Here is a 57,671-nt window from a genome sequence, read left to right as displayed (position 1 = left end):
AATGCCGAATTGCTGGATACCATTCGTCGTGCCCACTGTTTTGGTATTCACCTGCTTAAACTGGATGTCAGACAGCATTCTGAACGCCACAGTCAGGTTGTCAGCGAACTGACCCGTTATCTGGGACTGGGCGACTACTTAAGTTGGAGCGAAGAAGACAAGCAGGCCTTTTTACTCCGGGAGCTGACATCCAAACGCCCGCTATTGCCGCGTAAATGGCAACCTTCCGAGGCCGTTCAAGAAGTATTAGACACCTGTAAAGTGTTGGCCAATAACGATAAAGACGGCTTTGGCATTTATATTATCTCCATGGCCAGCCAGCCCTCAGACGTACTTTGTGTGCAGCTGCTGCTCAAAGAAGCGGGGATCGACTGGCCGATGCCGGTTGCGCCTTTATTTGAAACCCTGGACGACTTAAATAATGCCCACAGCGTGATGGGCAAATTATTGGAAATTGATTGGTACCGGGGTTATATCCAGGGCCGCCAATTTGTGATGATTGGCTATTCCGATTCCGCCAAAGATGCCGGAGCCATTGCCGCTGGCTGGGCGCAGTATGAGTCACAGGAAAAGCTGGTTGCCCTGACTGATGCCAAAGGCATCGAACTGACCTTGTTCCATGGCCGTGGCGGCACCATTGGTCGCGGTGGCTTGCCGGCCCATGCGGCTATACTGTCGCAGCCCCCCGGCTCACTCAAAGGCGGTTTCAGGGTTACCGAGCAGGGAGAAACCATTCGTTATAAATTTGGCATGCCGCCCCTGGCCAAACGCAGTCTGAAGCTCTATGCCAGCGCCATACTGCAAGCCATGTTGTTGCCACCGCCGCAACCCAAACAGCATTGGCGAGAGGTCATGCAGGTGATGGCTGCAGCCGGGCGGGATAATTACCGTAAAGTGATCCGCCAGGATCCCGAATTCGTGCCCTACTTCCGCGCCGCCACCCCAGAAGAAGAGCTGGGCAAACTGCCACTTGGCAGCCGCCCTTCTAAGCGTAAGCCCGAAGGTGGTGTAGAAAGTCTGCGCGCAATTCCCTGGATTTTCGCCTGGGCGCAAAACCGCATGGTGCTCCCCGCCTGGTTGGGGGTGATGAAAGCTGTGCAAAATGCTTTGGATCAGGGCCATGAAAAGGTACTGGAAGAAATGCTCAGCGACTGGCCTTTCTTCAAAACCCGCCTGTCAATGCTGGACATGGTATTTGGCAAAGCCGACCCCCGGATCGCCGCCGAATATGACGCCCGTCTGGTGCCGGATAACCTCAAGCATTTTGGCGAGGGCCTGCGCAAGGAACTGGCCGAAAGCCAGGCATTGCTGTTAAAGATAATGAAGCAAAGCAGCGTGATGGAGCAGGATCCCAAAGGCAAAGAGTCTATTCAAATCCGCGCCGGCTACCTGGAGCCGCTGCATTTACTGCAAATTGAGCTTTTAGCCCGCACACGCGAGCATGAAAAAGAAGGCGATAAAGACACCATCGAGCGGGCCATGATGATTGCTATCGCCGGTATCGCCGTGGGTATGCGCAACACGGGGTAGATGGCGTCTCGAGACGAGCGAGAGCTCGCAGCTCGGCTAGCCATCTACGGGACCAATCCTTCAGGAAAGGATTGGAACAGCTTTGCTGGCCCGCAGAGCCTGCCCCGCACTTGATGCGGGGGCGAAAGACAGGGATAGCCTGGAGTAACGCAGAGGAAGTCCGACCTGGGCTCCCCCTACAGGGACGTTTGTACACTCGGCTCGTCATGCGGTTGTCAGAGGCAATGGTAAGTGATTTGCTCACCTCGTCCCTGAGGTTCACCTGCTGCGCAGGCCAGCCAAAGCTGTCCCAATTCGCTCCTGGCGAATTGGTAACATCACTCGCCAAGCGATGAACGACTGGCCGTGGGTAAGTGACGTCAATAATTTGCGGAAGCGCGCAGTAAATTTAGTCAGTTACGGGAGGATAGAGGATATCCAACCTGGACTTTTTCCGAAGCAGGACGCGGAGGAGAAAGAAACCTTGGGCACCCGCGACAGGGATGTTCACACATGGAGGCTTATCATGCCCAAAAACGACTGGCCGTGGATGGCAAGGCTGGACCGCAGACACAAGGACGTGTCGCTTAGCACTCCTCTTATGCCGGTGGCAAAACGCAGTTCAATTTTCGGGTTTCACGGGATAGCGGAGCCAAGAATTTGCGAGCGTGCAGATTAGCTAACTCAACATACGCCTTCTTGTTGAATAAATTTACAACACCAACTGAAAAATTGGAAAAGAGTGTCAATTTAATTTACAAAAGACCATAAAGATGACACCAAAAGTAACGCAAAGCAATGATATTAAAGGATAATAACAGAGTGGCCCGAAAACTGCTTTACGCTTTATGTGTAAAAAGATTGTTATGTCTTTTGGAAGTTTGTAACGGCTCTTGAAAGGAAAAAAAATGAAAAAAATATTGGCTTCGCTATCACTGTTGGCAGCAATTGGCTCGGCAAATGCCTCAATCATTGTAGATACATCCCTTTGGTCACTTTTCCCCGACCCTTCTTATAGTTCAGGTCCAACTGGATTAACTTCTGCAGGCGGCAACCAAGCCGTTCAAAATAGTAACTCTTACGGAACTATTGTCTCAGACTTTTCATTCACTGGAGACTTCAATTTCTCCGGCTCCATGACGCCAACTACCGCTTCTTTCGATGACAATGATTTGTTAGGTCTTGTATTTGGTTGGACAGACCAATCAAACCATTATCGCTTGGGCTGGGAGCAAGGTGGCTATAACGATATCAGCGGTGCAAGCGGACTTTACTTGGTAAGAGAACTGGGCGGAATCAGTAGCATACTGTTTCAATCCGAATTGTTTTGGCAAGATAATGAAGACTACAATTTTGTGGTCGGCCGTTCAGGCAACAACATCTCTTTTAGCATTACAGGCTTAATTGGTGGCGTTACCACAACAGTCGCTCAGTCATTCACTGATACAACCTTTATGTCAGGAAATGTTGGGTTCTGGACAGCCAGTCAAACTGCCCGCTTCGGGGGGCTGGCCAGTGCACCACAAGCGCCTTCTACTGAAGTGCCTGAGCCAAGCATGTTAGCTCTATTTGGTTTGTCTTTGTTGCTTCTTGTGAGACGTGCGAGAGGGGTTTAAATCTATTCCCTGTCTACAAATATGTCAAAAGCCGCAAACAGCGGCTTTTTTCTTAGTTAAATTTCATCAAATTGGCTCGGTTTTTCCAGCGAATTGCGCTCTATTAGCTTTTACTCAAATGAACAGAAGACACCTCAGCAAGCCATAGTAATAAATGACAAACAATCTAAGCCACCAAATTAGGCGTCACACCACTGCGCAAAATAAAATTTTCTTCCAGCCGTTGCTTTAGAGTCACCTCCGGTAAGAATATCTGCACCGGTGAGCGTGGACAGTTTCTCTGCTTTCCAGTCCAACAAGATCTTCACCGGATTTCAGTAAATCAGCCAAGAACGGCGTCGAAGCAAAAACCAAGCGATACACCAACAGCATGTTGCACCTTTCGGCGGTGCTATTTATGCTGCTTTGAATGCAACATTGCGCCGCGTCGGCTGAGAGAGTAAAGCCGCGCATCTCACCCACAAAATGGGCTCAGGCATGACTACCCCTCGTTACTATGCCATTGATCATCTGCGCACGGCCATGATGTTTGTGGTTATGCTAGGGCATCCCCTTTTGCCCTATGTGAGCATACCGCGATCATTCAAGGACTCCAGTACCCACTTCGGTTTTGATATTGTGGCGATATTTCTGTATGCCTTTGCTATGCAGGCCTTTTTTGTCACCGCCGGATTTGCCGCCGCGCTGTTGCTGGAGAAAAAGGGCATTGCTGGCCTGTGGAGAAACCGCTTTAGCCGCATATTTATGCCGCTGCTAGTGGCTTATATCCTGATGTCCCCATTGATGCGCGGCGCCTATGATTTTGCCAAGGCAGTGGTCGAATACGACTCAATTGCCGCTGGCTGGATCGTGTTTTTAAGCGCTGAGTGGATACGCTGGAGCAAGCTTTATCACCTTTGGTTTCTGCTGTCCCTGCTCTTGTTTACCGGTCTGGCGGTAGCCGGACTCTCCCTGCTGCGGCGCTTTGGTTTGAGCAAACCACTCTGCGCTTGGACGGTAAGGCGTTTGACAGGTTACAGCGGTATATTGTGTCTAGCAGTCTTGGCCGTCTTAACCACCACTCCCTCTTACATTCTTGAAAGCGGCAGCGGGACCCATTGGTCTATGCAGATTACCCTGTTTGGTTATTTTGCCCTAGGCTTTTTCCTGTTCTGGCATCAAGAAATCATCCGCAGCTGGCAATCTTGCTGGCGAGTATCATTTGTAGCGGCAATGCTTGTGCTGCCGCTGTGCGTTTGGGCAAGCAGAGCGCGCCTGTTTGATGAGCGTAATATCGACCTTGTTGTGGGCATGCTGGCCGGTGTCAGCAACGGCGTATTGGGGATTAGTATGACCATTGCGCTGCTAGGCTGGTTTCATCTTCGTCTCAACAAGCCCATCAAAAACGCAGAAGTAATGGGCCAGGCGTCTTACTGGGTTTACCTTATTCATTATCCTATTGTTGTTGCCGCCGCCGGGGTGGTTGCTGTTCTCGATGTACCGGCTGTGATCAAATATGTCGCGACCCTCGCGATTGCCATTCCCTTAATTGCCCTTAGCTATTATCTGCTGGTGCTGCGCACCCCGTTACGCTTTGCCATCGCTGGCAAAGCGCGCCCCAAGTGATACCAAGTCTATTAATGATCTGGTCAACTCAGAGCAGGTCAGAAGGGCTTAGGTCAAGGCGCCGCTTTGCAGGCATAGCGGTGTCTATGTCAAAAAGCGGAAACGCGGGGATAAGCCCTTCTGGCCGCTCCCTGCGGGCGAGGTCAAAATGCCCCCTGGCGGTGTTAGGGACCTTTGATTTAGCCCCACTAAACCTGCAGGCCCCTGCCTTGCCACGGAGCATTTTGCTCCTCGCTGAGTGATCACATCATTAATGGACTTGGTATGACAGGGTCCCCCGGACAGCTTGGTGAAATAGTAATCCGGTATAGGGTTGTTAAACCACGACATCTGCAGCCAAGCCGCTGCGCATAATAAAGTTCTCTTCCAGGCGCTGTCTTAGGGTCCCTTCTGGCACATACATCACCATTGGCGGGCGCGGACGGCTCTTTTGCAGCCTGGCCCAAATGCTCTCCAGTCCTTCAAAGCCGGACATCAGGAAATACTCTCCCCAACTGGTGAGATAAGCCAATTTGAGGCTGTCGATTTCCGGCTTGGTGCGACGGCTTTCAAAGTTGGCAATCACCAAAAAGGCGGTAATGCGAGGGGCTGACAGTAAATCTTGGCGAGGCAACTGAGCAATCCGCACCGATGCAAACTGCTTTTCAAACTGGCGCACCAATTTGTAGAGGTCCACTTCGGTGACCGGCTCGGTCTTATAGCCAAGTTGAATCTCAGTTTTGCTGTCGATAATGCGATTTCGCACTGCCCACAGCATCAGCTCAATAGGATCGTCACCGGATTTCAGCAGTATCTGCCCTTGCACGGCGGTTTTGGACGCCATCGGGCTTTCATCATATAAACTCCAACGGCGTTTTTTGCCGGCCACAGTCTCGGCTTCAATGGCGACGGTACGACAATAAAGCTCTTGCTCGAAGGCGCTACGCAGACACTCAATCTTATGCGGCTTTTTGGCATAAAAAGCTTCAATACGACGGCCTATCACTGTCATATCTTCTTCGCTGACAGACTGTTTGGTGTATTGGCCGATGCGGCCGGAGATACGTCGATAGCAACTGATTAAAAAGCCGTGAATTTGGCGGCTAAGCTGAATCAGCTCCTGGAAGTTCCATTGCCTGAGTTGATCAATCTTTTCGATACGCTGCCTGGACCAGCCCCAGCTTTTGACATAGCTTCGCAGAATGTCGCGTTTAAAGTTTTCTTCTCCCGCTTCGCTGAGTCGGCAATCGCATTTGATATACAAACACAGGCGCAGCAGGTCGATACTTTCCTGATCGCCTATGGCATCGTAGTGATGCATTAATTCATCGAACATCAGGCCATAGGGATCGACCAACTGTTCATTGCCTTCCATATGCGCGCCGGTATGTACTCTTCTCTTGAGCAGATTACACAACGGCTGACCATGCTCGATGTTTTCCAGAAACACTTCCAGCTTGGCCAGTTTTAGTACCGATTTAAAGGGGGAGTCCATGGCCTTGCTGATCTGCCAGATAGCGGCCCCGAATATCTCACTGGGGTCGAGGCGCTGCAGGTTGCCCAAGTCCATAAACCAGCTGGGATCGGGCGATTGGCCCTCTTTAAGATAACCAATCAGCTCATTGTACTGCTCATCACTGACCTTATCCGGCAACAACCACCACAAGGGGGCTTTTCCGGCCACCACAATATTGGTGGTGTAAAACTCAGCCTTGAGGAAAAGGGCTTGCGCAGAGCCTGAACTTTCACCTGAGGCTTCGCCGAAATCGTTGTGCCTGACCCGCTCTATTTCAGAAGTAAAGAAATGCACTTCCAGACCAAACTCGTGCTCGGCCCAGTGCTCAATTTGCCTGAGTTTTTCCTCAAGCAAGGAGATTTGCTCAGGCACCCATTGACTGCCATCAAAACAGACCCAGTAGTCAAAATCGGAATCTTCGGTTTGTGCAATGCTGCCTATACTGCCCATCAGCACCAAGGCATCTATTTGCCGTTGCCTGGGCCAGATTTGCTTAATGTCATCCAGCAGCGTTTTGTTGGCAGGAAACAGGGTGTAAAGCGATTCAGCCACCACTGGACGAAAGGAATAGTTATTGATGCCAAAAGGCACCCTGTCATCGTCCACATAGCCCGGAAAATCAGGGTGATTAATATGCAACAGAAACGGCAACACATTGAACAAGGGCCGCTTTTGCTCTGGCATCAAGGCCATGGCCCGTTCAATTCGCGCTTTGTTATACCTCAGCACCCGCAACAGGCGAATGGCGAGATTCTGTTGAATATTCATATGGAAAAGCGACTACCAAAACACCCTGACATCACTGGTTATACCATGGAAGCCTGAAATACAGCAGCAATGCGCCGCGCCAATTTAGAAAATACCACTTTGTACCTGATAATCTCTTGGTGCGCTGAACCACTGCTCGTTAGCTTCGCGTTTGGAGATCTTAAGGCTATGCACTTGTTGTTTTCCATCGCGGGTTTCCTTGAGTTGCAGTGGCACCTTGTCGTTTTTAAGCAGATATTCGCTTAGCGCCATATCCATCTCCTGCACACCCAAGGAGCCTGCCATCGACTGGGCTTTGGCAAAAAAGCCGCTTAAGGTTTGATAATCCTGTTTGGAAATCGCGGTGTCTTTTAATGGAGCCGTGCAGGCCTGGGCATAGAGTTGCTCGCCTTGGTACTGCGATAACCACTGACATCGTTGGCCGTGCACCTCGGCGGTCTTGCCGTCGGCGCTGAACGAAAACGCTGGCTGTTCTTCGCTGGTATTCATACCCAGCATTTTCTGCATCTGCGCCCGCTGCTCGGGACTCATTCCCTGCATTTGGTTTTCCATCATGGCCATGGCCTGGCGCTTCAAATCGCCTAAGCCATCGGCCATGGCGGCCAGCTTCTTGCTGTCCATGACCCGGTAGGACTTATCTTTGTGGGAGAACAGCAGGATCTGTCCGGTTGCCTCTTCGTACACCATTTGCGTCTTACCGCCAGACAGCATCGCTACCCTGCCCTTATCCACCACAATCTGGCTTTGCCGGATTTTCCCCTCGGTTTGGGTCACTACTTCCACATAAGAAGCGGCTTGTACACTTAAGGTTGCGCTTAACAGCAACAGGCCCACACATTTCATTGTTATCACTCTTCTATACGTTCTTCTGTTGGACGGCGACATCGGTTATCCGTTCATTGCTTTTTGTTCTTCTTCAGCCTGGTGAGACAGAATCTCCACCTGCTGATGACTTAACACCAGTTTAGGCTTGCGCGTATCAATCACCAGTGTTTCGGAAATCTTATCCTGGACCGCCTGACGGTTAGCATCCCAATACACCTGCATAAAGCCCATCAAGCCGGTAGCAATGCCTGCACCGTAACCGCCATAGCGACCAAAACTTTCCCACAGGTTTAGGGGGTTCCCGTCGAGTTTGATCACCTTAATGCCAAACATTCTCTTGCCAGGCGTCTGTCCCTGCCACCACGCGGTAAACACAGTAAAGTAAAACGCTGCCCAACCTACACCAATGCCCAAATCGGCGGCAATGCTCTTGGCCCAGGCCACCACACTAAAGGGCAATGAGGATTCATCTTTTGCCGCAGGTGCTGGCTTATCCGTTTCGACGACCGTTTCCGTTGATTCAATGTCGCTGTTGACCGAGCTTTCTTCAACAACGGGTGTTGCCATGGTCGCCCGACCAGCCTCATAGCGTTCCTGCATCTGCGTTAGCAGCTGCTGTTGCTGCGTTTCAGTCAGTCCTGTTGTTTCTTCGGCAAAGCCTTTCATCAATTCGTGTGCCTGATTTGATGACAGGGATAAGTCGACCAGATCGTCGGCTAACTCATCGGCGGAGGCAGACCAGCACTGCAATGGTTCAGGGCATTTGCCGTCTTCAATCTGTTTGGCGGTTTGGGTGATACGACTGATATGTTTGGCGGTGTAGCCCAACACCTTTATTCCCTCAACACCCGTGACCACCTTGTCTTCATCCATAGTGTAGCCATCACCTGCTTGGTAGTAGGGATTGTCAGGCCTGATGGCTTCAAATAGCCCCAGCGCCAGAATAAAGATCATCAGGGCCGCCAATCCCCGCAGTATGCGCCTTCCCCACTGAAAACGGCCGCTTTTGCGCATGCGCTGTTGCGCGCGCATAAATGCCCAAGCGCTGAGTGCCGCCAGAAACAGGCTATTGACCTCAGTTAACATGGCGATGGCCAGCAAATCCACGAGAATGGCCAGGCCTCTTTTTAAGGGTGTGGCCAGGGGGGTACCAAGTAAATCCGGTGCCACACCAAAGGCGTAAGGGGTCACAAAGGCACGGGTTTCTTCGGCGGTAAAAGCATGATCGGCGGTATGCGGTTGTGACACCCTGATTTCCTTATTTTAAGCTGTCGACAGCCTCAGAAAGCCCCGACAAGGTCAGTGCAAAAAAACGCTCTTCCATCAACTGCTTAATGATGCCAACAGATTGATAGTATTGCCAATATTGCTGTGGCTGCGGGCATAACCAAGCGGCTTTGCCAAAGTGCTTGAGTAGCCGCTGCATCCACACTGCACCGGGCTCTTCATTCCAATGCTCAACACTGCCGCCAGGATAAGTGATCTCGTAGGGGCCCATGGTGGCATCACCGACAAAAATCAGTTTGTAGTCCGGGCCATATTTGTGAAGCAAATCCTGTACCTGGATCTTTTCATCCCGTCGCCGGTGATTATCTTTCCATACTGCTTCATAAGGACAGTTGTGGAAATAATAATACTCCAGGTGCTTAAACTCGCCCCGGGCGGCCGAGAACAGCGCTTCGCAATCACGAATATGGGCATCCATGGAGCCGCCCACATCAAATAACATCAACACTTTTACCGCATTGTGCCGCTCTGGCACCATATGGATATCCAACAAGCCGGCATTGTTGGCGGTGGCTTTGATGGTGGTGTCCATATCCAACTCTTCGGTGGCGCCGGTGCGCGCAAACTGCCGCAATTTTCGAAGCGCCACTTTAAGGTTGCGGGTACCTAACTCCACATCGGCAGAGAGATTACGAAACTCTCGCTTATCCCAGACTTTAACCGCACTGAACTGGCGATTGCCATCCTGTCCAATTCGCACCCCTTCAGGGTTGAAGCCATAGGCGCCAAAGGGTGAAGTGCCGGCAGTACCTATCCATTTGTTGCCGCCCTGATGGCGCTTTTGCTGCTCGCGAAGTCGCTCCTGCAAGGTTTCCAGCAACTTTTCCAATCCGCCTAAAGCTTGAATTTTCTGCTTTTCTTCTTCCGTGAAATGACGCTCCAGCTCTTTTCTGAGCCATTCCTGCGGCAACGACTCGCCAAACAGATCCAGGCTTTGCACCCCTTGAAAATAATGGGCAAAGGCGCGATCAAACTTGTCAAAGTGGCTTTCATCTTTGACCAGGGTGAGGCGCGAAAGCTCATAAAAGGCGTTCATATCGGCAAACACCAGATTGGCTTCCAGTGCCTTCAGCAAATCGAGCAGTTCGCGCAAGCTGACCGGTACCTGATATTTGCGAAGGGTGAAGAAAAACTCAACCAGCATTAACGTCTCGCCATAAAGGCCAGTTTTTCAAACAGTTGAATATCCTGTTCATTCTTCAGCAAAGCACCATAAAGCGGCGGGATCACCAGTTTACTGTCCTTGCTATGCAGTGCTTCAGCCGGAATATCCTCGGCTACCAATAATTTGAGCCAATCGATTAGCTCCGAGGTGGAGGGTTTCTTCTTCAATCCCGGTACATCGCGCACTGCAAAGAAGCTGGATAAGGCCTGATTGAGCAAGTCTTGCTTCAGAGTGGGGAAATGCACGCCAACAATGCGGCGCATCTCATCGGCATCAGGAAAACGGATGTAATGGAAGAAGCAGCGGCGCAAAAAGGCATCGGGCAGCTCCTTTTCATTGTTGGATGTAATAATCACAACGGGGCGCTGCGCGGCTTTGATGGTTTCACGGGTCTCATACACATGAAACTCCATGCGATCTAATTCGAGCAGTAGATCATTGGGAAATTCGATATCGGCTTTGTCGATTTCATCAATCAGCAGCACCGGACGCTTGGCCGCTTCAAAGGCTTGCCACAGCTTGCCTTTGACAATGTAATTGCCGATATCATGGACCCTGGCATCACCCAATTGTGAGTCGCGCAGGCGCGAGACCGCATCATATTCATACAAGCCCTGCTGCGCCTTGGTGGTGGATTTGATATGCCAGGCGATTAAATCGGTATTCAGACTCTTGGCCACTTCTTCGGCCAATAAGGTTTTACCTGTGCCCGGTTCACCTTTGATCAGCAGTGGGCGTTCCAGGGTAACCGCGGCGTTCACCGCAAGCTGTAATTCCTGACTGGCAATATATTGGTCGGTTCCGGTAAAAGACATGGGACTCCTCAAAGACTGAAACGAATACCTTCACACAAACTCGTGTATAAGGCTTACCTTCGACGTTCACAGGTTTGTTTTACAATATGATATAGCGAAAAAACACTTTGTTTTTAGTTATCTGGCCGTAATCTTAGTAGGTCTAGTTTGTGAAGTAGCGTAGAGCGCTTCGTTAACCGCAAGGAATCACCATGCAAGTGTACCTCGATAATTCTGAATCCATCGGTAAAACCCCGCTGGTCAAACTGAATAAAGTCACCGGCGGCAAAGTATTCGCCAAGATTGAAGCCCGCAATCCCAGCTTTAGCGTGAAGTGCCGTATTGGCGCCAATATGATTTGGGACGCCGAAAAACGCGGCATCCTGACCAAAGACAAAGAACTGGTCGAGCCCACCAGCGGCAATACCGGCATCGCCCTGGCCTTTGTGGCAGCAGCCCGCGGCTATAAGCTGACCCTGACCATGCCAAGCACCATGAGCCTGGAGCGTCGCAAGCTTCTGAAAGCTTTGGGTGCCAACCTGGTGCTGACAGAAGGCCCCAAAGGCATGAAAGGCGCCGTTGCTAAAGCGCAGGAAATCTATGAATCGGATCCGGAAAAATATGTGCTGCTGCAGCAGTTTGATAATCCGGCCAACCCGGAAATCCACGAGAAGACCACTGGACCGGAAATCTGGAATGACACCGACGGCCAGATTGATATCTTTGTGGCCGGCGTAGGTACTGGCGGCACCATCACCGGTGTTAGCCGTTATCTGAAGAAAACCAAGGGCAAGAACATCCTAAGCGTGGCGGTGGAGCCAGTGGATTCCCCCGTCATCAGCCAAGCGAAGGCTGGTCAGGAACTGACCCCAGGGCCGCATAAAATCCAGGGCATCGGCGCAGGATTTATCCCCGGCAACCTGGATTTGGAATTGGTCGATCACGTGGAGTTGGTCAGCAATGATGAAGCCATGGAAATGGCCCATAAGCTGATGAAAGAAGAAGGTATTCTGGCCGGTATTTCTTCCGGTGCCGCCGTGGTTGCCGCTAAGCGCCTGGCTGAGAAGCCGGAAAATGCAGATAAGAACATAGTGGTGATCCTGCCAAGCTCGGCAGAGCGTTACCTGAGCAGCCCCTTATTTGCCGGCGCCTTCTCCGATTCGGAACTGGTGCAGTAGCCTCAGGAAACGCCTTCTTCAGTTATGGCGTTTCTTCCCCCAGCCAGACCGGTTTACCACCAGTCTGGCCGGGACACACCTTATAATACATTGCTAACCTATTGATCTGTTTGACTAATATATTTTTAGTCCCAGGTTCCTATTTGTATGCTTTTATATAAGCAATCAGCGCAGACAGCCATGTGTCAGTAAACCACCTTTACTTTTTTTCACCTACCTTGCACACTCTTTTTCAGGTTTTGAGTTATCGCGACATTGGGATAACTGTTCTTGGCAAGTATAGGAGCGAGAGCTTTGAGAGCTTTGAGAGCGTTGATGATGACTCTGCTGGTGATCCTGACCAGCCTGGTGATGGGATGTTCCAAACAGGAATCTGAAGGCGTTGGCAAATACGGCATGATGGATGACGGCACCCCAGAATATGCCGCCATCCAGTTTTTTAACCATCTTTATCATGATCAAGACATGGAAGAAGTGTTAAGACTGAGCTCTCCCAAAATGTCACGTTTGGTGCGTAACTATCATACCAACAGCAACTTTCAACGGCATGTGATGAACCTGTCTTATGACAAGGTAGAACTGGCTGTGGATAGCGGCAATAACAACGTCCGCGGCCAGTACTCCGATGAAGCCACAGTGATCATCTTCTTTACCGGCACCTTCCATGGCAAGAAGAAAGAGGATCTGCGTACCACCCGCCTGAAAAATATTAACGGGCAGTGGAAAGTGCATGAGATTGAGGTGGATAAGTTTTAAACAATCACTGTCAGCCAAATTAGCTAAGCCCCGCCCCGAAGCGGGGCTTTTGATTTGTATCTATTTTTCGTTTTCGCGCTTCTTGTATTGTCTTACCGTCTGACTATTTTTTGATGCTATGGTTTTTACCGCTAGGAATTTCATCAATTCAGGAAAATACACATGCATGTGTTGGAAGACTGGATCCATACATCCCCCTTTTATGAGCTGACCGCGCTACTTGCATTGGCCGCTGTTGTCGGCTTCTTAGGCTTGCAACTTCGCCAGCCTATGATAGTCAGTTTTATTGCTGTGGGCGTTTTAGCAGGACCATCAGCGCTGGGAATTGTGCAATCCCATGAGCATATTCAACTGCTGGCAGAACTCGGCATCGCTGTGCTGTTATTTCTGGTTGGATTGAAACTTGACTTAAAGCTGATCAAAACCTTGGGACCTGTTGCCTTAGCAACGGGATTGGGCCAAGTGACATTCACCTCCTTGATCGGCTTTTTACTCGGGCTGGCCTTGGGACTGGATACTATTACAGCGCTGTATGTCGCAGTAGCCCTGACCTTCTCCAGCACTATCATTATCGTCAAGTTGCTGTCTGACAAACGCGAAGTGGATTCACTGCATGGACGCATTGCCATCGGATTTCTGATTGTCCAGGATTTGGTGGTGGTGTTGGCAATGATGGTGCTTTCTGCTTTTGGTTTAGGCGCGCAAGATGGAGGAGAAACCGCCCCCATCACGCGTATTGCTTCCATTGTCTTTTATGGTCTGCTGATGCTCGGCTTTGTGTTGCTCTTTATTCGCTATTTGGCGACGCCACTGGTCAGCCGCATCGCTCACTCTCAGGAATTGTTGATTACCTTCGCTATTGCCTGGGCCGCTTTACTGGCAGCGATTGGCAGTCATCTTGGCTTTAGCAAAGAGCTTGGCGGCCTGCTCGCTGGCATATCGCTGGCTTCTACACAATTTCGTGAGGCTATTGTCGCCCGTCTCTCTTCCTTGCGGGATTTTCTGCTTTTATTCTTTTTCATCGCCCTCGGCTCCCAACTGGATTTGAGCTTGTTGGGTACACAAATTGTCCCAGCGATCGTGCTGTCGCTGTTCGTGCTGATCGGTAATCCATTAATTGTGATGGCAATTATGGGTTGGATGGGGTACCGCAAACGCACCGGATTTTTGGCCGGATTAACGGTTGCCCAAATCAGTGAGTTTTCTCTGATTTTTATGGCAATGGGCCTGACCATCGGCCATGTAACTGCAGATTCTTTGGGTCTGGTGACCTTAGTCGGGCTCATCAGTATTTCCCTGTCCGTTTATATGATCACCTATTCGCACAGCCTCTATGCAATTCTGGAGAGCTGGTTTGATATATTTGAACGTAAAACAGCCTTCAGGGAAGAAAAACTGGAACAGCAGCAGTCTGTCACTGGCGGATATGATGTGGTGCTGTTTGGCCTTGGCAGATATGGAAAGGCCATAGCTCACTACTTGCTACGGGCAGGATTTAAACTACTGGCAGTGGACTTCAATCCTGATGAAGTTAAACATTGGCGTCAGCAGGGTAATGACGTCATCTATGGCGATGCAACAGACGCAGCTTTTGTCAGTAGCCTGCCCTTAACCGGCGTGAAATGGGTAGTATCGGCGATGCCACAGCATGATGTTGGCATCACCCATGAAGATCCCAGGCTAGCGCTGATTGAGGGTTTAAAGGGCCAACACTATAAAGGGCGAATTGCCGTTTCAACCCAACAGCCTCATGATCAGGATTTGCTCAAGGAAAAAGGCGCAAGTCTGATCCTGCTTCCTTTTTATGACGCAGCCGAACAAGCTGTCGCACGTTTGAAAGCACAGAGCGAGGACAACAATGCATGACCACGGTCCGGATAAGGAGCCTTTGATAGTCGCGCTGCAGCGCGTGATCCACTGGGCTGTGCGCCTGCTGGCCATCATGATGGTGGCGGTGATTATTATGGGTGTCGTCGATGTGGTATGGACACTGTATCAACGCATCATCGAGCCGCCGACTTTTATCCTGACCATCCCGGATATACTGGCCACATTCGGTGCATTTATGGCGGTACTGATTGCCATAGAAATCTTTATCAATATCACCATTTACCTTCGCGAGGATGTGATTCACGTTAAGATCGTGATTGCCACGGCGCTGATGGCCGTGGCCCGGAAAGTCATCATTCTTGATATGGAGAAAACTGCCCCTTTGGAGTTATTCGGTCTGGCCGCGCTTGTGATCACCGCCAGCATTGCCTATTGGCTGGTACATAAAACGCCGGCATTTAGCGTCAGGTTTGGTAAGCACAATGTGCCTGATCCTGATACCGATCCTGCAGTGGCTAGGGGTGCTGGGGCTTTGAGTAAGAATGTGCTTGAAAAAGCTGATTAGTTGTTTGGAACTGCAGGATGTTTGACATAGCGTGCACTTGGGAGTTGAATCTTCTGGATGTTATGTAGATAAGTTTTAGGTTTTTGACCGGCCCCGCAAAACATCAACGGGGCCTTGTTCAGGCTGGATAGCCTTATCTTTTGCTTAATTAAATGGGTAAGTTTGCCACTGATATTTGTCGAAAAGGGCTCTTAACTCACCATTATCTCTGAGGCGTGCCAATTCACGGTCAAAGATAGACTTAAAACGTTTCCCTTTTTCACTGTTGTTGAAGGCAATATAGATGGGCTGCTCCATCACCGGCGATAACTGATAGCCAGAGAGATCTACGCCAAGCTGGATAGCTTCTTGCTCCAAATCGTATTTGGCATCCACAATCACCTCTATTTCTCCGCTCTCCAGTCGTTTAAAGCCGACTTTGCGCGTAACAAACTCTGTCACCTGCATCGGGACTCCAAGATCCTGCTGATAGTCATAGCCCTTTACCCAGCCTACTTTGCGGTTGGCAAGGCTCTGCGCCCCTTTCCATTCTCCCAGAGTGCCCGGTTTGTACAGCGCATAGGTTAGGTCAATGTCTAAAGGTAAGGCAGCATATAAAGCTTGCTCTTCTTCACCCAAAGACGCACCAACCCAGGCATCGGCTTCACCACTTAATACCTGTTTCACACCACGGGCGTAGGAAACAATTTGGTACTCCAAATCAATGCCCTGTGACTCATATACCTTACGTAAAATATCCCAGTACAGGCCAACCCCACTGGACTCAGTAGCAAGTTTCCATTCCTCACTGACTACTTTGATGCTGTCGCTTTGAGCAGGAATGGCGACAATCGCCAACATAAACAAAAAAATGCCTGAGCGAAGGCTGCTGACCACTTCCATAAAATGACCTCGTTAAACTGTGTGATATAAATTTAGGAAAACAGTGATATTGAAGGTTTGTGATTCACACCGAACATTGTAGATGCATATTTGGCTTTTACCTCGGCCGGCCATTTGGCCATCGCTCGAACGATTCATAATGTATTTAAGTGAATTACTCACCTTCACCAATCCAAACCTTTAAGCGCATTTCTGAGACAGCAAAGTTTTTTATCCATACCCAATCAGCTGACTATTAGAAATTTGGCTGTTGGGAATCTTTACAAAATGCCGATGGGACTACAAAGCAGTTCATTAAAAATCCAGGTATCTCATTGTATTAATTCATAAATAAAGTTGCGGCGCATACCTTGCATAGTTCAGCTCAACTGCTGCGGTTTTGCAGGTGATGCTACAAAATAATATTAATATGGTTGGCAGTATCGACCATCAATCTATTGTGGAGATACTCATGACCGGCAACGCCTTGTGCCCACCTCGTCTTGCGCGTTTTTTGATTCTATTGGCCTCACTAATACTACCGCACACCAGTCAAGCAACTGTAATATCGGCTCAATTTATCTCTGACGGCCCTCACTTTAATACTTTCAGCGGCGCTTTTACCAGTAACCTTGCGGTCAATACTGCAAGTGAAGCTTATGTCTATGCGAAAACATCAGATTTTGTTTTACTCGGAGAAGTGGGTCGTGGCCTAGCCATGGGGAGTCCTGATGTAAATATCACCACAGGCATAAACTTACTGATAGGCGGCAACAGCATCCGGTTCTTGTCTTCTGGACAGGCGTGGCTAAATAGCACAATACTCACCAATGGATTAGTAACCCTTGGCGGCGCGACCTTAAACTTCAATAGCTCCAGCGGCACGCTGCAATACCAATCCCCGACCCACAATTTTGCTTTTAGCCGATTTGATTGGGTATTCGGACTTAGTTATCTGAGTGGTCAGGTTCAACAGGATATCGGCAGTGTGCCCTTGAGTGATGCCGCATCTGGGATCATGGCAAGTACTAGCCAGGCCGAACATAACAGCGCGGCGGCTATCACAACGGCATTGCATTACAATGGTCCACAAGTCTCCTCGGCGGCCAGCCAATCAGCGACAGTGCAAGTGGGTACCGCCGCCACCTTCAACGCCAGCCTGCTTGACGCATTACATGATGTGTTTGCGCTGCCAAGTGATATGCAATACCTGGAGTGGGATTTTGACAATGATGGTGTCTTTAATCCCAGCAACCTACACACATTTACTTCTTCAGGGATCCAAAAAATTGCCGTAAGAGCAACCAATAACTTTGGATTCACATCAGATATTTATGAATTTAATCAGACAGTTGCACCAAGGACGCCATCAACCGGGCAGATTGACGCGCCGGCAACCCTGTACTTGTATTTATTAGTATTGGGGGGCGTGCTGGCTTTCGGAAGATTGCGTGGCGCGCTCCTAGTTCATCGTACTTCAGTGATGTGATTGGGCAGTAATTGACAGGCAGGGCTGCGGACTTGATAAACCTCTTTGTATAGCAGAAATGCTTCTTAATCACCGGTTCTTGGGAGGAATTACTCCGGGCATCCAGCCCTTAACCCTGCGGGCCGTTGCCCTATGGCGGTGACGTTCCACCAATGGGTAGGGAACCGATTGGAACAGCTTTAGCTGGCCTGCGGAGCAGGTGAACCACAGGGATGTGGTGAATAAAATGTTCCAGGCAAATTCGTCGAACCTCGAGGGTTCTCACCCTCCCATCTCCGCGTAAAATGAAAAAGCCCCGTCTTTTGGACTGTTTGTTACTGGCAACTAGCTTTTGGGAGGGACTACGAAGTAATTCCTGTACTTCGCCCTGCGGGCCGTCTCCGGACGGCGGCGACGTTCAAATTTGCTCCTGGCAAATTTGTCGAACCGCGAGGGTTCTCACCCTCCCTCACCGCGTAAAATGAAAAAGCCCCGTCTTTTGGACGGGGCTTTTTCATTTTATATTGCGGTGAGGGGAAAATTCGAACAAAGGCAAGCAAACAATTTTGCTTGTCCCGAATTTTCGGGATGGGCTCTGGCCCATCCCTGGTGTTTGCGACCGGACGCCAAAAAGCAGAAAACCCGGCCTAAGCCGGGTTTTTCACATCGCAATGAACAGGGGCTGAGACTCTTTAACTCTCTCAGGTGGGAACAAACGTGAGGGATTACGAAGTACTTCCTGTACTTCGCCCTTCGGGCCGTCTCCGGACGGCGGCGACGTTCAAAAATGCTCCTGGCATTTTTGTCGAACCGCGAGGGTTCTCACCCTCCCTCACCGCGTAAAATGAAAAAGCCCCGTCTTTTGGACGGGGCTTTTTCATTTTATATGGCGGTGAGGGAGGGATTCGAACCCTCGATACGTTGCCGTATACACACTTTCCAGGCGTGCTCCTTCAGCCACTCGGACACCTCACCTAATTCTCATTGTTCTGCCGCTTTATTTGTCTGCCACTTTCGTGCCGGAGCACTGCGGCGTGCTCGTTGCTTCGGACTCCTGTCCTTCGCCCCTTCGGGGCCATCCTGCGGATGTCCAATTTTGTTCCTGACAAAATTGTCAGCCACTCGGACACCTCACCTAATTCTCGTTGTTCTGCCGCTTTATTTGTCTGCCACTTTCATGCCGGAGCACTGCGGCGTGCTCGTTAAACTTTGGGTCTTAGTATCCATCCATGGCGTATTGCCCAGTTCGGCCGTCCACGGCCTCTCGTTCAGCCCTTTCGGCGTGACGTTAAGTCACCCCTCATCACTTCGTGACCGGACTTCACCCTAATTCACATTGTTCTGCCGCTTTATTTTTCTGTCACTTGTGTGCGGGAGCACTGCGGTGTGCTCGTTGCTTATATCAGCAGCGGTTTCCCGGGCGATTCAGCGCGGCGTATGTTAGGGAATTCATTAGGCTTTATCAAGCAAAATCTAAATGCCTCAACCTAATTGCTGGCTTTCTAGCCAACTCATGAAAAGCCCTGCCCAACTGCGGGCAAAAACGGACGGCTTTATTATCTTGATACTATCGCATACGTTTTTTGAGCAACTTGGAAAATTTGTGCTTTACTTAGGCCTAGTCAGGCCTTTTCAGCATAGGAAGTCGCCGTACAGGCAAATAACAGCCCGGATAATCGGCTAACAACTTAAGCTGGAGCGGCCTGCACCCTTCAACCCTCAACCCGCTTCGGCGGGTTTTTTAATGCGTCAGGCTACGCCAACCGCTCCAGACAACATCAAGCAGTCCATGAAAGGACTGCTCGGCAGGTCAATCAGTTTGCCTGGTAGGCTTTGGCAAAGGTGGTCAAACGCACACCGTTGCAGAAAATATTGTCCAACTCACCACGGGTAAGCCCCAGCGACTCAACTCCTTCAGATACCGCTTGTTTGCATAGCATCGACTCAGGACGCTCGTCTGCCAGCACAAACTTGTAGGCTATCGGCGCACTATCAGCTTTGGTGTATTGACGGGCGAAGGTATTGATCGTCTGGCCATTGCAACGAATGCTTTCGTTAAACTCACGAGGCGCAACTTTACGCGCGGCAATAACACCTTCCTGGGCGGCTACCACACAAATATTTGAAAACAGGCTGTCATCCACCGCAACAAAACGAACATTGTCTTTGGATGCCAGGGAACTCGCACTAAAAGCTGCAACCAATGCTGCAAATACAAACTTTTTCATGATGACCTCGATATAAAAAGTGAAAGTTAATTACCGAATTAGGCCGATATTAGCGAGATAAAGCGATCAAAAAAAGCACTTTATGTAATTTTATTACACTTATTAGGCCTGTTTACAGCTTTATTTCGACTTGAAACGATTAAATTAACAATTTAATGTAATTTAATTACATTCAAGGTCATCCTCACAACTTAGCAGTCGCCCTGGCGCATTTGATTGCGTATTGTAATAAGCTAATTCCCCTATTTAGCACCGGGCTGAGCAATGGAAAGGCTGACTGATACATCCCAGAAAGACGAGGACTTCCCTTCCCCTACAACGCTATGGCAGCGCATAAGATACAAACTGGGTTTGCCCAATAAAAAGCGCAACGGACTCTCCTTTAAAGAAAAGGTAGGACAGCTCACCCTTTCCCAATGGTCTTATCTGGCAGCTTTTGTGGCGCTACTTGCCACAATTCAGGATGTGGGTGAAGACCGGGATATACAGTTGGTGGTCATTGTTTTAGCCGGTGTCGGGCTTGGCCGGGAAATGTGGCACCTGTTCCATAAGATTTGGGAGCAAACTTTGGGCAAAGGCCTGTTACTGGTGCTTTACGCTGGAACGGCTAATTTTGCGCTGGCGTTGGCAGCCCTGAAAATCAATAACATCGCCGGGGTAGAGCCCTCCCCCTTTGTATTTACCCTTGGCTTTACCACCTTACTGACGCTGCCCTTCTGGTTAGTGGCTGCCACGGTGTTTTTCTTTTCCCTGGCCCTGGTAGCCGGTAATCTTTGGCTCTTAATCACACTGTTACTCAGGCTGATAGGGATCAGGTTGCCTATCCATTGGGAAGACAAATCCTTTGTAATCAGTTTTATGATCTTAAGGATCATCATCATCCCGGTGGTGATTGTCGGCCTGTTGGAACTGATTGAACCCTATGCAGAACAACTGGATATCTTCAAACCACGAATGGAAGGCCTGGACGAGTCTCTCACAGCAGAGCAAGTTGCCCAACTGAAGGATCTGCGCAATACCGATCCTGAAAAAATCACTGCCTTGTTGCAATCCATCAAAGAACAACAGCAGACAGATAATGCAATCAATGCTGCCTCACAAGAAGCCAAAGCGCCAGGCACAAAACCAGTGCGCTTTTTAGATCAAATGGTGGCGAATTTTATCTATCACTTTGAAACTTATCCCCATTCGGCCTGTGCCAAAAAACCTGAGCAACACAGCCTGACTATTGACGACTACTCCATGTTTGTGGCCGAAAAAGACAGCTCTCCCCTTGGCGTGAAGTTTTCCGTGGAGCCCTGTGTACCCAGATATAACGCAGTAGCACCGCCCGAGGAGAACGTTCCTCCTTCGCAGCAGTAACGTATTCAGGCCGCGGGTTTTAAAGAGGTGAGAACGGTCAGGGTCAGCATCACAATGGCTTCACCGAAGAATTGATTGGTTTTGCTCTGTAAGCCCACCAATTCCTTGGCGGCTTTAAGAAGGCTAACGTGAGAATCCGGTACCTTGCCCAAGAGCTTGGCGTTGTGGGCTTCATAAACCAGATGAAAGGTTTTCGCTATCTTAGCGCCGTCCTTTTCAGCCAAACCGTTTTTAAACGCATGATGGGCACAATTCAAAAGCAATTGCTGTTCTACCGGGGGGAGAGACTTTTGCGACGTTTCCTGCATCAATGACAAACTCCTTGTCTTAGCTTTCTACACACTAGACCCATTGTCTTGGTCTTGCCAGCCTTATGTGACAATTTGTTAAAAGTGCAGTTTAAGCGGCAGAAAAACAAATCCCCGCAGCAGCGGGGATTTGTTTCGATACTCAAAACATCAGGCGTTGCCTTTGACTTTCATCTTATGGGCGGCCGCAAAAGCCAACATTCTGTCCAGCGGGATCAGAGCTTTTTGGCGCAGGGAGTCGTCGACAAAAATTTCATGGCCAGACTTATCGGTTAGCGATTCCTCAATAGCCTGCAAGCCATTCATGGCCATCCAAGGGCAATGGGCACAGCTTCTGCACGTGGCTCCATCACCACCGGTGGGCGCTTCAAGGAAAATCTTGCCGGGTGCCGCCTGCTGCATCTTGTAGAAGATACCGCGATCGGTGGCCACAATCAGCCGTTGATGGGGCAAGGTCTGCGCAGCCTTAATAAGCTGAGAGGTAGAGCCTACCGCATCGGCCATTGCCACCACATTGGCCGGTGATTCAGGGTGCACTAAAATGGCGGCATCGGGATATTGCTCTTTAAGGGCTTTGAGCGCTCTGGCTTTAAATTCATCATGCACGATACAAGCCCCCTGCCACATCAGCATGTCGGCACCGGTCTGCTTTTGGATATAGCTACCCAAATGTTTGTCGGGTCCCCATAAGATTTTCTTGCCCTGGCTATCCAGATGCTCGACGATTTCCAAGGCTATGCTGGAGGTCACGACCCAATCAGCACGGGCTTTTACTGCGGCAGAAGTGTTGGCATAAACCACCACCGTATGGTCTGGATGCTGATCACAAAAAGCGGAAAACTTATCCGCCGGGCATCCCAGGTCCAATGAACAAGTGGCTTCCAGAGTGGGCATCAGCACGGTCTTTTCCGGGCTTAAAATCTTGGCGGTCTCGCCCATAAATTTAACCCCGGCCACAATCAGGGTCTGCTCTTTGGCATCACGGCCAAAACGCGCCATTTCTAATGAGTCGGAAACGCAACCACCGGTTTCCTCAGCCAGGGCCTGGATCTCCGGGTCGGTATAATAATGGGCCACCAACACGGCATCACGCTCTTTCAATAAGCGTTTGATGCGTTCTCGATATTCCTGTTTCTGCCCGTCGCTTAAAGGACGAGGTTTAGGGGGAAAGGAATAGTCGAGAGTATCAATGCTCAAAGTTTCTGTCATGGCGCTACTCGGCTTGGCTAAAAGGCCGCGCATTATACATTGGGTGTCTGAAAAATGACATCTGTCGATATTGTCTCAAATATATTGTCAAGCGAAGGCTTAGACACAAACAGAACACTTTTTATCCAGCAGCAAAATCTTTATGCTTTGGTGGTAGCTGAAAAAAGGACTATTACGCATGTGGACTACTGGCAAGATCATTGAGCGTACCAACTGGAACGACAAGCTGTTCTCTTTACATATTGAGGCCGATGTGGAGACCTTTAAGGCGGGTCAATATATCAAGCTGGGATTGGAACTAGAGCAGAAAAAAGTGCCCAGGGCCTACTCTCTGGTGAGTGCCCCTCATGAGCCGCTTTTGGAAGTCCTTCTGATCAGTGTGGAAAATGGCAAACTTTCACCTGAGTTAGCCGCCCTTAATGCCGGGGATGAGGTACTGGTCAGCGGCAAAGCCGGAGGCTTTATGACCATGGATGAAGTGCCCAGCGCTAAACAACTATGGATGCTGGCAACAGGCACCGCGGTGGGTCCTTACATCAGCATGCTGCGCACCGAGCAACCTTGGACTGCCTTTGAAAAGATAATCTTGTGTTATGGCGTCCGCTATCAAGAGGACCTGGCCTATTTTCAAGAGCTACAAGGCTTCCAGAACGCCTTTCCTGATCGCTTCCAGCTGATTACCAGCGTCACTCGGCAAAAAGGCTGTGGACAGCTGGATAGCCGCTTATCTGATGCATTGTTATCCGGACAGCTTGAGGAGTCTGCACAGGCGACAATCGATACTGACAGTCAGGTGATGTTGTGTGGCAATCCTGAGATGGTGGCGGATATCCAACAACATTTGCTGGAGCGGGGATTGCGAAAGAATCTTAAGCGGGAGCCTGGGCATATTACTGTGGAGCGGTACTGGTAGGTAACCGACTGCTTAACGCTGCTCTTTGAAGGTGTAATTCCATCGCTAGCTTTTGCTGGATTACGAAATACGTCCTGTATTTCGCCCTGCGGGCCGCCCTGACGTGCGTTCAAATTCTTTCCTGAAGAATTTGTACTCGGGCTGTCCTGCCCTCGCCCTTCGGGCCATCGCCAGCATGGTTGCCTGGAGCAACCATCAACAGCTTTAGCTGGTCCGTAGGACGAACCACAGGGAGGTGGTGAGTAAAAGCGTCGATGTTCAAATTTGCTCCGGGCAAATTTGTCGAACCTAGCAGGCTATTCGGGCCATCCTGCCCTCACCTTTCAGGCCGCACTACCGTGCGTTCTACCAACGGGTAAGGAACCCATTGGAACAGCTTTCGCTGGCCTGCTCGCAGGTGAACCACATGGGTATGCTGCGATGAAAAATTGTGAGAGCGCGCAACAATTTTCGCAGCATACGAACAGACAAGGATGTCTGTTCTGGGCCTTTTCCAAAGGCAGGATGCAGGAGGAAAAGGTGGTGAATATTTTGCTCCAGGCAGCAGTGATGCAGGGAAGCATCGTTTACGGAGCTAAGGATGTAAAATAGTCTCAGCCCACACGACCCTATCGAGTCTGCTTTGAGTTTTGGTTTTACTTTTTGCTTGGGAGAGTAACTTGGTGCTTGGAGTAGCTTGGGTTGGCTCTGGACTGTGCTGGATTACTCGGGCTGTCCTGCCCTCGCCCTTCGGGCCATCGACAGCATGGTTGCCTGGAGCAACCATCAACAGCTTTAGCTGGTCCGTAGGACGAACCACAGGGAGGTGGTGAGTAAAAGCGTCGATGTTCAAATTTGCTCCGGGCAAATTTGTCGAACCAAGCTGGTTCTCACCCCACACGACCCTATCGAGTCTGCTTTGGGATTTCGTTTAATTCTTTACTTGGGAGATAACTTCGGAGCTTGGAGATTGTGGTGGGTCGTGCTGGATTACTCCGGGCTCCCTGCCCTTCGCCCTGCGGGCCATCGCCCAAAGGCGGCGATGCTTTAAAACGCTCCAGGCGTTTTAATCGAACCTAGCTGGTTCTCACCCCACACGACCCTATCGAGTCTGCTTTGAGTTTTGGTTTTACTTTTTGCTTGGGAGAGTAACTTTGGACTTTGAGATTGTGGTGGGTCGTGCTGGATTCGAACCAGCGACCAATTGATTAAAAGTCAACTGCTCTACCAACTGAGCTAACGACCCACAATCTTGGAAGTGATGACAGGGTTGGATTTTGCAATCCTTAAGCGAAGCCACCTGGAAAAGTGGTGGGTCGTGCTGGATTCGAACCAGCGACCAATTGATTAAAAGTCAACTGCTCTACCAACTGAGCTAACGACCCGTTCGCTTTACGTTGCCTGTCGCAACGGCGGCATATAATACTCAAATATCGATTGGGTGCAACCAAATTATCGAAGAAAATGACAATTCGGTGACTGAGTGCCGCATTAATGCTCAAGTTGTCTAAATATAGCACCAAGGAGCGGCAAAAATACCCAGATTTCAGAAAAAAATTCTTAATTAACGAGGGGTAGAGAAATGCAAAAAAACATTAAAAAAGGTGAAGATCTGTCAAAAAAGCGATAGTAAAGCTGGATTACTATTGCTTTTTCGACAGTGATTACCTGAACACCACTAAAAGAGGATTTTTCTATCTCGGTTGTTTAATCGCGTTCAAGCGAGGCTCGGCCAACTTCCTTGCAGAGGAATTGGGAAACTCTTTGATCACACGTTCAAACAACTGCTGCGCTCTGGCCAGGTTGCCCTGATTTTGCGCAATCATACCCATTTTCAACAACGAGTCGGCACGTTTGTTAGAGTCGGGATAGTTATTGACCACCCGTTCAAACTGCTGGGTTGCCTTGTCCCATGCCTGCTTGTTGAATTGCAGTTGTCCCAACCAATAATAGGCATTGGCCGCATAGCTGGAGCTTGGATAGGTCTGCAAGAAATTTTCAAAGGCAGGAATGGCATCATCATAACGTTTATCACGCAAGATGAGATTAACGGCTTTGTCGTAAGCTTCGGCCTCACCACCGGATGACATATCCTGTGGAGACGGGGCAGGCATATCGTTGGCAACGTCATAGTTAGGAGCAGGTTGTTGCGCCTGTAAACCTTCCATGCGTCGGTCAATTTCCTGATAAAGCTCACGCTGGCGCTCGAGGATTTGCTCAAGCTTGTGAGTGTGAAGTTCTACAGCGCCGCGAAGTTCGTTGACCTCTTGCTGCATCACGTCCAGTTGTTGCTGAATACGATGCTGTGAATCGGTACGGGCTTCGACCATTCGCTCTAAGGCGGTCAAACGACTATCGACGCTCCCACGGGATACGTCTGTTACCGGTGCAGGAGCCGCGAAAGCGGCGGCTCCGACACTCAGACAACAAACGACAGCGAGGCTGCGTTTCATCATCCCGGCGACTTAGCGGTAAACCAGCACACCACGACGGTTCTGAGACATTGCAGACTCATCAGAACCCATGGCAGCAGGTTTTTCTTCACCGTAAGAAACCACAGAAATCTGCATCGCGCTTACACCGGCGTTTTGCAGGTATGTGGCAACAGACTTGGCACGACGCTCGCCCAGGGCGATGTTGTATTCAGGCGTACCGCGGCTGTCAGTGTGGCCTTCAACGGTCACTGTCAGGCTGGGGTTTTTAATCAGGAAGGCAGCATGCTTGTCCAGAATAGGGAAGAATTCGCTGCGGATCACAGAACGGTCGAAATCGAAGAAGATAACCTGTTCGTTACGCAGAGAGTTCATTTCCTCACGCATCAGTTCTTCGGCGGTTCTTACACGCTCAACTGGCCCGGTTTGAATGGTGCTGTAGTCGTCTTGGTTAGTAGACGCTTGATCATCTACCTGGCTGCTTGAAGAACAAGCCATCAGGGTTACGATCGGCAGGGCTACAACAATGCCCTTGAATACTTTACTGAATTGCATCCTCGTGTTCCTTAATTGGTGTCAAAGGGTGTTTAATTTAAAAATGGGGACCAGCTTGGTGATTTTACCTGTCCGTTGGCCGCCGGCAATCTTGCCTTGAATCGACCATCCAGCGAAACCAGAGACAGGACCTGCATGTTATTATGCAGGGTGCTGTAAATTATCATACTCCCGTTCGGCGCGATACTGGGCGACTCATCTAAATATGTTTTGGTCAGCACTTGCATTCTGGATGATTTTATGTCCTGTCTGGCGATATGATAGTTGCCGTTGGTGCGGTTGACCATCACTAAATCTTTACCGTTGGGCGTGACCGTGCCGCCGAGGTTCATTTCACCATCAAAAGTCATGCGCGATATCTTGCCTGAAGACAAATTTACTTGATAAATCTGAGGTTTACCACCCCGCTCTGAGGTGAATACCAGATTTTGCCCGTCCGGTGTCCAGCTCGGTTCGGTATCGATGTTCAAACTGTCGGTCAGGCGACGTAATTGCTTACTCGCAATGTCCATCACGTAGATGTCCGGGTTACCGTCTTTTGACAGTACCATGGCCAAGCGTCTGCCATCAGGTGAAAACCTGGGCGCACCGTTGATACCGGGGAAGTCGGTCAGACGGGTACGGCTCATGGAATAAATATCCTGGATATAAATCTGTGAGCGACGGTTTTCAAAACTTACATAGGCCAGCTTGGTACCATCGGGCGACCAGGACGGCGACATCAAGGGCTCTTTGGAGCGCAGCAATACGGTTTCGTTAGCGCCATCGTAGTCGGCCACCACCAGTTGATACGGGAACTGCTCACGCTGGCGATCACGCACAATCACATAGGCGATGCGGGTCAGGAATGCGCCGCGTTCACCGGTCAGTTTCTCATACACGATATCGGAGATAAGGTGTGCATGACGGCGAAAGTTATTTCCGCCTACTACATGCTGGCGACCTTCCAAAATGTGATCACGGCTGTTTACCAGCTGCGAGCCACGGTTGCGACCACCTGTGATTTGTCCACGTACCACGTCAATCAACTCAAAAGAGACTAAATAGCGGTTGACCGATTGCTCTTCAATGGTACCCACCACAATAGCTTCAATGCCCTTTGAGGCCCAGGCGGCATAATCTACTTCACCGTCGGTGCCGGGTAACTGTGGCATCCGGGAAAAATCTATCGGATTGAATTTACCGCTTCGACGCAGGTCAGCAGCAATCACATCGGTCAGGTTGCTGGGCATCGGTCCCTGCCCCTTCCATTTAAATGGCACCACACCAATGGGTCTGGCCGTATCCACCCCGTCGGTGATCACAATCTCCAAAGTGGCCAATGCCTGGCTTGGCATCCACAGTCCCTGGATCAGTAATAATGTCGATAGAAACAGTATTCGGGTTTTTGTCATCATTCGTTCTTTACCATCAACAAGTTAAAGTTCATAAACTCTTTCATTACATCGGGATCGGACGGCACCGGCAGGGTTTCCGTCTTATAAATGGCAGTTTCGGCAGAGCGGCACGTATTGGGATCGCCGCCTAAGATCCTGACGCTTTTCACAAAGCCGTTCGTGGCCAGGCTGATGTTCAAGCGACATTGCTTGCCTATCATACTGTCATCCACAATCCAGTTACGCTGCACCGCTTGCTGAATCAATGCAGTGTACTTCTGCATCTCGGTCAGCACCATTCGGCTACGCTGCTTGGCACGGGCCGCTTGCTCAGCTTTAAGCTGCTCTTCCATCAGCCTTTCCCGCTCTGCCTGTTCCTGGGCTTCTTTACGCTTACGTTCAGCCTCTTTAAGTGCTTTTTCTTCTTTTTCCTTACGCTCTTTGGCTTCCTTAGCTGCTTTTTCGGCTTTCAGACGCTCCGCCTCTTTCAGCTTGCGTTCCTCTTCCAGCTTCTTGGCTTTCTGCTTTTCCAGCTCTTGTTTTTTACGGGCCTCGGCCGCCGCTTCTTCAGCCTTACGCTTTTCTTCCTGCTGCTGCTTCTTCAGCCGCAGCGCGTCGGCCGCCTGCGCCTCTTCCTGCTTGCGCTTTTGCTCGGCTTCTTTGGCACGACGTTCAAGGTCAGCCACGCGCTGCTCTTCTTTGCGTTTCTCAGCCTGCTTTTTATCTTCAATCTGCTTCACCTGCTCGGCAATCGCAGACTCATTCACCACCACGGCTTCGACCACATCCACATCGGGCATCAATGGTACTTCCATTGGCGGCGTGATTTGTACCCCCACCAGCAGGAAAATCAATATGCCTATATGGAACGCGCCGGATTTAATGAATGCCGCCTTCAAGCTCTTCATTTAGCTCTCCGGATCTTCCGTCATCAGCCCCACTGAGGGCACGCCGGCTTTTTGCAGCAGCACCATCAACTGTACCACCTCGTTGTAAGGCACCCGTCCATCTCCTTTAACCACCACCGGGGTCTTTGGATCCACCTGCATATGAGCCGCCACCAAGGTCGCCAAATCAGCTGCCGACATGGGTTTATCCTGAGTGTCACCCACATTCAGGAAATAGCGACCTTCGGCATCCACAGAGGCCACCAATGGCAATTTGCTGTCTTGAGGTAGTGGCTCAGAGGACGCTTTGGGCAACTGCACATTGACGCCTTGCGTGATCAAAGGCGCGGTCACCATAAAGATAATTAGCAATACCAACATCACGTCGATATAGGGAACAACGTTGATTTCCGATACCGGTCGGCGGCGCTTTCTCTCGTACATGGCATGGCCTCCTATTGGCTGGCGTCGCTGCCATGAGACTGGCGATGCAGGATACTGGAAAACTCTTCCATAAAGTTGGCGTAGCTATTTTCCAGCTTTTCCACCTGGTGGCTGAAACGGTTGTAGGCAATTACTGCAGGAATCGCCGCAAAAAGGCCAATGGCCGTCGCAATCAGAGCCTCAGCGATGCCCGGCGCGACCATGGCCAGGGTAGCCTGCTGTACCTGCCCCAAAGCGATAAAGGAATTCATAATACCCCAAACCGTACCAAACAGACCGATATAGGGGCTGATGGAGCCGGCGGTGGCCAGAAACGGCAAGCTGCTTTCCAGGCTGTCCACTTCGCGGGACAAGGACACGCGCATGGCACGATAGGTACCGTCCATCACTGCCTGAGGGCTGGCACTGGCGCTTTTACGCAGACGGGCATATTCCTTGAATCCGGCCAGAAACAGGCTGGCCATACCGGATACCTGTTGGCGCGCGGCAATCTCCTGATACAAGCGGTTTAAATCGCCTCCTGACCAGAATTTATCCTCGAATTTACGCACTTCTGTGCGCGCTTCATTCAGCGCCTTGCTGCGCTGAAATATAAAGGCCCAGGACACCACAGAGGTGGCCATCAACAGAAGCATAACCAGTTTTACTACCAGACTGGCTTGCATAAACAAGCCAAAGAAAGACATATCAGCGTGCACGAGAGAGTTCCCCTAAAATAAATGCCGGTATCGCCTGCGCTTTCATCTGCATAAGGTCAACACAGACGACCACCACAGTGGCACTTACTAATAATTTGTCATTGTCATTAACGATTTCTTGTTTGAATACCAGACTGGCTCTTTTGCACTCTGACATTTGCGACTTTACCGTCAGCAACTGATTGAAGCGCGCCGGCGCCTGATAGTCCAATTCCACCCGTTTGACGACGAAACCCACAGATTGTTCCAGCAACACATCCTGATCAATACCCAAATCCCGCAGCCATTCTGTGCGTGCGCGTTCCATAAATTTCAGGTAATTGGCATAGTAAACTATGCCGCCGGCATCCGTATCTTCGTAGTAGACACGAATTGGGTGGGCGTGGGTCATCAAAAAATCCATGTACTTCCTTCCGGGCGCCATAGGATAGCAAGCCGCGCGAGGTATCGAAATGGGGCGATCCGCTGAAACCCAAATTTTTTATAAGTGCTTGTATCCTGACGGGCTCTATGCATCAAAAGCTCAATGTCGATAATGTTGTCCCTTATCTGGTAACAATTTATTTGCTGATGATTAGTGGGCGGAATAAAAGTAACATTTTTCAGCTTTCGTAACAAAAGAGCCCGCAAGCCAGTCTTTTCAGGGTAATGCAACCAATTTGTGGTTATCAACCAAAGCCTCATCATTTTCCATTGCAAAGATATTTTTGCCGACAACATCCCGTTGTTTAAAAAAGCTGCTATACGTTTTAGGGAGGTCCCAGCCACTTTTGGGTGTGCTATGGATAAGGTCGAGGCCAGTTTACTCCAAACGGCAATGCCACCCTTGGGACTTAATGTGATGGATGCAGTTAATGACACGTTGGAATTTGTCCCTTTGCTAGGCAAATTGTCCCCTTTCCTTCACCAATAGCTTATCCCGGCGGGCTCGACATACGAGCGTGCCTGAACCGAACAATGTCTTGCTCGCCTGTAGGCTATTGCCTGTTCATGCGTTGTTCTTGTCTGTTTTGGTTGGATGCAAAGCGATGATTGGGAACGCCCTGACACAACTTGCCACACACCTTAATCGTCATCTGAAGCAGAGCTTCCAATTAGATGAGGATATAGGATTGGTATCCTGCCTGAGCGACCCCGATGGCAATGCAGTTGGCCGGGCCAACAATAAGATATTGCTGATGGTGGTAGGACTGGAAAAAGAAAACGCATCTGCCAGCAGGCCATCGTTACCCGATCGTGGTTTTGCAGGCGCTACCTTGCATGCATCTCCTCTTTACCTGAATATCAATATGTTGCTGACCGCCAACTTCACTGGCAGTAACTACAGTGACGCCCTGACCCTGCTATCCGCCAGCATCGGCTTTTTCCAGCGTCATCCGGTGTTCAGCAGACAGGATTTACCGGAGTTGGACGCCTCCATAGAACGACTGACCCTGGAAATGGAAAATCTGAGTTTGCAAGACACCAGCCATTTGTGGGGCATGCTCAACGGCCACTACCAACCCTCGGTACTCTACAAGGTCAGGATGATCTGCTTTAACGGCCGCGACATCAGTGGACGTGTGCACCTGACCCGTTCGCCGCAAACCGATGTAGGGAGCCGTGGATGAGCGCCATGATTGTGCTGGATGTCAGCCTGCATCACGATTTTTTCAGCTCCGGCTATCTCGACAATCCGGCCCTGCGTCCGACCCGACACACCAAAGCGGCCTTAAACAATGCCAGGTTGTTATATAAACAAACCCAGCAGGGATTTTGCCTGATACTGAACCAACAGGATCTGCCTATTTGCCGGGCCTGCTGTGAAGATAGTCCCCTGTTGCTAACCTTTATGCTGTTTGCTAATGAGAACTTTTTTTATGCCACCCAACCGCTTTTGGGATGGCCAAAGAATCTGTATGTCTGCGGCAATCAACAGCCTTTGCCGGAAACCGAACTTGGCCAGAGATTGCATCAGGGAGTTTTTCTGGAAAAGCAAGACAGTCAGATCGCCGCCCAGGCTCTGCAAGAAGCAGGTGAAGCCGACCTGACCATCGCCCCGGTGCTGCTGATTCATCTGGAGCTCACCCCCAATATGCTGCAAAGCGCTTTGGACGGTAATCCCCCCCACTATCACCTTCGTTTTGCCAATCTGCACAGCATCTGGTGTTACTACCTGATTGGCCGGACATTCGAGAAAGTCCTGGAAATACGTGATCTTGACGACAAGGTCAGTTTCGAGCAGGCCGCAGATACCGTCCTGCCCAACGGGCAGATGGCCAAGACCTTTTATTCCAAAGCGCCGCTGCCGCTTTTGCAGCATAGCCCTTTCAAATTCACCTTGTTCAGTGAAGGCGAAGGGGGAGAGAAAATCCTGATCAAACGCCTGCCGATTGCATCGGCAGGACAGTATGAAAGGAAAGTCGTTAATGGAGTCAGCAGCATCATGTCTGAAATTTATATCCACACCTAACCCAAAAAGGAAACCATCATGGGGCAAATGAAAACGCCGGGCGTTTATATCGTTGAGAAGAACGCCTTTCCCAACTCCATCGTCGAGGTGGCCACTGCGGTACCGGCCTTTATCGGCTACACCCAATTTGCGCAAAACGGTAAGAAATCACTGCACAACACGCCGATGCGTATAACCTCCATGGCGGAGTTCCACAAGTTCTTTGGATTTGCTGCTACCTCCCAATTCAGTCTGGCGGAAGCGGAAAAAGATCCCAAAGGCGTGCAGTTCCAGGGCAAGGATAAACGCTATCAATTGCAACAGGACGCCGGAAAGTTCCAGTTGTACAGGGCGATGATGCTGTTTTACCAAAATGGTGGTGGCCCCTGCTATGTGGTGTCGGTAGGGAGTTACCTTGGGGATGATGGCAAGGAGAACGCCGTCGCACCGGACAAACTTACGGCCGGCGTCGATACCTTGCTCAAAGAACAGGAACCCACCATGGTCCTGGTGCCTGATGCCATTTTACTCGGTGAAGCGGATTGCATTAGCGTGCAACAGGCGGTGCTGGCCCATTGTGGCGGCAAGATGCGCAACCGGGTGGCTATCCTGGATATTTATGACGGATATAAGGATCGCCAGGATGAAAGCGGCGATTGTATCGAAAACTTCCGTTCCAAGCTTGGCATCAACTATCTGGACTTCGCCAGTGCCTATTATCCTTGGGTTAACACCACCATAGTGCTGGACCGGGACCTAAGCTTTGAAAATATCAGCAGTCTGGCTATTTTGCAGGAGGTGATCCGTCAGGAAAGAGGCATTGCCGACGCCGAAGTCGCCATCGCAGATGATGCCCCGGCGGCAAAAAAAGCCGAGCTGTTGAAACTCAACCAGCAAATAAAACTGGTTAACGGATTGAGCACAGACTGGAGCACGGTCAAAGCCGACCCGGTGGATGGAGAATCCGAAGATGAGAATAAGGCCAGGACTAAATCTAAAGTGGAGGCCGAAAAGCTGCAGCTGCATAAGGCTCTAAAAGCGTTAAGCCCCGCCTATGTGGAAGTATTGGCCCATATTCGCCAACAACTGAATCTGCTGCCGCCGGCTGCCGCCATGGCAGGCATCTATACCATGGTGGATAACAGCCTTGGTGTCTGGAAGGCGCCGGCCAATGTCAGCCTCAGCGCAGTGGTATCCCCTGCTGTCAATATCAGCCATGACGAACAGGAAGATCTCAACGTCACCACTTCGGGCAAATCCATCAATGCCATACGCACCTATATCGGCGAAGGTACCTTGGTGTGGGGCGCCCGTACGCTGGACGGAAACAGCCTGGATTGGCGCTATATCAATGTGCGCCGCACCATGATTATGCTCGAAGAATCCATTCGCCTGGCCACCAAGGCCTACGTGTTTGAGAACAACACGGCCAATACCTGGGCCACCATTAAGAGCATGATCCGCAACTTTTTGACAGGCATTTGGAAACGGGGAGGCCTGGCAGGCGCATCCCCGGAAGATGCCTTCAGCGTCAGCGTCGGTCTGGGCGAAACCATGACCGGCGAAGATATTCTCGAGGGGATCCTACGGGTGACAGTGCTGGTGGCATTGATCCGTCCGGCCGAATTTATCGAGATCACCTTCCAGCAACAGATGCAGAAATCCTAGCCATTTAGCATAAAGGAGAGTTCCCATGGCAGACGACGGCTCAGCACAATCCACCTCGGTGTGGCCCCTTCCCAAGTTTTACTTTCAGGTGAAGTGGGATTCTCAGGTGATGTCTTTTCAGGAGGTATCCGGGCTGGATATCGAAGCCCAGATCATCGAGTACCGGAGCGGCGACAATCCGGTGTTTTCTACCATTAAGATGCCGGGGATCAAGAAATCCGGCAATGTCACCATGAAAAAGGGGGTGTACAAGTCCGATAACAAGTTCTGGGACTGGTTCAGCCAAATCAAAATGAACACCATCAAACGGGTGCCCGTCACCATCAGCTTGTTGGATGAGGCGGGCTCACCGACCATGGTGTGGACACTGGCGAATGCCTGGCCCACCAAGATCACCGGAACCGATCTCAAATCTGACGGTAACGAAGTAGCCATCGAAACCATAGAGATCGCGCACGAAGGGATCACCATTGACAATGCGTAGTGCTCCTCAAGGAACTGAGCGGGGGGGAGCTGGCTGATGTCGCAGCTTTCCTCCTACCCGGTCAGTGCTTTTCACTTCAAAGTCGCCTTTGCCGCTTCAATGGGCATGGCCGATACCGCCTTTTCGGAAGTCTCCGGTATCGGCAGTCAGTTCGATACCGAAGATTTGGTAGAAGGCGGCGAAAACCGCTTTGTACATAAACTGCCCAAAGCAGTTAAGCATAACAATCTGGTGCTGAAACGCGGGATTGCCGATGCCAGTTCTCCTTTGGTGCACTGGTGTAAAGAGGTGTTCGAGTCCGGCCTGTCTTCTGTCATTGTGCCGATGAATATCATGGTGTTTTTGCTGAATGACCAGGGCATTCCTGTGCGCGCCTGGTCTTTTGCCAATGCTTACCCGTTGAGCTGGGAAATAGAGAGTTTTCAATCCACCAAGAACGAAGTGGCCATCGAAAAGCTGGAATTGAGTTACCAATATATGAGCAGGGAGTTATAACCAAATGCCCATTGAGATTACCCGCCTGATAGTCCGCTCACGGTTGCAGGACGCACCGCAGGAGCCATTCGATCAAAACACGCCTCAGGACCTGCAGGCTTTACGCGAAGAGTTGTTACGTGAATGTCAGCGGTTGATTGAACAGCAACACCGTGAAGTCAGGGAGCGTTGATGAATTCAGGAAGTACCGGCAGCAAATCCCTGCTGACCATCAGCGGCTGCGACGAAAGCGGCCAACCTCAGTCCGGCGGGCCAAGTTTTACGGCGATGGTCAATCCCTCGTCGTTGAGTCATCAGTTGGGGATCCGCTACGACAATGACAAGGTACAGGGAAAATCGGCCATCGAAAGTAAATTCAATCAGTATCAGCAGGAGAAACTTAGTTTCGAACTGACTCTGGATGGCACCGGCGTGATCCCTCTGCCACAGAGCCAAAGCCAGGATGTCAGCACCCAGATAAAGCAGCTAAAGGACGTGGTTTACGATTACCAGGGCGACGAACATGAACCCAGTATTGTCAAGGTACAATGGGGCAAAGCCTTTAGTTTTATCGGCCGCCTTAATTCCCTGTCTGTCGAATACAATCTTTTCAAGCCAAACGGCGATCCGCTGCGGGCAAAGCTTAAGCTGGATTTTGGCAGTTATCTTTCCAATAAACAGGAATCATTAGAGGCCGATCGCCAGTCCCCTGACCTGACTCACAGGCGGGTAGTAAAAGCCGGTGACACCCTGCCCAATCTCTGTTTTCAAATCTACAAAGACAGCGGCTATTACCTGGAGGTGGCCAAGGCCAACGGTCTTGACCGTTTCCATCCTCTTGAGCCTGGCACCACGCTGTCTTTTCCGCCATTGAGGTCATGATGGCAGATAGCATTTTAACCCACAGTGACGGACCGTTGCGGATCACCATCAGTTGCAACGGTAAGGACATCGACGACAGCATTGGCCTGATTTCGGTGGAAGTTATCAAAGCGGTCAACCGCATCCCGTCAGCCACCCTGACGTTTGCCGATGGTGATATGCCGAGCCAGGATTTTCCGCTGAGCAATCAGGACCTATTTAAGCCCGGCGCCGAGGTGGTGATCAAGGCGGGTTATGATCAGCAGGAAGAGCAGATTTTTGCCGGTGTTATCACCCGTCATGGCTTATCCTTCAGCGAACATCAACAGGCCAGATTGGTGCTGGAATGCAAAGACAAAATCTTTGCCGCTACCTTGGGCCGCCAGAATGCCAACTACCAGGACAGTAAGGACAGCGACATTCTCAGTCTGATTGGCGGCAAATACGCTGACAGCACCGACGTGGACGCCACCACCGCGCAGTTGGAAAAGGTAGTGCAGTATTACTGCTGTGACTGGGATTTTATGCTCACTCGCGCCGAGGTCAACGGCCTGCTGGTTTTTGTCGACGACGGCAAACTCAGTATCAAAGCGCCTGACACCGGTGCCACACCGACCTATAAGCTGACCTATGGTGAAGATCTTATCAGCTTTAATGCCAATCTGGAGGCCGGCCATCAGTATCAAAATGTAAGCGGCTACAGTTGGGATCCTGCCAGCCAGCAAGTGTTGTCGCAAAGCGCCGATCCTGACGCCCTGACCAGTCAGGGCAATCTCGATGCCAAGACCTTGGCCCAAATTGGCAAACTGTCCGAGTTTCGCCTGCAGCATCCCGGCCCTTTAAGCCAGGAACAGTGCAAAAGCTGGGCCGGTGGACAGCAACTGAAATCGGCCCTGGCCAGGATCCGCGGCGAACTGCGCTGTCAGGGACAGTCCAAAGTGAAGCCGGGGTGTTTGTTGGAGCTGGCGGGATTGGGCGAGCGCTTTAACGGCAAAGTATTTGTCAGTCGGGTGGAACACCGACTTGAGCAGGGTAACTGGCTGTGCCAGGTCAGCTTCGGCATGTCGCCCCAGTGGTCGGCACAAAACCGCGATATAGAAGCCCCACCGGCGGCAGGACTGCTACCGGGGATCAGCGGCCTGAATATCGGCATTGTTAAACAGTTGGATCAGGATCCCCAGGCAGGCTTTCGCATTATGGTGGAAGTGCCCCTGATGCAGACAGAGAATCCGGGGATCTGGGCCCGCTTACTGAGCCACTATGCCTCCAATCAATTTGGCTATTTCTGTGTGCCGGAAATCGGCGATGAAGTGCTGTTGGGCTATCTTAATGACGACCCAACCAGCCCGGTGGTGTTGGGTAGCCTTTACAGCAAGAGCCATCCGGCCCCCTATGAAATGGAGGCCGACAACAATATCAAGGCCATGGTGACCCGCGCCGGCCTGAAGATGGAATTTGACGAACAGAACAAGCGCATCAGCCTGCTCACCCCGGCCAATAACCAGCTGATTCTGGACGAAGACGGCAAGCGCATCCTGATCCAGGATCAGAACGACAACCAAATTGAGCTCAATGAGTCCGGCATCAGTTTGCAAAGCCCTAAAGACATTCAGCTTAAGGCTCAGGGCAATATAAGCCTCAAAGCCCAGGGCAATGTGGATATTGAAGCCACCGGCGATTGCACCTCCAAGGGCATGAACATCAATCACACTGCGCAGACCGGGTTTACCGCCAAGGGCAATGCCAGTGCCGAATTATCGGCTTCCGGCCAGACCACGGTCAAAGGCGCCATGGTCATGATTAATTAAGGAGCAACCATGCCACCCGCCGCCAGACTTACCGATATGCATGTCTGTCCCCAGGTCACACCCGGGCTGCCACCCATCCCCCATGTGGGAGGCCCAATCCTCGGCCCTTGTGTACCGACAGTGCTGATTGAAAAGCTGCCGGCGGCGGTGATCGGCGACAATTGCCTGTGTGTGGGGCCGCCGGACAGTATCGCCATGGGTTCCAGCACCGTGATGATCAACAACAAGCCAGCTGCCCGCATGGGCGACACCTGCGCCCATGGTGGCAGCATAGTGCTGGGTGCCCCGACCGTGATTATCGGAGGCTGACATGGCAAAGCATGGACAACATGATGATTTCCTCGGAACCGGCTGGTCTTTTCCTCCCGCATTCTTGTCTTCGTCACGAGGGATAAGTACGGTTAGCGATGAACAGGACATCCTGCAAAGCTTGCAGATCCTGTTTTCCACTCGCCCCGGTGAGCGCCTGATGCACCCAAAGTATGGCTGCCATCTGCATCGCTACGTATTCGACGCTATCACCGAACACAGCATTGCTAACATGCTGGACGCCATGCGCCAGGCCGTGCTGTTTTTTGAACCGAGGATTAAATTACTCAGCATCACCCCACAATTGGACGATCTGTTCGAAGGCGTACTCAGATTTGAACTCACCTATCAAATCAAAGCCACCAACAGCAGGCACAATATGGTGTACCCATTCTATTTGCAGGAAGGCACCCGCGTTCACCTGCCAAGAGGGACATAGCATCATGCGCACCTGGCCCCTGACCTACTATCAAGACGGCACCAGCCAAGCCCAGCGCAAGATGCAGGCGCTGCAGAGCGGGTATTTCCGCACCGATGAGCGGGACTTTGGGCAGCTGCTCGCCTATTGCCGGGACGTTGCCGGTCAAATCCAATTTATCGGCGAGGACGGCAGGGCTCAAGGGAATTGGCGCACCCTGTTTGACAATAACGAAACCGCGTTATTGGCAATCTTAGCAAGCAAGGACACCGCGCTGCTGAAGCAGCAATTTGAACAGTTACACCATCAGGGCCATCAGCGACGCCTGCAGATGGCACAGCAATTGTTGCAGGAAATTGAGCACTGGCATGATTGTCTGCTGCAGTTAGGCACGCCGTTGGCATTGCAATTGGTAGAGAAATCCAGCGCTATCCTCAGACACAGCCTGTCCAATCCTCTGCAGCAGTTGTTGCAGGCAGGTGATACCCTGGACGCTCCCTATCCCTATCGCCAAGGGACCTGGTTGGCTCAGCTTAAACCAGGCTCAGTTCCCCCTCAAAAAAGTGCCCGGCTGGGTCAAATGATCGAGCAAGGATTCAGCGCGTTGTTGTCGCTGCTGCGCATCTTGCAGGAAGAGTTAACATCGCACCTGGCCACTCACCAGGACGACTTGGATACCGAGCCTGCCCTGGCCTTGTTGATGGCTTTTATTCATTTATATCTGGATGTGCAAAAGGGCTTCGATCGTCTCAGTCATAAACACCTGCTTTTTTATTACGATGATTATCTGCGCTCAGAGCATCTGGCGGGTGAACCTCAGCGACTATGGATGGCGACTGAGCTAAACGATAAGTCGGCGGTGCTGGCATTGCCGGCGGACAGCCAGTTTGTCGCAGGAAAAGACGAAGCGGGTAAGGAGCGATATTTCCACACCGAAAAGCCCGTCGAACTCAACGGCATAACCCTTGGTCCTTTGCACAGTTTACGCCTTGGTAAAGACCCACGCATTTCGCCAGAAACGGAACTGGGCTATGTCGCCTTGATTCATGGCCGTCGGGCCATCCATGCCGACAGGCCCTTGTTTTCCCGACCACAGGAGCAGGATAACCGCGCCCAGGATATGGGCATCGCCATTCTTTCCCCCATGCTTAACTTAAGCGAAGGCAACCGCTTCATACAGGTTGATCTGGAACTGGCGTTGCCCCAAGAATGGGGCGATAAAATCATCGCCGCCTGGAAGCAGCCGGATCAGCCCCTTCAAGTACGATTGGCCGAAGCCCTGTCGGTACTGATATATCAACTTGGCACTGAGCTCGACTTGCCTTGCACGGATAAAAATCAGCTGGCTGAGCAGGTGGCCGAAAGCTATGAAAGCCAGACCGAACTTACCCAACTGCCGGGCTTGGTCTATCGCGATTTTCTGTTGGTGCAGCTGCAATTGTGCCAAAGCAGCACCACCTTTATGCCTCTATTTGGACGGTTATTCGGCTACTATCTGCTTGGCCCTGCGGACTTTCTGCCGGTGCAAGCAAAGCAAGTATTAGGGTTAAAAATCCAGGCCCTGTTCACAGGACAAGAACAACTGCGTGGCCAGACCCTAGAGGAACTGCTGACCACTGATCCGATGACGGTGTTTTACCGCTATTGCAGTGATCTACTCGGTTGCCGTCTTTCCACGGCACAGGGTCTGCAGGTGATTCACAACTACAACATGCTGCCCTGTCCCACCCAAGTAGCGGGCCTTAGAATTTGCATTAAGCTCGACAGTAGCTTTCCAGCCATAGCGCCGCTGGGGGGGGAGACGTCTGCAGCCTTGCAAGACTTGCCTCAACTGCAATTGTATCTTAACCCTACCGCCAAACTCTGCGGCTATAGTCTGCTAACCCAGTTACAGTGCATTGCATATAGCCTGTCGGTGCAGGTGCAGGGGGCAAAGCAGCTGAATCTGAGTAATCAACTCGGCACCTTAGATGGCAGCAAGGCGTTTCTGCCCTTTGGACCCGCCCCCAGAGCAGGGGCTTTTTTAGCCTTTAACCACCGTGATTGGGTGGGTAAGCCCCTGAATCAGGTCGGGCTCACTCTGCACTGGGCCGATCTGCCTAATGATGAGAACGGCTTCGCCGATCACTATGCAGGTTATCCGCAGCGCCCGGATAATCAATCCTTCGAGGCAGAACTTGAAATGCTCTATCAGGGGAAATGGCAACATCCCTGCTTAGACAGTGACATCAAATCAGCGCATAAGCTTTTTGCCGAGCAGCCCATGAGCATGCGTCTTAGTCCCAAACAACAACTTTCAACGCCTATCACACTGTCTTTTGAGATGAGGGCAGAGCACGCCAGCAAAGCCCTTAGTGCAAGCATGCAACAAGGCTTTATGCGCCTGAGGTTAAGCCACCCTGTGCAGGGGTTTGGACAGTTGGAATACCAGAATGCCCTTGCTCAGGCCCTGATTTACAATAGCAAGCATAAAAATGCCCGACCTCTGCCCAAATCGCCCTATGTGCCGGGTTTGGAAGGCGTCAGCCTGGACTACTGCGCTGCACAGCGCGTGGACTTATGCCAGGATCCCAAAGACAGCCAGGCAGGCCAGGCAGATCGCCTGGTGCAACTGCTACCCTTCGGCTGCCGCCCCCTCTACCCTAAAGCCAGTATGGAGGGCATAAACCTGGTCCCGGCCTTTACCGACGATGCCTATTTATTTGTGCCCGTAACGCCCAGAGCCAATGCCAGTCAACTGAGCCTGCTGTTTGAACTTGATACCGAACCGCAGGGTGCCCATTCCTTTTCCAGCCTGCCCCTTCGCTGGCAATATCTAAAAGAGGATAGCTGGCATGATGTGGCTCCCGGCGCCTTATTGATGGATAGCACACTGGGCCTTGCCACCAGCGGTATAGTGCGACTCAAACTGCCGATGAACCTGCCCACATCCCATCAGGCCATGCCCAGTGGCTATGGCTGGCTGCGTACAGCTGTCAGCGGCCCATTAACGCAAAGGGGGAAATTACGGGGCCTGTGGACCAATGCGTTTGCCCTTATCGCCAAAGACAGGGCGACCCGGCTGCCCACAGAAGAAACCGAGATCAAGTGGCATAGCAGCCAATTCCAGGGCAGCATCAGCCAATATCACCATTGGTTCAGTCCGCATCCACCCAGGGAGGCAGAATCGGGTGATAAGCGTTTGCAAAGAATCGCCGAACGCCTATGTCACAAGCAGCGAGCCGCCACCATCTGGGATTACGAACGCCTGGTATTACAAGCTTTTCCCCAATTGCACAAGGTCAAGTGTTTCCCGAATCTTAAATCCGGCAGCACGGCATCTCACCCGGGTTACCTGGTGCTGGCATTGGTCCCCAAACAAGGTCAATGCAATCATCAGGATTGTGCACGCCTGGGCACGGGGGTGGAACTGTTGCAGGCAGTGAAGGATTTTGTCAGCGCGCTGGCATCGCCCTTTGCCCATATTGAAGTGATACTGCCCGGCTTCGAACAACTTCAGATCCGTTGTGCGGTAAAGCTGCAACAGGCCCTGACCCAGGGCAATTATCTTGAGCAACTGAATCAGACCATCAACCAGTACCTATGCCCCTGGCAAACAGAAGGACCAAGCGGACGTTTTGCTGCTCAGATCCGTCCGGACGCTATCAAGGCCCATATTCAGGAGCAGGCTTATGTGGACTATGTTACCGACTTTTCCATTTTGCATATCAGCCAGTCTGCAGTTCATTACTACCATTTGGATGACACGGCCAGAAACAGTGATATACGCAGTCCCATCCGACCGCGTTTCCCCTGGAATCTGTTGATGCCCTCTTCCCAGCATGCCTTAAGTTACATCGACCACAGGCATAGCATTGAGGCCCAACCAACAGGTATCGGTGAACTGGAGATAGGACGTACCTTTATCTTGCAACGGGATATCATTGATGGCTAAGCGCAACCGCAATACGCTAAAGCAGTTTTTTCAGGAAGGGGCAATGCCGGGAAGCCAGGCATTTTCCGACCTCATCGACTCCTCGCTGAATACTCTGGAAGATGGCTTGGACAAGTCCCCTGAATGGGGCTACAAAATCACCGCCTTGGGCAACCATGATCATCTGCTGAGCTTTTATCGCGACAGTTTGCAGGAACTCCCTAACTGGTCGGTGCGTTTCGACGGCAAAGCCACTGATCTGCAAATCGGCCAGGACAGCCACCAAGATCCGTTGCTGTTTCTCAGTGCTGAGCAAAAACTAGGCATCAACACCAAACAGCCACGCAGCACCTTGGATGTAAAGGGCGTAGTCAGCATGACCGGTCGTCAGGGCTATCAAACTCCAGGCATTCGTCAAGTGCCTGCCGATGGCAAATGGCACCCGATCACCGGGACTTTGAACGGGTGCCAGGGATTTGAAGTCGTGGCCGGTACTGGCAATAAAGGCACTGGACGCTATGCGCTGATGTATGCCACCGCCCTTAACACCTTTAATCCCACAGGCTGGCTGTTTAATTTCCTCAACCTCAAAAAGTGCATCAAGGTGCACCAAGCTTACTTCCTGTCCCGCAGTTGCAAGCTGGCACTGCGCTGGAAGACCCTGGAAAAAGGGTATTGCCTGGAGATTCGCTCACGCACCAACCTTGGCGACAACATCAGAATTGGCTACCACCTCACTCACTTGTGGTTTGATGAGGACATGACAACGTGCTGGCAGTCGGAAAATAAAGATGAAAACTAGCCTGACCATCAAACGTCGTCCCAGCGAACAGGCCAACCGTTTTTCGCTACTACGGGAGAAAGGCTTGGCCGAGATCCAGGCGCTGGCCGGCAAGCGCTGGACGGATTTCAACCTGCATGATCCCGGCGTCACCCTGCTGGAACAGCTCTGTTTCAGCCTCAGTGAATTAGATTACAAGCTGGATATGCCCATCGCCGATTTGCTGTGCGATAAAAGGGGCCAGATAGACACCCGGCTGTTGGGTCTTGAACCTCCCGAAGCCATACTCCCCTGCCGGCCAACAACGTTGGAAGACTATCGGTGTCTGCTATTGGATGCCTTACCCGAGCTTGCCGATATCGAATTGAGACCACAATCAGATGTGGATGCCGGGTCGCCCATAGGTTTATTTCAAGCCAGAGCCGTGCTGCGAGACCCCGGCCAGAGCGAGGAAGCCATGGCCAAGCGTTTACGTCAATGCTTTGGCGCCAATCGTAATCTGGGTGAAGATCTCGGTGACATTCATTTTGTTCACCCCTATCAATGCCAGATTGTTGCCGAACTCGACATCCAGTCCAATGTTGATCCGTCGTCCTTAGTTGCGCAGCTCTACCTGACCTGTGAAGCCTTGCTGACCCGAAGTACCGCAAGTACGCCTTATTCACAGCTGCTGGCCGAGGGCATAACGCCAGAGCGGCTATTTGAAGGTCCGCTCACCCCCAGGGGTAAGCTAGACAGGGACAAGTTAAGCGAAAATGCGCCGGAGGTGGGAGATTTTATTTTACCCATCCAGAATTTGTCGGGCGTTCAGTCCTTAGGGCAATTTTACCTGTTGGTGGATAGCCAGCCCTGTCATCACAGCCTGCCACAAGACGCCATGCGTAATGTCTACACACTGGTATTGCCATCACAGCCTGATGATCTGAAGATTCGGATGCAGATTGGCAACAAGACAGTATCAGCCAATCTTGAAAGCGTCCTTCATTTTTATGAGCAACAGAAAATGAAGCGCAGCCAGGGGCCTGCCACCATTGATTTCCGCCATTGGTTACCGGTGCCAAAGGGGCAATACCGGTCAGTTAGTCAATACCACTCTATCCAGGCCTTACTGCCGGCAAACTATCTGATGCTGGACATTCCGGACAAGAAGCACAATCCCCAACATTATTCTCAAATTCTTCAGCTAAAGGGGTATCTGTTGGTTTTTGAGCAGTTGCTAAGCGATGCCCTAGCCCAGTTGAGTCACTTACCTTCGCTGTTTTCACCACAGTCACTGGAGCAGAGTTATTATAACCACGCGTTGAAAGACGAACAATTTGCCGGTCTGAGTGAACTGGTACAGCAAGACTATGCAGAGGATCTCGGCGCCCTGACCGCCAGACTGGACAATCACATCGCTCGTAAACATCGTCTGCTGGACTATCTGCTGGCGCTATATGGTGAGAGTTTCAATCAACATTCCCTGCGCCACTACGACTATCAGGGAAAGATCCATGCCGCCACCCGCCAGTTGCACAACAAGGTGCGCTTTTTGGCCGACATTGTGCAACTGGGCCGCGACCGTATAGGTGCTCTGGATTATCATCAAAATGTGTGGCGTGAACCGCCCTGTGGTTTTGTACGCAAGGTCTCTCTGTTGCTCGATTTGGGGGCTATGGGCGGCTCCATGACCCTGCCATTTTTACAGCAACGCCTGAAATTGCTGCCCAGGGATGATCGGGAACTCCTGTATCTGGAAGAGACCGACAAATTACAGACCGTACCTTATGTTCAGCTTCCCGGTTCCATGAACAGCCAGACGCTGGCAACCAAGCTTCGTCATGCCTTGTGCTTTCGTGGCAACCGACTGCCACAAGACGTGCTGCTAAGCGGTATACGACTTGAGAACTACCGCATAGGCCAACATACCAGTGGCTATCAGTTGCTGTTGCTGCCCAAGCCCGACGCCCCTTACGACTGGTACCTGGTCGGCCACTTTCAAAGCCGACGTGCTGCGGTGCTAATGGCCAACTGTCTGGTCCATTTTTTAGTCCAGTTAAATCAACAGTCCGAGGGGCTGCATGTCATTGAGCACCTTCTGTTAAAGAACCCCAAGGCAAAGGACAATGTCCTGCCAGACAGTTTCTTTTCCGGGCGCATCAGTCTGTTTATGCCGGATTGGACGGTGCGCTTTGTCGACGAGGGCTTTAAGGCACTGGCCATGGAAACGGTGCTGCTCAGCTGTCCAGCCCATCTGCGTGCAGATCTGTACTTTCTGGATTTTGAGCAAATGTATCAGTTGGAAAAACGCTACAAGTATTGGCGCAGCGCCAAGAAACTCGCCCTGGCAGGCCAGGGTGACTGTGCGCCACAAGCCAGACATCTGGCCGACCTGGTTGCCCGCTACAGCGGTGACTTGCCGGAGCATGCTGATGCATAAGATCCGGCAAGTGGAACTGGACTTCGACTGCAGCGATGTCAGGGCAGCGCAGTGGTTTCAACAGCTCGGCGAACAGCTTTTTTTAACGGCACTATTGCCAAGAACCGAGCAAATATTTGATGACTATGTAGGTCCACTGGATGACATAGAAGTAAATTTGCAGGAACTGACCGTTCAGGTACCTCCTTTTGACCCGGCTAAAGATTGTCACCAGTGGCTTGATCAATTTGAGCAAGCTTTAAGAGCCGCCCTGCCGATCCGATGGCAGCAAAAACCTTCGTCAACCGCCTCCCCCTTTGATGAACCAGAGCAAGCCATCTGGTTGCAGTTGGACAGCCTGATTTATGGCTCAGCAACCAGCCTGCATAAGCATTGGGAAGCGCTGCTAGCGCAGGGCAAATTGCTGGTGCAGCAACTGCGAATATTGGGTCGCCGGCGCAGCGATCTTGGTCATCGCTTAGCGGCGCAACTCAGCCCGGCTATGGGCCAACAACTTTTGGCCATGCTGGCTCCGGGTGAAGACCAGTTTATCCTGGCCTTGTTTGAAGGAGCTGCCAAAGAGGAACCCAACACCACCGAGACTGTTCCGCTCACTTTCCAGCAGCGCCTGCTGTGGCAATTAAGCTTTAGCTATCTGCTTAACGACAGGGGCAGCGAGTTTAACCGCAAGAGTTTTCTGAATACCTTGTTGAGCCAATTGGCCCGCCATGAAAACCAGGACGCCGGAACCCTCAGAAGGGTCATGAAAACAAAACTCCTTGCCCTAAGAGAGCGTTCGACACTGTTCAATCAGCTATATTTGTTGCTCGATGAAGCGTCATCGCCGCCAGTAGTCGACGTCTCTTTGCCCGCTCTCAAAAGCCAGCAACATGCCCCTTTAGAGCTGTATATGGCGTTACAAAGTCAGCTCAGCAAAGCCGGGCATCCACAAAGCGATATTTTAAAAGCGCTGGTCACGCTAAAAGAACAAGCCCCATGGTTGGCAAGGATCCTGGTAAGGGAATATCAAAGCGGTTATTGGCGCCTGAGTGCAGGTCTTAACACTCAGCACCTAAGGCAATGGCTTACCTGGTTGATGCAGATGCAGGCGATAACCCCGGCCCTTCATCAGGCCATCGAGCAGCAGGCCAAACAGCATACTTCCCCCACGGAATTTTACCTGGCGGTCCTCGAGTCTGTGCAAAAAGGGGGACTATTGGATTTACAAAAAATCGCCAGCCTCGCCCATGCCCCTCACCGGCACGCTCAGGCGGCCACCCAGGCAGAGCCCGCACTGAAAACCTTGTCCAGCCACCTTAGTTCCCGCCTTTGCTGGCAGCGCTATGTTAAGGCCCTACAAGAGGGGAACCCGGCACAGGCCCAGGAACTGCAAAACTATTTATTCCAACACCATTTGCCGTGGTTCTGCTCGAAATTAAAGGAGGCGCTAAAAGATAAGACTCTGCGCACCCAGTGGATTGATGCCCATCCGGACCCCTGTCTGGACAGGCATTGCCGAGCCATCTACCAGAGCAACTACATTAATACCCTGGCGTTGGCAACGGTTCTGTCAGACAGCGTCAATGGTCTGAGCCTCAATGCCAAAGACTATCGACAGGTAAAATGGTGGGTGGCTATTTTCCTGGCCAATCATGTCGATATAGCGCCACAAAAACTGGCGGCTAAATTGCTTGAGCAACTGATTAGCTTACAAAGTATTGCGAAAGGGGATCCAGATAAGAGCCTTGCGCGACATTTGGCCATCCAACTGGCCTTATCGATTCCCCATATCAGCCAGCGCAAGCTGAAAAAACAGGTTGATGCCATTAAAAACGAACTGCATGCCCCGTATGCGGGCGACAACATTCCTCACGTCCTTTGGTCTCCCATCAACTGGCAATTTGGCCTGTATGAACAGATATGCACTAATCTGAGCCGTACAACCGCGCCTGACAGCCAACTTTGTTCATGGCTTAGGCAGTTAATCCAATGCCGCCCCCTTTGTCTGCGCCTGCTTCGCCAGTTACAGGCTGGGCACTTTCCCCATCATCAAAGTCTGGCCTATTGGCAAGCACCTGAACTGCATGCCCTGCTGGAGCTGTTGATGCTAAGCCAGCCTGGTCAGCGGCAGGAACAACTGAGCGCCGCCATGGCACCACATACTCTTGCTCCGACAAGAACATGGCGGATACTGATTCAATCCCTGTTGGACGGCAGCCCGATAACCCCTTTAAACCTGGAGTCCCCCCTCGCAGAGTCTGGCAAAGACCAAACCGAGTCCGAGAGAACTTGGCCAGCTCAAACTGCGGAAGCGTCAATATTGCCAGACAATGATGGCGTGGTTATGAGTGTTGCCGACAGAATTAAGCTTACTCGCCATCTGAGCTCAAAAAAATCGCTGACAAACGCCGACCTCCCCGCACTTTGTGAGGCCCTGGCGCAAGATCTTAAGGGTAATAATGGAAAGGTAGAGATAGCCTGGTTTACACAACTTGGCGATACCAAACTACGAGCAGACCTTATCCGGCTGTTAATCGATGAGTTGCCAGAGGAGCGGCTATGTCGCCTGCTCAGCACACTGAGCAGAGCCCACGGCGGACACATTTTGGATATTGTTGAGAGCCTGACCATAGCAGTTTTGGGTTTGCGCCGGGAGCAACTGCCCGCCCTTTTCACCGAGCCCAGGCAATACAAACAATTTAAATGGCAAGTTGCCCTTGAGCATGCCCTGCACGAACAACCGCAGGATTATGCCGCCTTGGTACAGCGGCTATTAGACCGTTTTAGCCTTGCCCAATCCCGCACATCAGCAACATCGATTCCCCAGGGCTTACTCCAGGCTCTGGCACAGCAACTGACCTTGGGGCTGCTACCGCAAAGTCGACCGGCGTCGGTATTTTTACTACAACAGCTGTCAACCCTCAGCAATCAACGCTCGCTGCCAATCCGGCAGAAGGTTATACAGGACGAGTCGGTGCAGGTGGTGGAACATGCCGGTCTGGTGCTGCTATCCCCTTATCTTGGCCGGCTATTCAATCTGCTTGGCTTGACGGAACAGGGGCTGTTTAAGGATCGCCGGGCTGCAGGAATGGCCTGCCTGACTCTTGATTATCTGGCTTTGGGTCGCATCAGGGCATTGACCTTTGAGCAATTCCCCTCCTTGCAACTGACCATGCTGTTGTGTGCTGTCACGCCGCCGCTCGCGGACAATCTAAGTTTGGGTGAAGCAGAGCGTGGCATCGCCGATGAGATGCTGGCGGCGTTGCTGACACACTGGCCTAACATGGCCAACAGCTCGGTAAGCACGCTCAGAGAGACTTTCATGCAACGTTCTGGTTTGCTTTCAAAGCAAGATAACAGCTGGCGCTTGCAGGTAGAAAAGCGACCTTTCGACATGCTGCTGGACAGCCTGCCCTGGTCTTACTCGATCATACGTCTACCTTGGATGAAGGAGACTATCAATGTCCAGTGGCGTTAACCTGGCCCATGAACAGCAGCAGGATATTGTCCAGGGACTGAATCAGGAGCTGGATTGGTTAGCCCGCGCCATTGAATACCGGCTAACCCATTACTTTCAGGCTACAGAAACCGGCGATATTCTGGTCCAGGTGCCTGCTCCGCCGCTGTCAGGCGATTACGGCCAGTTGCTCAGGCCTTATAGCCTGGAGGACGCTGAGCGTTTGCTCCTGATCCTGGCCCTTGCCCCCCACTTACGGCCGGAAATACTGGATACGTTTTTCGTAAAGAATACCAATTTGGATCGCCCGTTCACCGAATTTGGTGGACTTACCAGCAGTCAACATCAGGGCTTTCTTCCCACGGCGCAAACAGCGGCTTTTTTGCTGGCCGGTACCGATCTTAACGGCCGCTTGCGTACCATGGCGCTATTACGGCCCCAGCGGGCACTGCGACGCCTGCAGTTATTGCACCTTCAGCACCCCGCCGGCCACGAACCCTTTTTAAGCGCCAGCCTGTGCGTCAGTGCCGACTGGCTGCAACTACTTATTACCGGCTCAAGGAACATGCCGGATTACAATATGCAGTTCCCGGCAAAACGTCTGCAAAGTCTCCTGTCCTGGAACGATTTGATTCTTCCGGTGCCGGTGATGCAGGAAGTGGAACATATTCTCGGATGGCTGCAGCATCAGCAACAGATTATGGGCCATTGGCAGCTGTCCCGAAATATCAGCCCCGGCTATCGTAGCCTGTTCTACGGTCCACCGGGTACCGGTAAAACCCTGACCGCTACCCTGATTGGACAACGGGCCAAGGCCGATGTCTATCGCATCGATTTATCCTCCCTGGTATCCAAATACATTGGTGAGACAGAGAAGAACCTGAGCACATTGTTTGATCAGGCCCAAGCAAGAAATTGGATCCTCTTTTTTGATGAAGCGGACGCCCTGTTTGGCAAGCGCACGGCTACTCACTCCAGCCATGACCGCTATGCCAATCAGGAAGTGTCATATCTGCTGCAGCGGATAGAAGATTTTCCCGGCATGGTGATCCTGGCCAGCAATCTCAAGGTCAATATTGACGAGGCCTTTGCCCGGCGTTTTCAATCCCTGCTGTATTTCCCACTGCCCGAGGCCAACGAGAGGCTGCGCCTGTGGCAGCAGATCCTGTCCGGGCCCGTGCAATTGGCGCAGGATGTCGATATTCGCCAATTGGCCTTTGAACATGAAGTGAGCGGCGGTGCTATTACCAATATTGTGCGCTACGCCGCCATTCGTGCTCTGCAACAAGGCAGCGAACGGATCCGGGCCGAAGACTTATTGCAGGGCATCAACCGGGAAAAACGCAAAGAAGGAAGCATGGTGTGAAAAGCTCAATGGCTATTTGGCTTTCGGTATTGTCCGTGTGGTTACTGACTTTCGCCAGTTATGCCCAGGAGGACACCTCCACACCAATCTCCCAGGAGGAGAAAAAATCCGCCCCAATCGACAGCCAAGCAGCGCTCAAACCAGCCCATTTAACCTTGCCCGCCGATGCACTGACTGATGGTATTTACGCTGATTATTACCAGCTTCTGAAAAAGGATATCCAGAGGATTTCCGATCAGGCCAAACAGATCGGGGCGGTGCTGGCGCTGCAAGACGCGCTGTTTCCAGAGCGCTATGTGCTTGATAACAATCTCAGGGATCTGCTGCGCCCGCTCAATGACAATTATGAAGACCAGGTAGAAGCCCTGGTTGGTCCTGTATGCAACGACGACCAGGGAAAGCCTGCCTCCTGTGCGCCTCAGGCCGGCAGCCCCGGTTGTGAGACCAAGGAGCCGCTAAGTTGTACCCTGACAGGGTTTACGGTCAATAAAGCGCGGCTGGAAACATGGCAAAAGGACTATAAACAATATGCGCTGACAGCTGATCAGCTAACCGCCCTGTCCACACTGCAGGATAAGATCTTTACCCATCAGTACCAACTGAAAATGGCCTGGCATCTGAGCGCTCCAAAAAACTCAGCAATGGCTTTACCCAGTATCCGAAAAGCGGCCGCCAAGACCGGCGATCCGCCGACAGGTGCCCCCCTTAACTGGCAAGCCATAGAAGATTGCGCCTGTTCTCCTACCATCTCGGAGCAGGACAAATACACCAGCTATAGTTACGGCATGCTTCCCAGCTGGCAGACAGAGCCGCAGCAACTGGACTTTGGCGCCCTAAACCGTATCGGCTTAACCTCCTTTACCCTCGAATCCGATGACGATATTAGCCCGCCTCCTAACTGGAAAAACGAGCGACCTTATTCCGATTTTATCTACCTCAGTCAGACCTATGACACAAAGGTGGATCTGGTCCTGCGCCAAAGCGATAAGGGCAAGCGCAACTGGTTGGACAGCCGGGCCAACCAAAAACTAACCGACAAGCTGGCGCAACTTATCAGTCAGCCGTTGGACGGCTTTTGGTTAAACAATCTTAAGCCTTGGATTTCCTTTGGTTTTAGCGAGCGAACCAGCATGGCCCAGGGCATTAGCCTGGACTTAGACTGGCGCTATTCGGGCAATGAAGAGCAGCAGGCGCAAATCGGCTTTATCAAATCCCTGAAGCAGGCATTTGCTAAACGAGAGGGCCGGCTGCAAGTTTGTCAGCAAGAGGATGCTGCACCATTGCCTCAGGGGCTCTCACCCCTTAAGGCCCTCCCCGGAAAGGATTTAAATCGGACGAACTCAAGTGCCTGTTCCCTTAATACCGACCGGTACTACGTTAACTTAGTGATCCCGGTGGAAGTGCTGATTGCTCAAAACGACAATAAAGCACAGGACCTTAATCCAGGTTTTTACAGTTTTGACAATCTGGCCACCATCGAGCCGTTTGTTAATTTATTTCTGGTGGATTTTCAAAATTGGCAACAGGCCAAGCAAGGCTCACAAGATCTTTTGTGCCATCAGGATGCCGCCCACTTTCGCCAGTGTATGGAGGAGCTTAAGGCCGCCATCGACAGCCATGACAATGCCGCTCAGAGCAGGCGCTTACTGGCCAAAATGCTACCTGTTTTCCCCCTCGCCCACTTTGCCAAGGCAGAAGACTTCAATAATGCCTTATTATTTTCTGATTGGAATTTCAGTGGTGCAGCCCTATGGCCCTTGCCCCTGACAGCTCAGCAACAAAGGTTACTGTCCCAGGTGTTAAATCCACCGCCCGAGTCAGCCAGTTTGTTCTATCAGCTCTATCTGGATGCCAGTCAATCGCTGTGCGCCCTGATCTGTCCCAATCGCTGGCCACTGAGATTGGTATTATTCAGCCTGCTAACAGTGTTAGCCGGTTACGGCGCAGTGTCATTGCTGCTGTTCGAACTGAGAGAGTTATATGACAAGACAGCCTTTATTGCCTTTTTGTGTGTGCTGCCTTTTGCCATTTTGACACTGCTGTGGTGTGACCCTTTCTGGCATCGCTACCAGGAACTGATCCTGGTGATAACGCTGGTGTTTTTTATTTTCTTGCTCAATTACTTTCGCAGCAGACGCAAAGCCCAGCAACAGTATCCTTAGGGGAAAAAATAAACTGGCTAAAGGCTATTAGCTGCCATCTTTGATGGTCAGGCCATCAGAGCCATCGGTTACATTGAAATTTTGCGCCCCAGTCCCCGTTGTGATGGTAACGTTTAGGCTTGGATCGCCAACATCAATATTCCCGCCGCTGACATTCACAGCGGTGCCGTATTTGGGAGCAGCCCAACACTCGTATTTCGCGTCTTGAACTGCATTACTGCCGTTGTTAAAGGCAATTTGATCGAATTTTTTCTCTGCCTCATGCAGATGATGGCTGTTTTCCGCCGGCGAGCCCGGCACAATATTTTTATCGTTTTGACCGCCCAAACCTCCCCAGCGCCTGTTAACTATATGAAGTTGGGAAGCATTGCGACCACCTTTTTTGTTTGTCACCCAGTCTGCCCAAGAAGCGGGACTGCTGGTTGATGATCCCGCTTGTTTGGCATCGCCGTTTTTGTAATCCACATAGTTGTAAGTGCATTCTTCGAAGGTACGGTTGCCGTTGGCGCCGGTAAGAGTGACATTTCTGGTTGTGCCGGTGCCCAAGGTGTAACGCTGCAGCGTCGCCCCATTATGCCCATCGGCCATATTCTGCCATTTGAGCAATTGCCGGGATTGTACACTATCATCGGCCAGTGCTTGTTGCCGCGACAGCAAACCGGCATTCAGCCTGCCATCCTGAATCCCGGCCTCACCACTGCTTCGCCTTTGCCTGGTTTCGCTGTAAGAATCCTTGGTATTGCTATCCTTAGATTTACCGGCATAAGTGATCATTTGCATTGTCCTTTACAAGAATTAAGAGCAAAGCCCCTGCCCCATCACCGTTAGCAATCTTGTTTTTTACGGCAGATGGAAAGGCTGTCATTCAACGTTAGTTCAACCCGAAAGTGACTGCCAAATTCATTTGTTCCTGCCACTATTAAAATTTCGCCAGACAGGGGCTGAAAACCAATGTCTTCTCTATACTTAGCAAGCACCTGACGGCCTTAGCTCTCAATGGATGCCAGGAGGAGATGAACATGAAGATGGCCAGGTCGGCTTTGGACAAGACGCCTCTCTTACCATCAACCGACAAGAAGGGGCGAATCGCCAATCCCCTTGCATCAAGCCCCAGGCAGTTAACCCAATTTGCCGCATTGGAGCAGCTAAATACCGGCCCCAGGGCGACGGCCCAGGCACAGCAGCTTAATCAGCTGTTGCCTGACCAAGTTCCTGTGCAACGTCAGCCAAACGATGCCGCCGCCAATCGCACCGGCTTACCCGACAACCTTAAAACGGGTCTGGAATCCTTGTCCGGACTGGCTATGGATGATGTGAAGGTTCATTTTAATTCCTCAAAACCTGCCGCCCTGCAAGCCCACGCCTATGCCCAGGGAAATCAAATTCATCTTGCCCCCGGTCAGGAAAAGCACCTTCCTCATGAGGCCTGGCATGTGGTGCAGCAAAAACAGGGGCGGGTGACCCCGACCATTAATGTGGGCGGTGCGCCGGTGAATGACAGCCCCGCACTCGAGCAGGAAGCAGACAGTATGGGCGCCAAGGCCTTGCAGATGAAATCCGCATTAAACGCTGGCGATAACAGACCAGTGGCAACGCCTCAGGTAAGAGATGATACCACCCAGCGAATGGTGGCACTGGCACTGAATGACAAAGATAAAGAAGATGATTTGGTGATCATGACCAACTTGCAATATGCCCTCAGCTACGCTGGTGGGCCCGTTGTTGATTTTGGACCCAGTGCGGATTTCAGCACAATGAAAGCCGGTGAAGAACTGATGCTGCTTGAGCATGGCTCACCGGGCAAAATACAGAGCTTTGGCGCAAGCAAAATAGTCGAAATACTTACCAAGGAAGGGAAAGCGGTACCCGCTCATATTGCTGGCGTTATCGTGCTTGCCTGTAGCGCCGGCCTCCCGGAAAAAGCCAAAGACGAATCAAGCAGCCTGGTGGCCATTATCTCAAAAGGTCTGAGTGAAAAAGGCATCCATGTGGTGGTAGACGGAAAAAGGGGCCTGGCACTGACCTCACCGTCGACCGGAGAGAGAGCGGTGCGGCCGGACAAGCAAGATGAATATATGAAGCTACAGCATCAGATTGTGATTAAATACGGTTTTGATGGTGAAGTGATTGATGTCGCAGCCAGGAGGCCAGACCTGGTTGAGAAATATGGACCTAAGGTCGTCAAAAAGCTTAAGCCTGCCATGGAAATCCTTAAACAGGATTATAAGGCACATAAGGATCTATTTGAGAAAGATCCTGCGGCCATGACCCTGGAAGAAAAAGCCAGGCATATGGCCAGGATCACCAAGCCCTTCTATCAGGAGCTGGTGCATACGGCGGATAAAAAGGGATTCCTGTATGCCGAGTTTAAAGGAGAGCAATACGCGCTGGGGACGCTGATAATGAACTTTTAGCTGCATAAAGACCACAGTCAGCGGCCTTGCCATACAATATTTTATTGTTTGTTTTTGCATCAATTCGGCCAAGCCGCATTTTTACTGGTTTACAGCGCTATTATTACGAGAATATGACAAGCAAATAAACTAACAACTCATTCACACATTACTTTTAGTAATGTGAAATCACAAAATTTCTCAATTGTGCCTTAAGGGCTAATCGCTAAAATACGCTCCGTATTCTGAGCTAGCGCACGATGTCTCATCTTTCTTAGCCAGATGCACTTGTCACATCTCCTGTTGACATGTTCCCTGGAAGGTTTTCCTTCAACACTTGTTGCTTTGCCCGCCTTATTGGCGGGCTTTTTTTTGGCTGCAGAAAAGTGAGGCCTAAGGCCTGAGGCGGTCATCTCACCGTGCTGTTGCTGCCTGCCATTGCTGATACACATTTTGCATCGCTTGGTAACGGGGTTGTGATGCCAACACCTTATATTGAGGCATGATGGAGATGGCTAAATAACTGGCGGGTCCAAATATAGTGGCGAGTTTTTCCAGATAGGTCAGAGCACTGTCTGTATCATCACAGAACAAGAACGCCGTGCTGATGCTGTGGTAATGGTACAAGGTGGCAAACTGATCGCGCTTTGCATGGGCATGATAGTCTTCTACCGCGGCTTTTACCTCTTCCAGATTACCCATCAAACCTGGCAGCGTGACTGGATAATAGGCAGCTTCAGGTAGCCAGCCACCAGGGTAAGGGTCGTCCAGTGCGCCAAGCCGCTGCTGAATTTGCGGCAGTATTGCCGCGAGTTCGTTTTGTTTACCGAGCACTTTGTACGCCTTGGCCTGATACAGGCTGAACGTTTCCGGAAACATGGGCGTGCCCCGGTATTTTTCTGGCCAGGTTGTAAAGGATGATTCAATAAGTTGTGGATCGGCGGTATTCAGCGCATGAAAAGCGCGGCGGTAATAATAAATAAAGTCTTCACGGTCTACTTCTGCGCTGGCAGCTTCATAGGCCTGCTGCGCCTGGCCAATCAAGTGGAACATATCGGCTACAGCGATGGCGGTGAAGTTAGATTTTGGCGCTAAGGTTCGAACCCGGTCTGCCATTTCCATGGCTTGCCCGATGTGACCGATAGCCCCTAATGTGTTGCCCAGCTCCATCGGAAGATCGACCAGCATGGGGTCCAAACGCATGGCTTTTTTCAACGCAGAAATCGACTCGGTAAAGCGGCCTGTGCGACGAATCACGTAACTCTTGCACGCCCAGGCCTCGGTGTTTTGCGGGGCGATATCCAGGATCCGGTTGAGTACCCTCTCCGCCTGCTCTAAATTCAACTCGCCCCAGTAATAGCAGTAGGCTTGCGCTAACAGTGTTTCGATTGAATTTGGGGCAAGCATCACCGCACGCTCAACCGACAATTTCGCCATCTTTAGCCAACGCGTATCCCACCCGAAAAACCAATATAGTGTTAAATAGGCGCGGGCCTTGTTGGCGTGGGGCTCTGCAAATTGGGGATCCACGGCAATGGCATGGTCAAATTCCTTGATGGCCAGATGAAAATCCTCTTCTCCCGAGGCTTCCGAGCGCATTTTTTGTTTGCCCCGCAAAAAGGCATCATAAGCCGCCAGATTATTGGTGGGGGCGTTGCCGCTCAGCAACATCTCATCTTCCGGGGACAGCGCTGCCTGCAAGGCATCGGCAATTTCCCGGGTGATATCGCTTTGAATGTCGAAGATGTTCTCTGGTGTTAATTGCCGGTCGTAGATATCCGCCCAAATGTGCGTGTCGGTTTTGCCATCGATTAACTGCACGTTAATGCGGACACGCTGGCCTGCACGTTGTACTGATCCTTCCAGAATTGCCATTGCACCGAGTTCAGAGGCGATTTCAGGAATGCTTTTGGTACTGTCCCGATAGCCCATCACCGATGTGCGTGAAATGACCTGAACGGCCGCTAACTTGGAAATCTGGGTGAGCAGTTCTTCGTGCACACCGTCAGCGAAAAATGCATCGTCTGGCAATGGACTGCGATTGGCAAACGGCAATACAGCGACGATCTTCGCATTTGACGATAACGGTGGGGTGCGATCCGTCGAACGACGATTTTTAGGCACGGCAGCAGACTGTGCAAACGCGTCAAACAAGTCCTGTGTTTTCTGCGTTGGTGACAGTTTGGCACTGATGGCGCGAGTGATATCGACAAAGGCTGGATCATCAGACTTTCCCTGCCACTTAGACAAGTCGATACAATGAAACTGCCGAAAGCCAATAGGGGGAATCGAACCATCAGTGGAAATCGCAATTAAGGTGCCGGCATCGGCCGCCACAGACGCTTCATCTCTCACCCATCGACTTTTTGAGCCTGACTGAGACCAACCCACAATCACGGCCTTGGCTCGCATTAATTCACGTTCGATATCATCTGCAAAGTTATCCCCACCCAGTAGCTCGCGATCCCACCACACAGAAAAGCCCTGGTCTTCCAGTGTTTGAGAAAGTCGTTTAATAATGGGTTGATCAATGCGAGAGTAGGAAATGAAAACGTCCGCCAACAGCGCTCTCCCGGTGCTGCGGCACCTGTGTTATCCGCTGTGAAAAGGTTAGCACAAAAAAGCATCCGCATTG

The 57,671-nt window shown here is 51.2% G+C and carries 45 protein-coding genes, 3 tRNA genes and 1 other RNA gene (1 of these 49 running past the window's edge); 27 read left to right on the top strand and 22 right to left on the bottom strand.

Going from position 1 to position 57,671, the window contains the following annotated elements:
• From ppc to P2G88_RS03065, 3 genes are all read left to right on the top strand, one after another.
• Positions 1-1,530 carry the 3' portion of a phosphoenolpyruvate carboxylase gene (gene ppc, locus P2G88_RS03075; RefSeq protein WP_275794191.1) on the top strand. The gene continues 1,092 nt to the left of window position 1, outside the view, so 1,530 of the gene's 2,622 nt are visible here — the last part of the coding sequence; its start codon lies beyond the left edge, outside the window; its stop codon occupies positions 1,528-1,530.
• Between the two features lie 887 nt (positions 1,531-2,417).
• Positions 2,418-3,125, top strand: coding sequence for a PEP-CTERM sorting domain-containing protein (locus P2G88_RS03070; RefSeq protein ID WP_275794190.1), 708 nt, complete (start codon positions 2,418-2,420; stop codon positions 3,123-3,125).
• 477 nt (positions 3,126-3,602) lie between these two features.
• A complete protein-coding gene (locus tag P2G88_RS03065; protein WP_275794189.1) occupies positions 3,603-4,730 on the top strand; it encodes an acyltransferase family protein in 1,128 nt (375 codons plus the stop codon).
• A gap of 316 nt (positions 4,731-5,046) precedes the next feature.
• On the opposite strand, the gene P2G88_RS03060 is transcribed toward P2G88_RS03065, so the two are convergent.
• The 5 genes from P2G88_RS03060 to P2G88_RS03040 form a co-directional block, all read right to left on the bottom strand.
• Positions 5,047-6,993: a class I adenylate cyclase gene (locus tag P2G88_RS03060; RefSeq protein ID WP_275794188.1), complete on the bottom strand. Its 1,947-nt coding sequence runs from the start codon at positions 6,991-6,993 to the stop codon at positions 5,047-5,049.
• 84 nt (positions 6,994-7,077) lie between these two features.
• Positions 7,078-7,836 carry a hypothetical protein gene (locus P2G88_RS03055; protein WP_275794187.1) on the bottom strand — a complete coding sequence of 253 codons (759 nt, stop codon included), beginning with the start codon at positions 7,834-7,836 and terminating at the stop codon, positions 7,078-7,080.
• Between the two features lie 45 nt (positions 7,837-7,881).
• Positions 7,882-9,066: an RDD family protein gene (locus P2G88_RS03050; protein WP_275794186.1), complete on the bottom strand. Its 1,185-nt coding sequence runs from the start codon at positions 9,064-9,066 to the stop codon at positions 7,882-7,884.
• A 10-nt stretch (positions 9,067-9,076) separates the two neighbouring features.
• Positions 9,077-10,249 carry a hypothetical protein gene (locus P2G88_RS03045; protein ID WP_275794185.1) on the bottom strand — a complete coding sequence of 391 codons (1,173 nt, stop codon included), beginning with the start codon at positions 10,247-10,249 and terminating at the stop codon, positions 9,077-9,079.
• Complete coding sequence (locus tag P2G88_RS03040) at positions 10,249-11,085, bottom strand: MoxR family ATPase (RefSeq protein WP_275794184.1); 837 nt, start codon at positions 11,083-11,085, stop codon at positions 10,249-10,251. Before P2G88_RS03040 ends, P2G88_RS03045 begins: the two co-directional genes overlap by 1 nt.
• A gap of 191 nt (positions 11,086-11,276) precedes the next feature.
• Here P2G88_RS03040 and cysK point away from each other — a divergent pair, with 191 nt between their 5' ends.
• The 4 genes from cysK (at position 11,277) to P2G88_RS03020 (ending at position 15,393) form a co-directional block, all read left to right on the top strand.
• Positions 11,277-12,242 (top strand): cysteine synthase A, encoded by a 966-nt coding sequence (cysK, locus tag P2G88_RS03035; protein WP_275794182.1) that lies wholly within the window; start codon positions 11,277-11,279, stop codon positions 12,240-12,242.
• A gap of 294 nt (positions 12,243-12,536) precedes the next feature.
• The gene (locus tag P2G88_RS03030; protein WP_275794180.1) at positions 12,537-12,998 is read left to right on the top strand and encodes a hypothetical protein; all 462 of its coding nucleotides are present in this window, start codon (positions 12,537-12,539) and stop codon (positions 12,996-12,998) included.
• 162 nt (positions 12,999-13,160) lie between these two features.
• Positions 13,161-14,864 (top strand): cation:proton antiporter, encoded by a 1,704-nt coding sequence (locus P2G88_RS03025; RefSeq protein ID WP_275794179.1) that lies wholly within the window; start codon positions 13,161-13,163, stop codon positions 14,862-14,864.
• Positions 14,857-15,393: a phosphate-starvation-inducible PsiE family protein gene (locus P2G88_RS03020; RefSeq protein ID WP_275794177.1), complete on the top strand. Its 537-nt coding sequence runs from the start codon at positions 14,857-14,859 to the stop codon at positions 15,391-15,393. The genes P2G88_RS03025 and P2G88_RS03020 overlap by 8 nt, the downstream gene beginning before the upstream one ends.
• Before the next feature lie 144 nt (positions 15,394-15,537).
• Here the strand turns inward: P2G88_RS03020 and P2G88_RS03015 are convergent, their stop codons facing one another.
• Positions 15,538-16,275, bottom strand: a complete 738-nt coding sequence (locus tag P2G88_RS03015; protein WP_275794176.1) for a transporter substrate-binding domain-containing protein — start codon at positions 16,273-16,275, stop codon at positions 15,538-15,540.
• Positions 16,276-16,726: 451 nt separating this feature from the next.
• Between P2G88_RS03015 and P2G88_RS03010 the strand changes: the two genes are divergently transcribed.
• Entirely contained in the window at positions 16,727-17,743 is a 1,017-nt protein-coding gene (locus P2G88_RS03010) for a hypothetical protein (protein WP_275794175.1), read from the top strand.
• An 866-nt stretch (positions 17,744-18,609) separates the two neighbouring features.
• Here P2G88_RS03010 and P2G88_RS03005 read toward each other — a convergent pair.
• Both P2G88_RS03005 and P2G88_RS03000 read right to left on the bottom strand, forming a co-directional pair.
• Positions 18,610-18,697: transfer RNA gene (locus P2G88_RS03005), tRNA-Ser, on the bottom strand.
• A gap of 839 nt (positions 18,698-19,536) precedes the next feature.
• Entirely contained in the window at positions 19,537-19,950 is a 414-nt protein-coding gene (locus tag P2G88_RS03000) for a hypothetical protein (RefSeq protein ID WP_275794174.1), read from the bottom strand.
• 264 nt (positions 19,951-20,214) lie between these two features.
• Between P2G88_RS03000 and P2G88_RS02995 the strand changes: the two genes are divergently transcribed.
• Positions 20,215-21,312: a hypothetical protein gene (locus P2G88_RS02995; RefSeq protein WP_275794173.1), complete on the top strand. Its 1,098-nt coding sequence runs from the start codon at positions 20,215-20,217 to the stop codon at positions 21,310-21,312.
• Between the two features lie 5 nt (positions 21,313-21,317).
• On the opposite strand, the gene P2G88_RS02990 is transcribed toward P2G88_RS02995, so the two are convergent.
• Positions 21,318-21,620, bottom strand: a complete 303-nt coding sequence (locus P2G88_RS02990; protein WP_275794172.1) for a hypothetical protein — start codon at positions 21,618-21,620, stop codon at positions 21,318-21,320.
• A 150-nt stretch (positions 21,621-21,770) separates the two neighbouring features.
• Complete coding sequence (gene nadA / locus P2G88_RS02985; protein ID WP_275794171.1) at positions 21,771-22,829, bottom strand: quinolinate synthase NadA; 1,059 nt, start codon at positions 22,827-22,829, stop codon at positions 21,771-21,773.
• 178 nt (positions 22,830-23,007) lie between these two features.
• On the opposite strand from nadA, the gene P2G88_RS02980 reads away from it, so the two are divergent.
• Complete coding sequence (locus tag P2G88_RS02980; RefSeq protein ID WP_275794169.1) at positions 23,008-23,742, top strand: ferredoxin--NADP reductase; 735 nt, start codon at positions 23,008-23,010, stop codon at positions 23,740-23,742.
• Between the two features lie 952 nt (positions 23,743-24,694).
• Here the strand turns inward: P2G88_RS02980 and P2G88_RS02975 are convergent.
• The 10 genes from P2G88_RS02975 to ybgC all read right to left on the bottom strand — a co-directional run bounded on the left by P2G88_RS02975 (position 24,695) and on the right by ybgC (position 30,516).
• Positions 24,695-24,833, bottom strand: a non-coding RNA gene (locus P2G88_RS02975) — RtT sRNA.
• A 58-nt stretch (positions 24,834-24,891) separates the two neighbouring features.
• Positions 24,892-24,967: transfer RNA gene (locus P2G88_RS02970), tRNA-Lys, on the bottom strand.
• Positions 24,968-25,030: 63 nt separating this feature from the next.
• A tRNA-Lys gene (locus tag P2G88_RS02965) sits at positions 25,031-25,106 on the bottom strand.
• Between the two features lie 309 nt (positions 25,107-25,415).
• On the bottom strand, positions 25,416-26,177 hold the full coding sequence (gene ybgF / locus P2G88_RS02960; protein ID WP_275794167.1) for a tol-pal system protein YbgF: 762 nt from the start codon (positions 26,175-26,177) through the stop codon (positions 25,416-25,418).
• A 9-nt stretch (positions 26,178-26,186) separates the two neighbouring features.
• Positions 26,187-26,708 carry a peptidoglycan-associated lipoprotein Pal gene (gene pal / locus P2G88_RS02955; RefSeq protein ID WP_275794165.1) on the bottom strand — a complete coding sequence of 174 codons (522 nt, stop codon included), beginning with the start codon at positions 26,706-26,708 and terminating at the stop codon, positions 26,187-26,189.
• Between the two features lie 32 nt (positions 26,709-26,740).
• On the bottom strand, positions 26,741-28,045 hold the full coding sequence (gene tolB / locus P2G88_RS02950; protein ID WP_275794262.1) for a Tol-Pal system beta propeller repeat protein TolB: 1,305 nt from the start codon (positions 28,043-28,045) through the stop codon (positions 26,741-26,743).
• A gap of 56 nt (positions 28,046-28,101) precedes the next feature.
• Positions 28,102-28,992: a cell envelope integrity protein TolA gene (tolA, locus tag P2G88_RS02945; protein ID WP_275794163.1), complete on the bottom strand. Its 891-nt coding sequence runs from the start codon at positions 28,990-28,992 to the stop codon at positions 28,102-28,104.
• Positions 28,993-29,415: a protein TolR gene (tolR, locus tag P2G88_RS02940; protein ID WP_275794161.1), complete on the bottom strand. Its 423-nt coding sequence runs from the start codon at positions 29,413-29,415 to the stop codon at positions 28,993-28,995.
• A gap of 11 nt (positions 29,416-29,426) precedes the next feature.
• Positions 29,427-30,113, bottom strand: a complete 687-nt coding sequence (gene tolQ / locus P2G88_RS02935) for a protein TolQ (RefSeq protein ID WP_275794159.1) — start codon at positions 30,111-30,113, stop codon at positions 29,427-29,429.
• Positions 30,103-30,516 (bottom strand): tol-pal system-associated acyl-CoA thioesterase, encoded by a 414-nt coding sequence (gene ybgC, locus P2G88_RS02930; protein ID WP_275794157.1) that lies wholly within the window; start codon positions 30,514-30,516, stop codon positions 30,103-30,105. The genes tolQ and ybgC overlap by 11 nt, the downstream gene beginning before the upstream one ends.
• A gap of 625 nt (positions 30,517-31,141) precedes the next feature.
• On the opposite strand from ybgC, the gene P2G88_RS02925 reads away from it, so the two are divergent.
• The 16 genes from P2G88_RS02925 to P2G88_RS02850 are packed head-to-tail and all read left to right on the top strand — an operon-like array spanning position 31,142 to position 52,643.
• Entirely contained in the window at positions 31,142-31,723 is a 582-nt protein-coding gene (locus P2G88_RS02925; RefSeq protein ID WP_275794155.1) for a DUF4255 domain-containing protein, read from the top strand.
• Entirely contained in the window at positions 31,720-32,565 is an 846-nt protein-coding gene (locus P2G88_RS02920) for a hypothetical protein (RefSeq protein ID WP_275794154.1), read from the top strand. Before P2G88_RS02925 ends, P2G88_RS02920 begins: the two co-directional genes overlap by 4 nt.
• Before the next feature lie 18 nt (positions 32,566-32,583).
• Positions 32,584-34,212, top strand: a complete 1,629-nt coding sequence (locus P2G88_RS02915) for a phage tail sheath C-terminal domain-containing protein (RefSeq protein ID WP_275794152.1) — start codon at positions 32,584-32,586, stop codon at positions 34,210-34,212.
• A gap of 25 nt (positions 34,213-34,237) precedes the next feature.
• Positions 34,238-34,696 (top strand): phage tail protein, encoded by a 459-nt coding sequence (locus tag P2G88_RS02910; RefSeq protein ID WP_275794148.1) that lies wholly within the window; start codon positions 34,238-34,240, stop codon positions 34,694-34,696.
• Positions 34,697-34,732: 36 nt separating this feature from the next.
• Complete coding sequence (locus P2G88_RS02905) at positions 34,733-35,191, top strand: phage tail protein (protein WP_275794146.1); 459 nt, start codon at positions 34,733-34,735, stop codon at positions 35,189-35,191.
• A gap of 4 nt (positions 35,192-35,195) precedes the next feature.
• Positions 35,196-35,363: a DUF5908 family protein gene (locus P2G88_RS02900; RefSeq protein WP_275794145.1), complete on the top strand. Its 168-nt coding sequence runs from the start codon at positions 35,196-35,198 to the stop codon at positions 35,361-35,363.
• The gene (locus tag P2G88_RS02895) at positions 35,363-36,052 is read left to right on the top strand and encodes a peptidoglycan-binding protein (RefSeq protein ID WP_275794144.1); all 690 of its coding nucleotides are present in this window, start codon (positions 35,363-35,365) and stop codon (positions 36,050-36,052) included. Before P2G88_RS02900 ends, P2G88_RS02895 begins: the two co-directional genes overlap by 1 nt.
• Positions 36,052-37,839: a type VI secretion system tip protein VgrG gene (gene vgrG / locus P2G88_RS02890; RefSeq protein ID WP_275794143.1), complete on the top strand. Its 1,788-nt coding sequence runs from the start codon at positions 36,052-36,054 to the stop codon at positions 37,837-37,839. Before P2G88_RS02895 ends, vgrG begins: the two co-directional genes overlap by 1 nt.
• A gap of 9 nt (positions 37,840-37,848) precedes the next feature.
• Positions 37,849-38,148: a PAAR domain-containing protein gene (locus P2G88_RS02885; RefSeq protein WP_275794142.1), complete on the top strand. Its 300-nt coding sequence runs from the start codon at positions 37,849-37,851 to the stop codon at positions 38,146-38,148.
• A 1-nt stretch (position 38,149) separates the two neighbouring features.
• Positions 38,150-38,587 (top strand): GPW/gp25 family protein, encoded by a 438-nt coding sequence (locus P2G88_RS02880; RefSeq protein ID WP_275794141.1) that lies wholly within the window; start codon positions 38,150-38,152, stop codon positions 38,585-38,587.
• Between the two features lie 4 nt (positions 38,588-38,591).
• Positions 38,592-42,500, top strand: coding sequence for a hypothetical protein (locus P2G88_RS02875; RefSeq protein ID WP_275794140.1), 3,909 nt, complete (start codon positions 38,592-38,594; stop codon positions 42,498-42,500).
• The gene (locus P2G88_RS02870) at positions 42,493-43,281 is read left to right on the top strand and encodes a hypothetical protein (RefSeq protein WP_275794139.1); all 789 of its coding nucleotides are present in this window, start codon (positions 42,493-42,495) and stop codon (positions 43,279-43,281) included. Before P2G88_RS02875 ends, P2G88_RS02870 begins: the two co-directional genes overlap by 8 nt.
• Entirely contained in the window at positions 43,271-45,679 is a 2,409-nt protein-coding gene (locus tag P2G88_RS02865) for a hypothetical protein (RefSeq protein ID WP_275794138.1), read from the top strand. The genes P2G88_RS02870 and P2G88_RS02865 overlap by 11 nt, the downstream gene beginning before the upstream one ends.
• Positions 45,672-49,136: a contractile injection system tape measure protein gene (locus tag P2G88_RS02860; RefSeq protein ID WP_275794137.1), complete on the top strand. Its 3,465-nt coding sequence runs from the start codon at positions 45,672-45,674 to the stop codon at positions 49,134-49,136. Before P2G88_RS02865 ends, P2G88_RS02860 begins: the two co-directional genes overlap by 8 nt.
• Entirely contained in the window at positions 49,120-50,481 is a 1,362-nt protein-coding gene (locus P2G88_RS02855; RefSeq protein ID WP_275794136.1) for an ATP-binding protein, read from the top strand. Before P2G88_RS02860 ends, P2G88_RS02855 begins: the two co-directional genes overlap by 17 nt.
• Positions 50,478-52,643 (top strand): hypothetical protein, encoded by a 2,166-nt coding sequence (locus P2G88_RS02850; protein WP_275794135.1) that lies wholly within the window; start codon positions 50,478-50,480, stop codon positions 52,641-52,643. Before P2G88_RS02855 ends, P2G88_RS02850 begins: the two co-directional genes overlap by 4 nt.
• Before the next feature lie 27 nt (positions 52,644-52,670).
• Here the strand turns inward: P2G88_RS02850 and P2G88_RS02845 are convergent, their stop codons facing one another.
• Positions 52,671-53,417 (bottom strand): hypothetical protein, encoded by a 747-nt coding sequence (locus P2G88_RS02845; protein WP_275794133.1) that lies wholly within the window; start codon positions 53,415-53,417, stop codon positions 52,671-52,673.
• A gap of 245 nt (positions 53,418-53,662) precedes the next feature.
• Between P2G88_RS02845 and P2G88_RS02840 the strand changes: the two genes are divergently transcribed.
• Positions 53,663-55,057 (top strand): DUF4157 domain-containing protein, encoded by a 1,395-nt coding sequence (locus P2G88_RS02840; protein ID WP_275794131.1) that lies wholly within the window; start codon positions 53,663-53,665, stop codon positions 55,055-55,057.
• A gap of 393 nt (positions 55,058-55,450) precedes the next feature.
• On the opposite strand, the gene P2G88_RS02835 is transcribed toward P2G88_RS02840, so the two are convergent.
• A complete protein-coding gene (locus P2G88_RS02835; RefSeq protein WP_275794130.1) occupies positions 55,451-57,598 on the bottom strand; it encodes a TIR domain-containing protein in 2,148 nt (715 codons plus the stop codon).
• Positions 57,599-57,671 lie beyond the last annotated feature (73 nt).

The sequence above is a fragment of the Aliiglaciecola sp. CAU 1673 genome (genome assembly GCF_029223185.1).
Classification (GTDB): domain Bacteria; phylum Pseudomonadota; class Gammaproteobacteria; order Enterobacterales; family Alteromonadaceae; genus Bowmanella.
Note: the sequence above shows the minus strand (reverse complement) of the source record. Positions and strands in the feature narration are given on the sequence as shown.

What these genes read in the sequence shown, in the direction of transcription:
- P2G88_RS02910 (WP_275794148.1), top strand. Translation starts at nt 34,238, where the DNA reads ATGGCAGACGACGGCTCAGCACAATCCACCTCGGTGTGGCCCCTTCCC.
- P2G88_RS02905 (WP_275794146.1), top strand. Translation starts at nt 34,733, where the DNA reads ATGTCGCAGCTTTCCTCCTACCCGGTCAGTGCTTTTCACTTCAAAGTC.
- P2G88_RS02995 (WP_275794173.1), top strand. Translation starts at nt 20,215, where the DNA reads ATGGAAAGGCTGACTGATACATCCCAGAAAGACGAGGACTTCCCTTCC.
- tolR (WP_275794161.1), bottom strand. Translation starts at nt 29,415, where the DNA reads ATGTACGAGAGAAAGCGCCGCCGACCGGTATCGGAAATCAACGTTGTT.
- P2G88_RS02880 (WP_275794141.1), top strand. Translation starts at nt 38,150, where the DNA reads ATGGCAAAGCATGGACAACATGATGATTTCCTCGGAACCGGCTGGTCT.
- P2G88_RS02900 (WP_275794145.1), top strand. Translation starts at nt 35,196, where the DNA reads ATGCCCATTGAGATTACCCGCCTGATAGTCCGCTCACGGTTGCAGGAC.
- P2G88_RS02920 (WP_275794154.1), top strand. Translation starts at nt 31,720, where the DNA reads ATGAGCGCCATGATTGTGCTGGATGTCAGCCTGCATCACGATTTTTTC.
- P2G88_RS03025 (WP_275794179.1), top strand. Translation starts at nt 13,161, where the DNA reads ATGCATGTGTTGGAAGACTGGATCCATACATCCCCCTTTTATGAGCTG.
- cysK (WP_275794182.1), top strand. Translation starts at nt 11,277, where the DNA reads ATGCAAGTGTACCTCGATAATTCTGAATCCATCGGTAAAACCCCGCTG.
- nadA (WP_275794171.1), bottom strand. Translation starts at nt 22,829, where the DNA reads ATGACAGAAACTTTGAGCATTGATACTCTCGACTATTCCTTTCCCCCT.
- P2G88_RS02980 (WP_275794169.1), top strand. Translation starts at nt 23,008, where the DNA reads ATGTGGACTACTGGCAAGATCATTGAGCGTACCAACTGGAACGACAAG.
- P2G88_RS02870 (WP_275794139.1), top strand. Translation starts at nt 42,493, where the DNA reads ATGGCTAAGCGCAACCGCAATACGCTAAAGCAGTTTTTTCAGGAAGGG.
- P2G88_RS02865 (WP_275794138.1), top strand. Translation starts at nt 43,271, where the DNA reads ATGAAAACTAGCCTGACCATCAAACGTCGTCCCAGCGAACAGGCCAAC.
- vgrG (WP_275794143.1), top strand. Translation starts at nt 36,052, where the DNA reads ATGGCAGATAGCATTTTAACCCACAGTGACGGACCGTTGCGGATCACC.
- P2G88_RS03020 (WP_275794177.1), top strand. Translation starts at nt 14,857, where the DNA reads ATGCATGACCACGGTCCGGATAAGGAGCCTTTGATAGTCGCGCTGCAG.
- tolB (WP_275794262.1), bottom strand. Translation starts at nt 28,045, where the DNA reads ATGCCAAGCCAGGCATTGGCCACTTTGGAGATTGTGATCACCGACGGG.
- ybgC (WP_275794157.1), bottom strand. Translation starts at nt 30,516, where the DNA reads ATGGATTTTTTGATGACCCACGCCCACCCAATTCGTGTCTACTACGAA.
- P2G88_RS03060 (WP_275794188.1), bottom strand. Translation starts at nt 6,993, where the DNA reads ATGAATATTCAACAGAATCTCGCCATTCGCCTGTTGCGGGTGCTGAGG.
- P2G88_RS03055 (WP_275794187.1), bottom strand. Translation starts at nt 7,836, where the DNA reads ATGAAATGTGTGGGCCTGTTGCTGTTAAGCGCAACCTTAAGTGTACAA.
- P2G88_RS03015 (WP_275794176.1), bottom strand. Translation starts at nt 16,275, where the DNA reads ATGGAAGTGGTCAGCAGCCTTCGCTCAGGCATTTTTTTGTTTATGTTG.
- P2G88_RS02915 (WP_275794152.1), top strand. Translation starts at nt 32,584, where the DNA reads ATGGGGCAAATGAAAACGCCGGGCGTTTATATCGTTGAGAAGAACGCC.
- tolA (WP_275794163.1), bottom strand. Translation starts at nt 28,992, where the DNA reads ATGAAGAGCTTGAAGGCGGCATTCATTAAATCCGGCGCGTTCCATATA.
- P2G88_RS03000 (WP_275794174.1), bottom strand. Translation starts at nt 19,950, where the DNA reads ATGAAAAAGTTTGTATTTGCAGCATTGGTTGCAGCTTTTAGTGCGAGT.
- P2G88_RS02855 (WP_275794136.1), top strand. Translation starts at nt 49,120, where the DNA reads ATGTCCAGTGGCGTTAACCTGGCCCATGAACAGCAGCAGGATATTGTC.
- P2G88_RS03065 (WP_275794189.1), top strand. Translation starts at nt 3,603, where the DNA reads ATGACTACCCCTCGTTACTATGCCATTGATCATCTGCGCACGGCCATG.
- P2G88_RS02885 (WP_275794142.1), top strand. Translation starts at nt 37,849, where the DNA reads ATGCCACCCGCCGCCAGACTTACCGATATGCATGTCTGTCCCCAGGTC.
- ybgF (WP_275794167.1), bottom strand. Translation starts at nt 26,177, where the DNA reads ATGATGAAACGCAGCCTCGCTGTCGTTTGTTGTCTGAGTGTCGGAGCC.
- P2G88_RS02860 (WP_275794137.1), top strand. Translation starts at nt 45,672, where the DNA reads ATGCATAAGATCCGGCAAGTGGAACTGGACTTCGACTGCAGCGATGTC.
- P2G88_RS03040 (WP_275794184.1), bottom strand. Translation starts at nt 11,085, where the DNA reads ATGTCTTTTACCGGAACCGACCAATATATTGCCAGTCAGGAATTACAG.
- pal (WP_275794165.1), bottom strand. Translation starts at nt 26,708, where the DNA reads ATGCAATTCAGTAAAGTATTCAAGGGCATTGTTGTAGCCCTGCCGATC.
- P2G88_RS03070 (WP_275794190.1), top strand. Translation starts at nt 2,418, where the DNA reads ATGAAAAAAATATTGGCTTCGCTATCACTGTTGGCAGCAATTGGCTCG.
- P2G88_RS03010 (WP_275794175.1), top strand. Translation starts at nt 16,727, where the DNA reads ATGACCGGCAACGCCTTGTGCCCACCTCGTCTTGCGCGTTTTTTGATT.
- P2G88_RS02990 (WP_275794172.1), bottom strand. Translation starts at nt 21,620, where the DNA reads ATGCAGGAAACGTCGCAAAAGTCTCTCCCCCCGGTAGAACAGCAATTG.
- P2G88_RS02845 (WP_275794133.1), bottom strand. Translation starts at nt 53,417, where the DNA reads ATGATCACTTATGCCGGTAAATCTAAGGATAGCAATACCAAGGATTCT.
- P2G88_RS02925 (WP_275794155.1), top strand. Translation starts at nt 31,142, where the DNA reads ATGATTGGGAACGCCCTGACACAACTTGCCACACACCTTAATCGTCAT.
- P2G88_RS02875 (WP_275794140.1), top strand. Translation starts at nt 38,592, where the DNA reads ATGCGCACCTGGCCCCTGACCTACTATCAAGACGGCACCAGCCAAGCC.
- P2G88_RS02895 (WP_275794144.1), top strand. Translation starts at nt 35,363, where the DNA reads ATGAATTCAGGAAGTACCGGCAGCAAATCCCTGCTGACCATCAGCGGC.
- P2G88_RS02840 (WP_275794131.1), top strand. Translation starts at nt 53,663, where the DNA reads ATGAAGATGGCCAGGTCGGCTTTGGACAAGACGCCTCTCTTACCATCA.
- P2G88_RS03045 (WP_275794185.1), bottom strand. Translation starts at nt 10,249, where the DNA reads ATGCTGGTTGAGTTTTTCTTCACCCTTCGCAAATATCAGGTACCGGTC.